The organism is Actinomadura sp. 7K534, assembly GCF_004348575.1.
Classification (GTDB): domain Bacteria; phylum Actinomycetota; class Actinomycetes; order Streptosporangiales; family Streptosporangiaceae; genus Spirillospora; species Spirillospora livida.
In genome coordinates this window covers 1-50,313 of record NZ_SMKB01000027.1, presented here as the reverse complement: position 1 = coordinate 50,313, position 50,313 = coordinate 1, and the positions used below count along the sequence as shown (strand labels likewise).

Annotated in this window: 48 protein-coding genes, 1 pseudogene and 1 riboswitch; of the genes and pseudogenes, 18 read left to right on the top strand and 31 right to left on the bottom strand. The window is 73.6% G+C overall.

Translation table 11 applies throughout. The features are described from left to right. Positions 1 to 252 (top strand): annotated as a pseudogene (locus tag E1266_RS08680) (hypothetical protein); the annotation flags it as partial. Between the two features lie 61 nt (positions 253 to 313). Beyond that, the gene (gene whiA, locus E1266_RS08675) at positions 314 to 1,294 is read left to right on the top strand and encodes a DNA-binding protein WhiA (protein WP_132045586.1); all 981 of its coding nucleotides are present in this window, start codon (positions 314 to 316) and stop codon (positions 1,292 to 1,294) included. Positions 1,295 to 1,520: 226 nt separating this feature from the next. Here whiA and E1266_RS08670 read toward each other — a convergent pair whose 3' ends face one another. The 3 genes from E1266_RS08670 to E1266_RS08660 are packed head-to-tail and all read right to left on the bottom strand — an operon-like array spanning position 1,521 to position 4,709. Continuing rightward, positions 1,521 to 2,735 carry a hypothetical protein gene (locus tag E1266_RS08670; RefSeq protein ID WP_132045584.1) on the bottom strand — a complete coding sequence of 405 codons (1,215 nt, stop codon included), beginning with the start codon at positions 2,733 to 2,735 and terminating at the stop codon, positions 1,521 to 1,523. Beyond that, positions 2,725 to 4,005 (bottom strand): hypothetical protein, encoded by a 1,281-nt coding sequence (locus E1266_RS08665; RefSeq protein WP_132045582.1) that lies wholly within the window; start codon positions 4,003 to 4,005, stop codon positions 2,725 to 2,727. Before E1266_RS08665 ends, E1266_RS08670 begins: the two co-directional genes overlap by 11 nt. Continuing rightward, a complete protein-coding gene (locus tag E1266_RS08660) occupies positions 4,002 to 4,709 on the bottom strand; it encodes a hypothetical protein (protein ID WP_132045580.1) in 708 nt (235 codons plus the stop codon). Before E1266_RS08660 ends, E1266_RS08665 begins: the two co-directional genes overlap by 4 nt. Before the next feature lie 224 nt (positions 4,710 to 4,933). Here E1266_RS08660 and gap point away from each other — a divergent pair, with 224 nt between their 5' ends. The 6 genes from gap (at position 4,934) to E1266_RS08630 (ending at position 9,794) form a co-directional block, all read left to right on the top strand. Further along, on the top strand, positions 4,934 to 5,938 hold the full coding sequence (gap, locus tag E1266_RS08655; RefSeq protein WP_132045578.1) for a type I glyceraldehyde-3-phosphate dehydrogenase: 1,005 nt from the start codon (positions 4,934 to 4,936) through the stop codon (positions 5,936 to 5,938). A 158-nt stretch (positions 5,939 to 6,096) separates the two neighbouring features. Continuing rightward, positions 6,097 to 7,284, top strand: a complete 1,188-nt coding sequence (locus E1266_RS39335; protein ID WP_132045576.1) for a phosphoglycerate kinase — start codon at positions 6,097 to 6,099, stop codon at positions 7,282 to 7,284. Positions 7,285 to 7,335: 51 nt separating this feature from the next. Continuing rightward, on the top strand, positions 7,336 to 8,097 hold the full coding sequence (tpiA, locus tag E1266_RS39330; protein ID WP_132045597.1) for a triose-phosphate isomerase: 762 nt from the start codon (positions 7,336 to 7,338) through the stop codon (positions 8,095 to 8,097). Between the two features lie 139 nt (positions 8,098 to 8,236). Next, positions 8,237 to 8,479 carry a preprotein translocase subunit SecG gene (gene secG, locus E1266_RS08640; RefSeq protein ID WP_132045574.1) on the top strand — a complete coding sequence of 81 codons (243 nt, stop codon included), beginning with the start codon at positions 8,237 to 8,239 and terminating at the stop codon, positions 8,477 to 8,479. Between the two features lie 84 nt (positions 8,480 to 8,563). Then, on the top strand, positions 8,564 to 8,935 hold the full coding sequence (locus E1266_RS08635; protein WP_131950398.1) for an RNA polymerase-binding protein RbpA: 372 nt from the start codon (positions 8,564 to 8,566) through the stop codon (positions 8,933 to 8,935). A 388-nt stretch (positions 8,936 to 9,323) separates the two neighbouring features. Beyond that, complete coding sequence (locus E1266_RS08630) at positions 9,324 to 9,794, top strand: Lrp/AsnC family transcriptional regulator (protein WP_132045572.1); 471 nt, start codon at positions 9,324 to 9,326, stop codon at positions 9,792 to 9,794. A gap of 69 nt (positions 9,795 to 9,863) precedes the next feature. Here E1266_RS08630 and E1266_RS39325 read toward each other — a convergent pair whose 3' ends face one another. Both E1266_RS39325 and E1266_RS39320 read right to left on the bottom strand, forming a co-directional pair. Continuing rightward, complete coding sequence (locus E1266_RS39325; RefSeq protein WP_243718300.1) at positions 9,864 to 10,409, bottom strand: hypothetical protein; 546 nt, start codon at positions 10,407 to 10,409, stop codon at positions 9,864 to 9,866. A 36-nt stretch (positions 10,410 to 10,445) separates the two neighbouring features. After that, the gene (locus tag E1266_RS39320; RefSeq protein WP_243718299.1) at positions 10,446 to 10,745 is read right to left on the bottom strand and encodes a hypothetical protein; all 300 of its coding nucleotides are present in this window, start codon (positions 10,743 to 10,745) and stop codon (positions 10,446 to 10,448) included. 102 nt (positions 10,746 to 10,847) lie between these two features. Continuing rightward, a riboswitch (ZMP/ZTP riboswitch) is annotated at positions 10,848 to 10,934 on the top strand. 52 nt (positions 10,935 to 10,986) lie between these two features. On the opposite strand from E1266_RS39320, the gene glyA reads away from it, so the two are divergent. Then, positions 10,987 to 12,258 (top strand): serine hydroxymethyltransferase, encoded by a 1,272-nt coding sequence (gene glyA / locus E1266_RS08620; protein WP_132045570.1) that lies wholly within the window; start codon positions 10,987 to 10,989, stop codon positions 12,256 to 12,258. Here glyA and E1266_RS08615 read toward each other — a convergent pair. Together E1266_RS08615 and E1266_RS08610 are read right to left on the bottom strand one after the other, a co-directional pair. Further along, positions 12,255 to 13,043, bottom strand: coding sequence for a class I SAM-dependent methyltransferase (locus E1266_RS08615; protein ID WP_132045568.1), 789 nt, complete (start codon positions 13,041 to 13,043; stop codon positions 12,255 to 12,257). The genes glyA and E1266_RS08615 overlap by 4 nt on opposite strands. Next, the gene (locus E1266_RS08610) at positions 13,027 to 14,094 is read right to left on the bottom strand and encodes a GNAT family N-acetyltransferase (RefSeq protein ID WP_132045566.1); all 1,068 of its coding nucleotides are present in this window, start codon (positions 14,092 to 14,094) and stop codon (positions 13,027 to 13,029) included. The genes E1266_RS08615 and E1266_RS08610 overlap by 17 nt, the downstream gene beginning before the upstream one ends. A gap of 164 nt (positions 14,095 to 14,258) precedes the next feature. Between E1266_RS08610 and E1266_RS08605 the strand changes: the two genes are divergently transcribed. Both E1266_RS08605 and E1266_RS08600 read left to right on the top strand, forming a co-directional pair. Next, complete coding sequence (locus E1266_RS08605; protein ID WP_243718298.1) at positions 14,259 to 14,930, top strand: carboxymuconolactone decarboxylase family protein; 672 nt, start codon at positions 14,259 to 14,261, stop codon at positions 14,928 to 14,930. Next, on the top strand, positions 14,923 to 15,528 hold the full coding sequence (locus E1266_RS08600) for a GNAT family N-acetyltransferase (protein ID WP_132045563.1): 606 nt from the start codon (positions 14,923 to 14,925) through the stop codon (positions 15,526 to 15,528). The genes E1266_RS08605 and E1266_RS08600 overlap by 8 nt, the downstream gene beginning before the upstream one ends. On the opposite strand, the gene E1266_RS08595 is transcribed toward E1266_RS08600, so the two are convergent. From E1266_RS08595 to E1266_RS08570, 6 genes are all read right to left on the bottom strand, one after another. Further along, positions 15,525 to 16,289, bottom strand: a complete 765-nt coding sequence (locus E1266_RS08595; protein WP_132045561.1) for an isocitrate lyase/phosphoenolpyruvate mutase family protein — start codon at positions 16,287 to 16,289, stop codon at positions 15,525 to 15,527. The two genes, E1266_RS08600 and E1266_RS08595, sit on opposite strands and share 4 nt — an antisense overlap. A gap of 156 nt (positions 16,290 to 16,445) precedes the next feature. Next, on the bottom strand, positions 16,446 to 17,177 hold the full coding sequence (locus tag E1266_RS08590) for an amino acid racemase (RefSeq protein ID WP_132045559.1): 732 nt from the start codon (positions 17,175 to 17,177) through the stop codon (positions 16,446 to 16,448). Between the two features lie 73 nt (positions 17,178 to 17,250). Continuing rightward, positions 17,251 to 19,380 (bottom strand): MMPL family transporter, encoded by a 2,130-nt coding sequence (locus E1266_RS08585; protein WP_132045557.1) that lies wholly within the window; start codon positions 19,378 to 19,380, stop codon positions 17,251 to 17,253. Positions 19,381 to 19,385: 5 nt separating this feature from the next. Beyond that, complete coding sequence (locus tag E1266_RS08580) at positions 19,386 to 19,619, bottom strand: hypothetical protein (protein ID WP_207945503.1); 234 nt, start codon at positions 19,617 to 19,619, stop codon at positions 19,386 to 19,388. 89 nt (positions 19,620 to 19,708) lie between these two features. Beyond that, entirely contained in the window at positions 19,709 to 20,395 is a 687-nt protein-coding gene (locus E1266_RS08575; protein ID WP_132045555.1) for a response regulator transcription factor, read from the bottom strand. After that, positions 20,392 to 21,507 carry a histidine kinase gene (locus E1266_RS08570; protein WP_243718297.1) on the bottom strand — a complete coding sequence of 372 codons (1,116 nt, stop codon included), beginning with the start codon at positions 21,505 to 21,507 and terminating at the stop codon, positions 20,392 to 20,394. The genes E1266_RS08575 and E1266_RS08570 overlap by 4 nt, the downstream gene beginning before the upstream one ends. A gap of 171 nt (positions 21,508 to 21,678) precedes the next feature. Between E1266_RS08570 and E1266_RS08565 the strand changes: the two genes are divergently transcribed. Beyond that, on the top strand, positions 21,679 to 22,050 hold the full coding sequence (locus E1266_RS08565) for a VOC family protein (protein ID WP_132045553.1): 372 nt from the start codon (positions 21,679 to 21,681) through the stop codon (positions 22,048 to 22,050). A 135-nt stretch (positions 22,051 to 22,185) separates the two neighbouring features. On the opposite strand, the gene E1266_RS08560 is transcribed toward E1266_RS08565, so the two are convergent. Then, positions 22,186 to 22,671, bottom strand: coding sequence for a MarR family transcriptional regulator (locus E1266_RS08560; protein ID WP_132045551.1), 486 nt, complete (start codon positions 22,669 to 22,671; stop codon positions 22,186 to 22,188). An 83-nt stretch (positions 22,672 to 22,754) separates the two neighbouring features. Here E1266_RS08560 and E1266_RS08555 point away from each other — a divergent pair, with 83 nt between their 5' ends. Then, positions 22,755 to 24,278, top strand: coding sequence for an MDR family MFS transporter (locus tag E1266_RS08555; RefSeq protein ID WP_243718302.1), 1,524 nt, complete (start codon positions 22,755 to 22,757; stop codon positions 24,276 to 24,278). On the opposite strand, the gene E1266_RS08550 is transcribed toward E1266_RS08555, so the two are convergent. From E1266_RS08550 to E1266_RS08540, 3 genes are read right to left on the bottom strand one after another with little or no spacing between them, the layout of a single operon-like run. Beyond that, the gene (locus E1266_RS08550) at positions 24,275 to 24,940 is read right to left on the bottom strand and encodes a response regulator transcription factor (protein WP_132045547.1); all 666 of its coding nucleotides are present in this window, start codon (positions 24,938 to 24,940) and stop codon (positions 24,275 to 24,277) included. The two genes, E1266_RS08555 and E1266_RS08550, sit on opposite strands and share 4 nt — an antisense overlap. A gap of 38 nt (positions 24,941 to 24,978) precedes the next feature. Further along, positions 24,979 to 25,407, bottom strand: a complete 429-nt coding sequence (locus E1266_RS08545) for a pyridoxamine 5'-phosphate oxidase family protein (RefSeq protein ID WP_132045545.1) — start codon at positions 25,405 to 25,407, stop codon at positions 24,979 to 24,981. A gap of 51 nt (positions 25,408 to 25,458) precedes the next feature. Then, positions 25,459 to 26,598, bottom strand: coding sequence for a histidine kinase (locus tag E1266_RS08540; RefSeq protein WP_132045543.1), 1,140 nt, complete (start codon positions 26,596 to 26,598; stop codon positions 25,459 to 25,461). Between the two features lie 179 nt (positions 26,599 to 26,777). Here E1266_RS08540 and E1266_RS08535 point away from each other — a divergent pair, with 179 nt between their 5' ends. After that, a complete protein-coding gene (locus E1266_RS08535) occupies positions 26,778 to 27,416 on the top strand; it encodes a helix-turn-helix domain-containing protein (protein ID WP_132045541.1) in 639 nt (212 codons plus the stop codon). A 33-nt stretch (positions 27,417 to 27,449) separates the two neighbouring features. Here the strand turns inward: E1266_RS08535 and E1266_RS08530 are convergent, their stop codons facing one another. From E1266_RS08530 to tkt, 9 genes are all read right to left on the bottom strand, one after another. Beyond that, on the bottom strand, positions 27,450 to 27,782 hold the full coding sequence (locus E1266_RS08530) for a cupin domain-containing protein (RefSeq protein ID WP_132045539.1): 333 nt from the start codon (positions 27,780 to 27,782) through the stop codon (positions 27,450 to 27,452). A gap of 59 nt (positions 27,783 to 27,841) precedes the next feature. Continuing rightward, positions 27,842 to 29,050 carry an Ig-like domain-containing protein gene (locus tag E1266_RS08525; RefSeq protein ID WP_243718296.1) on the bottom strand — a complete coding sequence of 403 codons (1,209 nt, stop codon included), beginning with the start codon at positions 29,048 to 29,050 and terminating at the stop codon, positions 27,842 to 27,844. A gap of 148 nt (positions 29,051 to 29,198) precedes the next feature. Then, entirely contained in the window at positions 29,199 to 29,987 is a 789-nt protein-coding gene (gene pgl, locus E1266_RS08520) for a 6-phosphogluconolactonase (RefSeq protein WP_132045535.1), read from the bottom strand. Beyond that, positions 29,984 to 31,018: a glucose-6-phosphate dehydrogenase assembly protein OpcA gene (locus E1266_RS08515; RefSeq protein WP_132045533.1), complete on the bottom strand. Its 1,035-nt coding sequence runs from the start codon at positions 31,016 to 31,018 to the stop codon at positions 29,984 to 29,986. Before E1266_RS08515 ends, pgl begins: the two co-directional genes overlap by 4 nt. A gap of 18 nt (positions 31,019 to 31,036) precedes the next feature. Next, positions 31,037 to 32,563 (bottom strand): glucose-6-phosphate dehydrogenase, encoded by a 1,527-nt coding sequence (gene zwf / locus E1266_RS08510; protein WP_132045531.1) that lies wholly within the window; start codon positions 32,561 to 32,563, stop codon positions 31,037 to 31,039. A 197-nt stretch (positions 32,564 to 32,760) separates the two neighbouring features. Continuing rightward, the gene (locus E1266_RS08505) at positions 32,761 to 34,452 is read right to left on the bottom strand and encodes a phosphoheptose isomerase (RefSeq protein WP_132045529.1); all 1,692 of its coding nucleotides are present in this window, start codon (positions 34,450 to 34,452) and stop codon (positions 32,761 to 32,763) included. 85 nt (positions 34,453 to 34,537) lie between these two features. Further along, a complete protein-coding gene (locus E1266_RS08500) occupies positions 34,538 to 36,226 on the bottom strand; it encodes a glucose-6-phosphate isomerase (RefSeq protein WP_132045527.1) in 1,689 nt (562 codons plus the stop codon). Beyond that, positions 36,223 to 37,338 carry a transaldolase gene (gene tal, locus E1266_RS08495; RefSeq protein ID WP_132045525.1) on the bottom strand — a complete coding sequence of 372 codons (1,116 nt, stop codon included), beginning with the start codon at positions 37,336 to 37,338 and terminating at the stop codon, positions 36,223 to 36,225. Before tal ends, E1266_RS08500 begins: the two co-directional genes overlap by 4 nt. 21 nt (positions 37,339 to 37,359) lie before the next feature. Continuing rightward, positions 37,360 to 39,411 (bottom strand): transketolase, encoded by a 2,052-nt coding sequence (gene tkt, locus E1266_RS08490; protein ID WP_243718301.1) that lies wholly within the window; start codon positions 39,409 to 39,411, stop codon positions 37,360 to 37,362. Positions 39,412 to 40,102: 691 nt separating this feature from the next. On the opposite strand from tkt, the gene E1266_RS08480 reads away from it, so the two are divergent. From E1266_RS08480 to E1266_RS08470, 3 genes are all read left to right on the top strand, one after another. Continuing rightward, on the top strand, positions 40,103 to 41,026 hold the full coding sequence (locus tag E1266_RS08480) for a heme o synthase (RefSeq protein ID WP_132045591.1): 924 nt from the start codon (positions 40,103 to 40,105) through the stop codon (positions 41,024 to 41,026). Positions 41,027 to 41,121: 95 nt separating this feature from the next. After that, positions 41,122 to 42,357 carry a PrsW family intramembrane metalloprotease gene (locus E1266_RS08475; protein WP_132045519.1) on the top strand — a complete coding sequence of 412 codons (1,236 nt, stop codon included), beginning with the start codon at positions 41,122 to 41,124 and terminating at the stop codon, positions 42,355 to 42,357. A 48-nt stretch (positions 42,358 to 42,405) separates the two neighbouring features. Then, a complete protein-coding gene (locus tag E1266_RS08470; protein WP_243718295.1) occupies positions 42,406 to 43,413 on the top strand; it encodes a COX15/CtaA family protein in 1,008 nt (335 codons plus the stop codon). A gap of 39 nt (positions 43,414 to 43,452) precedes the next feature. Here E1266_RS08470 and polX read toward each other — a convergent pair whose 3' ends face one another. The 5 genes from polX to E1266_RS08445 all read right to left on the bottom strand — a co-directional run bounded on the left by polX (position 43,453) and on the right by E1266_RS08445 (position 48,822). Next, positions 43,453 to 45,171 carry a DNA polymerase/3'-5' exonuclease PolX gene (polX, locus tag E1266_RS08465; protein WP_132045517.1) on the bottom strand — a complete coding sequence of 573 codons (1,719 nt, stop codon included), beginning with the start codon at positions 45,169 to 45,171 and terminating at the stop codon, positions 43,453 to 43,455. A 60-nt stretch (positions 45,172 to 45,231) separates the two neighbouring features. Further along, a complete protein-coding gene (gene prcB, locus E1266_RS08460) occupies positions 45,232 to 46,068 on the bottom strand; it encodes a proteasome subunit beta (protein WP_132045515.1) in 837 nt (278 codons plus the stop codon). An 88-nt stretch (positions 46,069 to 46,156) separates the two neighbouring features. Further along, complete coding sequence (locus E1266_RS08455) at positions 46,157 to 47,095, bottom strand: EamA family transporter (RefSeq protein ID WP_132045513.1); 939 nt, start codon at positions 47,093 to 47,095, stop codon at positions 46,157 to 46,159. Between the two features lie 3 nt (positions 47,096 to 47,098). Continuing rightward, a complete protein-coding gene (locus tag E1266_RS08450; RefSeq protein ID WP_132045587.1) occupies positions 47,099 to 47,815 on the bottom strand; it encodes an ABC transporter permease in 717 nt (238 codons plus the stop codon). Positions 47,816 to 47,895: 80 nt separating this feature from the next. After that, positions 47,896 to 48,822, bottom strand: coding sequence for an ABC transporter ATP-binding protein (locus tag E1266_RS08445; RefSeq protein WP_132045511.1), 927 nt, complete (start codon positions 48,820 to 48,822; stop codon positions 47,896 to 47,898). 231 nt (positions 48,823 to 49,053) lie between these two features. Here E1266_RS08445 and E1266_RS08440 point away from each other — a divergent pair, with 231 nt between their 5' ends. Continuing rightward, positions 49,054 to 50,295, top strand: coding sequence for an arginine deiminase (locus tag E1266_RS08440; protein WP_132045509.1), 1,242 nt, complete (start codon positions 49,054 to 49,056; stop codon positions 50,293 to 50,295). Positions 50,296 to 50,313 lie beyond the last annotated feature (18 nt).

Below are 50,313 nucleotides of genomic sequence, written 5' to 3'. Positions count from 1 at the left end.
CCCCAGCCCGGCGAGACCGACGACTTCTCCCCCCAGACCCACCTGGAGGTCCTGCGGGCGCACGCCCCCGACCTCAGCGTGGACGTCGTCCTCGCCGACGACGGGGTGGTCGACGACCCGGCGGCCCTCGACAAGGCCGTCCAGGAGATCGGCGGGCGGCTCGTCCTCGCCGACGTCGCCGCCGACGACGGCTCGCCGCGTCATGAACCCGCCCGGCTGGCCCAAGCCTTCTACAAGATATTCACCGACTGACGACCCGCGCGGCCGGGATCGGCCACACTGCTGGGAGTCCGATAGGGGGAGGGTTCATCAGATGGCGATGACCGGTGTGGTCAAGGACGAGCTGAGCAGGCTCACGGTCATGAAGCCGTGCTGCCGCAAGGCCGAGGTCTCGACGCTGCTGCGCTTCGCGGGAGGGCTGCACCTGGTCAGCGGCCGCATCGTGATCGAGGCCGAGATCGACACCGGCGTCGCGGCGCGGCGCCTCATCAGGGACATCGCGGAGGTGTTCGGGCACACCTCCGAGGTCGTCGTCCTCGCGCCCAGCGGCCTGCGCAAGGGCAACCGCTACGTCGTCCGCGTCTTCCGCGACGGCGAGTCCCTCGCCCGGCAGACCGGCCTCATCGACAACAACGGCCGCCCGGTCCGCGGCCTGCCCCGCCAGGTCGTCTCCGGCGCCGCCTGCGACGCCGAATCCGCCTGGCGCGGCGCGTTCCTCGCGCACGGCTCGCTCACCGAGCCCGGCCGGTCCATGTCGCTGGAGGTGACCTGCCCCGGCCCCGAGGCCGCGCTCGCCCTCGTCGGCGCCGCCCGCCGCCTCAAGATCCACGCCAAGGCGCGCGAGGTCCGCGGCGTCGACCGCGTCGTCGTCCGCGACGGCGACGCCATCAGCGCCCTGCTCACCCGCCTCGGCGCCCACGACAGCGTCCTCGCCTGGGAAGAGCGCCGGATGCGCCGCGAAGTGCGCGCCACCGCCAACCGCCTCGCCAACTTCGACGACGCCAACCTCCGCCGCTCCGCCCGCGCCGCCGTCGCCGCCGGCGCCCGCGTCGCCCGCGCCCTGGAGATCCTCGGCGACGACGCCCCCGAGCACCTCGTCAACGCCGGCCGCCTCCGCCTCGAGCACAAGCAGGCGTCCCTGGAGGAACTCGGCCAGCTCGCCGACCCGCCCCTCACCAAGGACGCCATCGCCGGCCGCATCCGCCGCCTCCTCGCCATGGCCGACAAGCGCGCCGGCGACCAGGGCATCCCCGGCACCGACGCCAACCTGACGGCGGACATGCTGGCGCCTTAGTCGTTTGGGGGGCGACCCCCCAAACCCCCCGGTGCGAGCCGGTCGATCCTCACGCTTCTGCGGGTTCGTTCGACCGTGCGGGTTTGTGGCGCTGCGGTCGCCCGGCTCGCTCGGGTCGTGCGACCTGCGCTCGCTGCGCTCGCTCCGGCCGCACGACCCGTGAGCCCGGGGCCAAGGTTCTGTCCAAGTTCCTTCGGGGACTCGGTCGTGTTGTTCGTTTGTGGGTTTACCTGGGGTTGTTCAGGTCGCCTCTTAGGACTCTGTGGATCAGGTCTTCGCGTAGTTGGCCGTAGCCGGTTTCGGCCCAGACGCTCTTCTTCGGGTCGGCCTCGTAGTAGGGGACGGGGCGGCCGTCGCGGGTGTCCATGAGGACCTCCGGGGTCCGCTTGGCGCGGGTCGCGCGGGCGCAGGTGGGGCATGCCTGGACGCGGAGGCGCTCGCGGGAGCCCAGGGGGCGCCAGTCGAGCTTCGTCGTGGCGTCTCCGTGGAGGGGGTTGAAGAAGCACAGCGGCATGGGCGGGATCTCCGGCTTGCCCTTCGCGACGGCCTGGGCCGAGGCCAGGGCGTCGCGGCCTTGGTCCACCAGGACCAGGACGCCGGCCAGGTCGGGGATGCCCCGGGCCGCGTCGAGGGTCTTGCCGGCGGCCTGGTAGGCGTCCAGGGCCCTGGTCATCAGGGTGCGGGTCCGCTCGTTCGCGGGAGTGTCGCTCTCGTCCAGGAGTTCACCGAAGGCGATGACCTCGTGGGACGCCTGCTCGCGGAGCTGGTCCTCGTTCGCGCGGTTCGCGGTCTCGAACACCGTGCGGGGCATGAGGAGGCCCTCGTCCTCGACCTCGCGCCGGGCGGCGGACGCCATGCGGCGGCGACGCCACAGCAGGAGGCCCGCGACGCCCGCGGCGGCCGCGCCCGCCGCGCCGAGGGGAAGGGCCAGACCGCCGTCCTCCCCGCCGGGTGCCGTGACTCCGGGGCTGGCGGGGCGTCTGCTGATGCGCGCCCTGAGCTCGGCGGAGACCCGCTTGTACTCCCGGGTGCCGGTGCCCGCGACGATCAGGTCGATGATGCGCGACAGCTTGGCCGCGAGCGGCGCGTCGTCCATCGCGCGGTCGAGGGCGACGGCCCACGCGGCGTCGCGGGCCTGGTGCTCGCCGCCCCATTCGCGGGCGGCCAGATCGTCGGTCCTATCGTCGAACGTGATGAAGATGCCGTCGCGGCCGAGGCGGTCGTGGACGACCGTCGCCAGATCCTCGGAGTCGGACCAGGTGCCGCCCGCGACGAGCGGGACCAGGACGACGAAGACGGGCGCGGGAGACTTGCCGATCTCGGCGATGAGCTCACGCCGCTCCGTTGGGGGGAGCGCGGACGCCAGCGACGGGTCGACGTAGATCGGGGAGCGGCGCAGCGCGGCCGCGAGCCGTTCGCCGGGGGACGGTTCACTCGACACCGAGATACCTCATCACGCGGGAGTGGAAGTTCTTGCCGGTGGCGCCCCAGGCGGTGTCCCGCCACACGCCGGGGATCGCGGTGTGGGGGCGGGCGCGGCCGGGGCCCGGCACCTTGAGGAGGTGCCGGTCGGTGAGGCCCTGCCGCTTCTCGATGTCGGCGCAGGTCTCGCACAGCGGGCACGGCTTCGGGAGGACCTTGTGGGTGAGCTTCGCCAGCCGCCTGCGCGTGACGGAGTCGCCGTGCAGCGGGTTCACCACGCAGGGGACGGGCGGGTCGGCGATGTCCCGGCTGAGCGCGACCTGCCCCTGGCGGGCGAGGACGATCGCGCCGACGAGGTCGACGGCGCGGTCCTCGTCCTCTTTGGCGTCGTCGTAGAGGATCTGGGCGGCATCGTAGGCGGCGACGGCGTGGGAGCGTCCGCGCTCGGCGTCGGCTGTGACGAGCGCCTGGCGGAGCGCGTCGACCTCCTTGGCCGCCAGGCGCCGTAGCCGCCGCATGCTGGGCTCGGTCCAGGCCGTGCTCTGCCGCATGGGTCTCCGCTTGTCCCGCGGCGTGCTCTCGCGGCGCATCAGGGCGAGCACGCCGACGCCCGTCCAGTACAGCAGGACGGCCGCGGCGGGGCCGACGAGGAGGAGACCGGTGAGGAGGGGGGCCGCGATCTCCGGCTCGGCCGGCGTCAGCTCGTTCTCCTTCCCGAACGGGTCGGGGGTGGAGTACAGCTCCGGCATCGTGGGGGACGCCGAAGGGGCCGTCGCGTGGCTGCGCAGGCGTTCGACGATCCGCTGCGCCAGGTCGTCGAACGGGCGGTCGTAGTCGGCGGGCCGCCAGGAACCCGGCTGGTCCTCGTCCAGCGCCGAGTACCGGAAGCGGCGCGGGACCCGGAACGCCTCGGACTCCAGGCCGCCGCGCGAGTCGGCCATGAGGTACAGGCCGTCGCGGCCGGAGCGTTCGTGCAGTGCGAACAGGAACGCCTCGGCGCGGCCCTGGGACTCCGAGTCGCTCGGGTTCGGGACGACGACGACATAGGCGGGCACGCCGACGCTGCGGGACGTCTCGCCGATCGCCCGGCGGATCCGGGCGCGCTCGGATGCTCCGAGGGCGTGGCTGACGTCCGGGTCGACGAAGAGGGGGTCCTTCGCGAGGGAAGCGGAGATCCGGTCCAGGCGGTGGTAGGCGTGCGGTGGGTCGTCGGCGGCGACGGCGGTGCCCACGGCCAGGGCGGTGAGGAGGAGGGCGGTGAGGATCGCCAGGGTGCCCGCCCGTCTCATCTGCGGCCCTTCGCCGGCTTCTTCGTGCTCCTGCCCCGGTGGGCCCGGCGGAAGACCAGGAAGGCGAGGAGGGGAACCCCGCTGAGCGCGGCGCCCCCGCCGAAGACCCCCCACTCGGTCAGGGCCGCCCGCCGGTCCGCGGCGTCGTCGGCGTCCAGTGCCTTGCGCACCTTCGACTTCGGTCTCGGAGGCGGGTTATCGGCACGCTCCCGTGCCCGGCCGGACAGGGCGATGTCGACGAAGAGCTCGATCCGCTCGGGGGTGCTCGCGTCGGTGGGGAGTTCGTCCCCGGCGGCCCGCCACGCGTCCTCCAGCGGAAGCCGCCGGGAACCGCCGTACTGGCGGACCTCGCCGTCGGGCGAGGACGGGGAGGCCACGATGTAGACGCCGTCCCGGCGGAGCCGGTCGCGCAGCAGCGGCAGGAGGGACTCGCCGTGCCGCCCGGTGTTGAGGCCGACGGTGGGCGTGACCGCCACGTAGGCCGGAACGCCGAGGCGCGCGACGGCCGCCTTGATCCGCGCGGCGGCGTCCGGCGGCAGCGCCCGCGGGGCGTGGTCGGTGACGTAGACGGGGTCGCGGCGGAGCTGTGCGGCGATGTGGTCGGCGCGGGACACCGGCTCCGCGCGCTCCCGCGCGACGGCGGGCGGCGGGCAGGCCAGCAGGACCACCCCGCTCAAGATCAGGACGAGCCACCCGCCGCGCATGGACGGCGAGTGTAGTGAAAGGCGTGCCATATGCCGTGAGCGGGGGCGGAACGGGAGCCATCCCCCGACCGGGGGAGACGCGCTCACCCCGGGATTCCCACGCCGCCGGTGTCAAGCTACTCGCGGGTCATTGGATAGGGTCGAGCGTGGGGGAGATCCCCTGGATCGACCGTAGTTGACAGTCCGGCAGCGCCGGACGCTATCGACGTGCGAGGAGCCTTTCCGTGACCATCCGAGTAGGCATCAACGGGTTCGGCCGGATCGGCCGCAACTTCTACCGCGCCGTGAAGGCGTCCGGGGCCGACATCGAGGTCGTGGCCGTGAACGACCTGACCGACAACGCCACCCTGGCCCAGTTGCTCAAGTACGACAGCATCCTCGGCCGCTTCCCCGAGGACGTGCGCGCCACCGAGGACGAGATCGTCGTGGGCGGCAAGGCCATCAAGGCGTTCGCGGAGCGCGACCCCGCCGCCCTGAAGTGGAGCGATGTCGGCGCCGACGTCGTCGTGGAGTCCACCGGTTTCTTCACCGACGCGACCAAGGCCAAGGTGCACGCCGACAACGGCGCCAAGAAGGTCATCATCTCCGCACCGGCCAAGAACGAGGACCTCACCGTCGTCCTGGGCGTCAACGAGGACAAGTACGACCCCGCGAACCACACGGTGATCTCCAACGCCTCCTGCACCACCAACTGCCTGGCCCCGCTGGCGAAGGTCCTGAACGACTCCTTCGGGATCGAGAAGGGCCTGATGACCACGGTCCACGCCTACACGCAGGACCAGAACCTCCAGGACGCGCCGCACAAGGACCTGCGCCGCGCCCGCGCCGCCGCGATCAACGTCGTGCCGACCTCCACCGGCGCCGCGAAGGCCATCGGGCTCGTGCTGCCCGAGCTCAAGGGCAAGCTCGACGGCTACGCGCTGCGCGTCCCGGTGCCGACCGGCTCGGCCACCGACCTCACCGTGACGGTCTCCCGCGACGTCACCGTCGAGGAGGTCAACGAGGCGTTCAAGGCCGCGGCCGAGGGCGCGCTGAAGGGCTACCTCACCTACACCGAGGACCCGATCGTCTCCGCCGACATCGTCACCGACCCGGCGTCCTGCATCTACGACTCCGGGCTGACCAAGGTCATCGGCGACCAGGTCAAGGTCGTCGGCTGGTACGACAACGAGTGGGGCTACTCCAACCGCCTCGTCGACCTCGTCAAGCTCGTCGGCGCGCAGCTGTAAAGCGCCTCAGGGCGCAGCCCCGGGGGCTCAGGGGGCCGCCCCCGGGAGAACACTGATCGCAGCCGTTGGCGCCGTGGCCGCGCACCGTGCACGGAGACCGTGCAGAGAAGGGCGCGAGGCCACGGCGCGGCCGTGTACGGAAGGACACCGACATCCCGATGCGGACCATTGACGATCTCGACGTCGCCGGGAGGCGCGTCCTCGTCCGCGCCGACCTGAACGTCCCGCTCGAGGACGGCTCCATCACCGACGACGGGCGGATCCGCGCGAGCCTGCCGACGATCGAGGCGCTGCGCACCCGCGGGGCCAAGGTCATCGTCTGCGCCCACCTCGGCCGCCCCAAGGGCGAGGTGAAGCCCGAGTTCTCGCTGGCCCCCGTCGCCGCGCGCCTCGGCGAGCTGCTCGGCACGGACGTGGCGGCCGCCGCAGACGTCGTCGGCGACTCCGCCCGCGCCGCCGCGGACGGGCTCCCCGACGGCGGCGTCGCGCTGCTGGAGAACCTGCGCTTCGAGCCCGGCGAGACCAGCAAGGACGACGCCGAGCGCGGCGCGTTCGCCGACCGGCTCGCCGCGCTCGCCGAGATCTACGTCGGGGACGGGTTCGGCGCCGTGCACCGCAGGCACGCGTCGGTGTACGACGTGCCGCGGCGGCTCCCGCACGCCGCCGGCGGGCTGATCGCCGCCGAGGTCGAGGTGCTGAAGAAGCTCACCGAGGACGTCGAGCGGCCCTACGCCGTCGCGCTCGGCGGCTCCAAGGTGTCCGACAAGCTCGGCGTGATCGACAACCTGCTCGGCAAGGCCGACCGCATCCTGATCGGCGGCGGCATGGTGTTCACGTTCCTGAAGGCCCAGGGGCACGAGGTCGGCAAGAGCCTCCTGGAGGAGGACCAGCTCGACACCGTCCGCGAGTACCTGCGGCGCGCCGAGGAGTCGGGGGTGGAGTTCGTCCTCCCGGTCGACATCGTCGCGGCCACCGCGTTCGCCGCCGACGCCGACCACGGCGTCGTCGCGGCCGACGCGATCCCGGCCGACCGGCTCGGCCTCGACATCGGCCCCGAGTCCGGCAAGCTCTTCGCGGCGCGCCTCGCCGACGCCCGCACGGTGTTCTGGAACGGCCCGATGGGCGTTTTCGAGATGGAGCCCTACTCGCACGGCACCCGCGCCGTGGCCCAGGGCCTCATCGACTCCGGCGCGTTCACCGTGGTCGGCGGCGGCGACTCCGCCGCGGCCGTCCGGCGGCTCGGCTTCGACGAGGCCGCCTTCTCGCACATCTCGACCGGCGGCGGCGCCAGCCTCGAATACCTCGAAGGCAAGACGCTGCCCGGCCTGCAGGCCCTGGAGGACTGACACGTGGCGCGAACGACCCCTTCCGGCGCGCAGAGCGGCCGCAAGCCGCTCATGGCGGGCAACTGGAAGATGAACAACAACCACTTCGACGCCATCAAGCTCGTGCAGAAGATGGCGTTCGCCCTCAAGGACGCCGACCACGACGCCGTCGACATCGCCGTGCTCCCGCCGTTCACGGCGATCCGCTCGGTGCAGACGCTGGTCGACGCCGACAAGCTCGGGATCCAGTACGGCGCGCAGGACGTCTCCCAGCACGCCTCCGGCGCCTACACCGGTGAGATCTCCGCCGCGATGCTGGCCAAGCTGGGCTGCACCTACGTCGCCGTGGGGCACTCCGAGCGCCGCCAGTACCACGCCGAGGACGACGCGCTCGTCAACGCCAAGGCCAAGGCCGCCCTCGCCGCCGACCTCACCCCGATCCTGTGCGTGGGCGAGGGGCTGGACGTCCGCAAGGCCGGCGAGCACGTGGCGCACGTCCTGGCGCAGGTGGACGGCGGGCTGGAGAAGATCCCCGCCGACCAGGCGCGGCGCACCGTGATCGCCTACGAGCCCGTCTGGGCCATCGGCACCGGCGAGGTCGCCACCCCGGAGGACGCGCAGGAGGTCTGCGGCGCCATCAGGACGCGGCTCGCCGAGCACTATGACGGCGGACTGGCAGACCAGGCGCGTATCCTGTACGGCGGTTCGGTGAAGAGCGGCAACATCGCCAAGCTCATGGCGCAGGAGGACGTGGACGGCGCCTTGGTCGGTGGTGCCAGCCTGGACCCGGGAGAATTCGTCAAGATCTGCCGGTACCGGGATCTCCCCGTCTGATCAAAACTGATCAATTCTGCGTGAACTGGGGGTTCTTGCCGAACCAGCGGGTAGTTCGTCGTACCCTTCGTACCTGACGGGTAAACCGCCCGGCCGGATCCACCGTCCTGAACTACGAACGACAAGGCGCTGAAGAATCGTGATCATCGCAACGTCCATCGTGCTCATCCTGTCGAGCCTGCTGATGGTGGTTCTCGTCCTGATGCACAAGGGCAAGGGCGGCGGGCTGTCGGACATGTTCGGCGGCGGCATCTCGACGTCCCTGGGCGGGTCGTCGGTGGTGGAGCGCAACCTCGACCGGCTGACCGTCGCCGTCGGCCTGGTCTGGTTCGCCTCCATCGTCGTCCTCGGGCTGCTGTTCAAGGGTGACGGCACCCCCTGAACCGCCCGTCAGACACCATGCGAGCGCCGCGCCGCCCTCCGGAGACCGCGGGCGGCGGCGGAAACACTGAGCGAGGAGTACTCCGTGGGTAGTGGCAACGCGATTCGGGGCAGCCGTGTCGGGGCCGGTCCGATGGGTGAGGCAGAGCGCGGCGACGCCGCGCCCCGCGTCTGGGTGACGTTCTACTGCGCCAACCGGCACGAGACCCGGCCCAGCTTCGCGACCGACGTCGCGGTCCCGGAGACCTGGGACTGTCCGCGCTGCGGGTTCCCCGCCGGCCAGGACTCGGAGAACCCCCCGGCCCCGCCGAAGACCGAGCCGTACAAGACGCACCTCGCGTACGTGAAGGAGCGCCGCAGCGACGAGGACGGCGAGGCCATCCTCGAAGAGGCCCTCGCCAAGCTCCGCGAGAAGCGCGCCGCGGTCAAGAAGGCCCTGGAGTCCGCGAGCCGCTGACTTGCATTGCCCTTGGCGTCGGGCCCTGGGGGCCCTCCTTCGGCGGGCAATGCGTGCGATCGCTGCATCGCTCCGGCTCGCCTGGCGGCTCGCTGCGCGATCAGGTTTCTCGCAGGCTCGAAACCTGCCTTCGGACGCGATCGCGGACGTTGGGGTCGTCGCGGGGTTGCGGTGCCGGCTGGGGCTTGCGGGTAACGGGGGCGCGCGTTAGCGCGGTGGCTCGCCGTTTCGCAGGTCGGAACCGCCTTGGTCGCGATCGCGGAGTTAGAGTCTGGGGCCGGGATCTTGTGGACGTCGCCGCTCCTCCGAATATCCTTCGGAGGAGCGGCGTTTTTTGTGCGATTCTGCACCTTGGGTTCGGCTTGTGGCGGGGATCTCGGGAGGTGGCATGGACGCGGTCGATCAGGCGATTCTGCGGCGGCTGCAGCGGGACGGGCGGCAGACCAACCGGGAGCTGGCGGAGGCGGTGGGGATCGCGCCGTCCACGGCGCTGGAGCGGACGCGTGCGCTGCGCTCGCGCGGCGTCATCACGGGATTCCACGCCGCCGTCGACTTCGAGCGGCTCGGCCGGGGCGTGCAGGCGCTCATCTCGATCCGGATCCGGCCGCAGTCCCGGGAGGCTATCGAGTCCGCGCGCGACGGCATGGCGGCGATGCCCGAGGCCGTCGGGGTGTTCGTGGTGACGGGCAACGAGGATCTGCTCGTCCACGTGGCGGTGCCGAGCACCGCGTACCTGCGCGACTTCGTCCTCGACCGGCTGGCGCGCCGCAAGGAGTTCGTGGACGTCCGCACCACGGTCGTCTACGACCACGTCCAGCCGGTCGAGCAGGGCGAACTTCCGTCGGCGGGACGGTCGTAGGACCGAACGTCTTACGGGTAACCCGCCGATGGTTCTTCTGTCGGCGAATGAATGATGGCTATGGAGTCGTCAGGCGAAGGAAGTGCGGGGATTGCGCGGCAGTGGCGCAGATCCTTCTAAGTTCGGTCGTGTGGATCGACGGAATGAATCGTCCGGGGCGTTGCTGGTGCTCGTCGCGGGGGTGCTCTGGGGGACGGTCGGGCCGGCGCAGGTGCTGGCGGAGTCGGCGGCGAGTCCGGTCGCGGTCGGGGGAGCCCGGATCTTCTCGGGCGGCCTGATCCTCGCCGCGCTGGTCCTCGTGGCGCGGCGGCGGGCGTTCCTCGCGCTGACCCGGCGGACCTGGGGGCCGCTGCTGGCCGCGGCGGCCGCCACCGGCACGTTCCAGGCGGCCTTCTTCACATCGGTGAACCGCACGGGTGCGGCCATCGCGACCGCCGTCGTGTTCGGGCTGGCGCCGGTCTCGACGGGGCTCTGCGAGCGGATCGTCCTGGGGACCGGGCTGAGCCGCCGCTGGTGGGCGGGAACCGCCTGCGCGATCGGCGGCGTCGCGCTGCTGATGGCCCCGGCCTCGAACGGCGGCGCCGGCGGCGCCGGCGGCGCCGACCCCGTCGGCATCGCGCTGAGCCTCGTCGCCGGGACGTGCTTCGGCGTCTACACCGTGTCGGCCAAGGTCCTCACCGGGCGTGACGTGGGAATGGCCGCCGCGGTGTCGGTGACGCTGCTCGCCGGGGGAGCGGTGCTGCTGCCGTGGACGCTGACCGAACTGCCCGCGCTCGCCGCGCCCCGGTCGGCCTTGCTCGTGGCCTGGCTGGGGATCGCCGCCACCGCCGCCGCGTACATGTGCTTCGTCACGGGCCTGGCGCGCGTCACGGCGGCGGCCGCCGGGACGCTCAGCCTGGTCGAGCCGCTCGTGGCCGCGGGTCTCGCGCTGGTCCTGCTCGGCGAGCGCATGTCGGCGCCCGTCGCGGCCGGGGCGCTGCTCCTGCTGGGCGGCCTGTTCGTCGTGTCGGTCCCAGCACTGTCACCGCGCGGGCTGCGGGCGGCTCGGTATGATGGGGCGCACGCGACTGGCGCAGTCAAGGTGGAGGCGACCACCGGGGAGCGTACGTAGTCCGCACACCGCGCGCCTGGGTGTACGGGCCCCCTCGTCGGGGCGCCCGAAGTCCCGGCGCCGACAGCGCGGAGGCTCACCATGCACGAACCGGCCGTACCCCATCTGCTGGAGCAGGACCCCGAGATCGCCGGGCTGGTGGAGGACGAGGCCCGACGCCAGTACGAGAAGATCCGGCTGATCGCCTCGGAGAACTACGTGTCGCCGGCCGTCCTGGAGGCCACCGGCACCGTCCTGACCAACAAGTACTCCGAGGGCTACGCGGGCAAGCGGTACTACGAGGGGCAGCAGAACGTCGACCCCATCGAGCTGCTGGCGATCGACCGGGCCAAGGAGCTGTTCGGCGTCGAGCACGCCAACGTCCAGCCCTACTCCGGTTCCCCCGCGAACCTCGCCGTCTACATGGCGTTCCTGGAGCCCGGCGACCCGGTGATGGGCCTGTCGCTGCCGATGGGCGGGCACCTCACGCACGGCTGGTCCGTGTCGGCCACCGGCAAGTGGTTCCGGCCCGTCCGGTACGACGTGCGCGCCGACACCGGCCGGGTCGACATGGACCAGGTGCGCGACCTGGCCCTCAAGGAGCGGCCGAAGCTCATCTGGTGCGGTGGCACCGCGATCCCGCGGACGATCGACTTCCCCGCGTTCGCCGAGATCGCCCGGGAGACCGGCGCGGTCCTGGCCGCCGACATCGCGCACATCGCCGGCCTCATCGCGGGCGGCGCGCACCCGTCCCCGGTCGGCCACGCCGACGTGATCTCCACCACCACGCACAAGACGCTGCGCGGCCCGCGCGGCGCGATGATCATGTCGACGGCTGAGCACGCGAAGGCGATCGACAAGGCCGTCTTCCCCGGCCTGCAGGGAGGCCCGCACAACCACACCACCGCCGCGATCGCCGTCGCGCTGAAGGAGGCCGCGCAGCGGGACTTCTCCGGCTACGCGCACCAGGTCGTCGCGAACGCGAAGGCGCTGGCGGCCGCGCTGGTGGAGCGCGGCTACGACCTGATCTCCGGCGGCACCGACAACCACCTGATCCTGATCGACCTCACCGACAAGGGCGTCGCGGGCAAGCCCGCCGCGCAGGCCCTCGACCGGGCCGGGATCGAGCTGAACTACAACGCGGTCCCGTTCGACCCGCGCAAGCCGTTCGATCCGTCCGGGCTGCGGCTCGGCACCGCCGCGATCACCACCCGCGGGCTGGGGGAGGACCGGATGCCGCAGGTCGCAGCCTGGATCGACGAGGTCGTGCAGGCCACTGCCAAGCAGGACGAGACGGTCGTCGAGCGCGTCGCTGGGCAGATCCGGGAGCTGCTCGCGGGCTACCCGATGCCCGGCTGGACGTCCGCGCCCTAGGCGCCGCGCAGCACGGTGATCATGCGCCACGCCCCGGGGTCGGTGAGGGCCACCGCGTCCTCACCGGCCCCGAAGTCGCCGTACTGCGCCACCACGTCCAGGCCGCCGGCGAGGCGGACGGCCGCGTCGAGTTCCGTGGCCGACCAGAAGCGGTAGGGGACGACGTCGCGAATCACCAGCGTCTCGCCGCCGGACTCGACCGTCACCGTGACGTGGTCGTCGGCGATCTGCGTCACCGGGTCGAGGCGGTCGGTGGGCTCGCCCCAGCGGACGTCGGCGCGGACGCCCTCGCGCTCGACCGTCCAGCCGGTGCTGACAGTAGGCTCGTCGCCGAGCCGGTCCCGGGGGTGCGACATCTCGACGATGTAGAGGCCGCCGGGGGCCAGGTGCGCGGCGGCGCGGCGCAGGTGCGCGACGAACGCGTCCAGCGTCATCAGGTGGGACGTCGAGTCGAGCATGGTCACGATGAGGTCGAACCGGCGGCCAAGGCCGAACCGGGTCATGTCGTCCCGCACGACCTGCAGCTCGACGCCCTCCTTCTCTGCCGCGCGGGCCGCGTGGGCGCACATCTCCGGGTTCAGATCGAGCGCGGTCGCCGCCAGGCCGCGGCGGGCGAACTCGCGGGCGTGCTCGGCCGGGCCCGCGGCCAGCTCCAGCACCGCCGAGGCCGGGCCGCCCGGACGGTGCTCGGCGCACCAGGCGAGCAGCGCGTCGACCTCGGCGGGCACGTCGCGGAACGAGCACGCCAGCTCGTACGCCCAGGGATTGTCATAGATGCCGGTCACCCGGCCATCCTGCCAGCGCGCCGGTCCCCGCCGGGCGCCCGTCCAGCCGCAGCCGGATCTCCACCACGGTCGGGTCGGCGGTGCGGCGCGTCCGGCCGCCGAGCGAGGTCAGCAGCCGGCGCATCCGGGTGTTCTCGCTCAGCGCGAGCGCGCGCAGCTCCACCACGCCCCGGTCCCGGCCCAGCGCGACGAGCAGGTCCGCGAGGGCGCGGCCGAGGCCGCGGCCCTGCCAGTCGTCCTCCACCAGGAAGGCCATCTCGGCGACGCCGGGGTCGAGGACGTGGATGAGGTGGGCGAGCGCGAGCAGCGACCCGTCCGGTCCCTCGGCGACGAGCGTCCGGCCGTAGGCGGGGTCGCGGAACCGCTCGATCGCCCGGCGCGGCGGGGCCGGCATCGGGCTGAAGTACCGCATCCGGCGGCTGTCCTGCGAGCAGCGCTCGTGCAGCGCCCGGACGCCGTCGGCGTCGTCCTCGCCGAGGGGGCGCACGACGACCTGCGTCCCGTCGCGGAGCACGACGCGGCGCGGGAGGGCACTGCGCCGCGGGGCGGGCAGCGCGGCCCGGACCAGCGCGTCGGCCCGCGCCGCCTCGGTCGCGGTGAACGGCAGCCCGAACCGGCGGAGCCGGACCGCGCGCCCGCGCCCCACCGGGACGACGAGCACGTCCGGCTCCGCGCAGTCCCCGGCGGGGTCGCCCCAGGAGGCGTCGTCGGCGCGGAGCAGCTCGCCGAGGATCGCGGGGACGGCGTGCGGCTCGGCGCGCAGCCGGGACGCCAGGACCAGGGCGCGGGTCGGCTCGTCCACCAGCTCGTTCGGCCGGGCGGGGCGGACGGCGGTGCGGACCCCGCCGGCGGCGCCCAGCGTCTCGGCCAGCTCCCGGGCGCCTGGGCCGCCGCGCGGGACGTCCACGATGAACTCGTCCACCACGCCCTCGGCGTCGAGCTGGACGGACAGGCCGAGGATGTTGGCGCCGCGCCGGCCGAGCGCGGCGGTGAGCTGGGCCAGGCGGCCGGGCCTGTCCTCGATCTCGGTGCGGATGCGGAACAGTGGCATTGGAGCGTTCCCTTCGCGGGGCCGGCGCCCGTTCGATCCCGGCTCGTGTCGGCGACCAGGTTCGCCGACGCTTGTTACGCGGCCGCTACGTCATGGTGTGCCCGCGGTTTCACATACCGGACGGGTACTTGAGCCCTCCCCGCCGAGGGCCTAGCGTGCGGTGGGTGATCGACCCCGTGAGCGGTGAGCACGTCGACGACCGGCCTCCGCGCGGGCCCGCACCGGCCCGGCTCCCGCTGCTGTTCCCCGGCTCCCTCAGCGACGAGCAGCGGCTCCTGTACGAGGCGCTGACCGGCGGGCCGCGCGCCGGCGACCGCCTGCCGCCGTTCATGGCCGACGAGTCCGGACGGCTCCTCGGCCCGTTCAACGCGATGCTGTACAGCCCGTCGGTGGGCCTGCCGCTGCAGGACCTCGGCGCCGCGCTGCGGTTCCGCACCGCGTTCACCAAGCGCGAGCGGGAGATCGCGACGCTGGTCGTCGCCGCGCACGTCCGCTCCGACTACGAGTGGTACGCGCACGAGCGGATCGGGCGCCGCGCCGGGCTCCGCGACGACGAGATGGACGCCCTCCGGGAGGGCCGCGCGCCCATGTTCGCGGACGTACGCGAGCGGGTCGTCTACGAGGCGACGCGGCAGCTCGTCGCCGAGGACGACCTCGGCGACGCGGTGTTCACCGAGGCCGCCGCCACGCTCGGCCGCCCCGCCCTCGTCGAGCTCGTCACGCTCGTCGGCTACTACCGGGCGCTGGCGCTGCAGATGCGCGTCTTCCGGGTCGGCGTCCCGGACGGCATGACCCCGCCCGAGTGGCCCGCCGAGGACGGCGCCGCGGATGACTGAGGTGCTGCGCACGGTACGGCTCGTGCTGCACCCGGTGACGATGGGCGACCACGCCGCGCTGCTGACGCACTGGACCGAACCGCTCGTCCGCCGCCACCTGTTCGGCGACCGGACGGTCTCCGCCGCCCAGGTGCGCGAGATCATCGACGCCAGCGAGCGGGACTTCGCCACCGAGGGGTACGGGCTGTGGGCGCTGCGTCCCGCGCGCTGGAGCGGCGGGATCGACGGGCCGGCGCCGGGCGAGCCGCTGATCGGGGTGGCCGGGCTGGGCCACCGCGACGGGCCGCTCGGCCACGGCGTGGACGTCGAGATCCTCTACAGCCTGCAGCCGGACCGCTGGGGCCACGGCCTGGCCGCCGAGGCGTCCCGCGCGGTCCTCGACTACGCCTTCGGCGTGGTGGGCGTGCCCCGGGTCACGGCAGAGATCGACATGGCGAACCCGGCGTCGGCGGAGATCGCGCTGCAGCTCGGGATGCGCCGCGGGCCCGACGGACCCGCGGGTCCCGACGGCGCCGCCTACTACGCGGCCGACCGCTCCCGCTGGGTCGGGTCCAGCCGCGCCGTCGACGCGGTCCCCGGCTCCCTCAGGCCCGCCTAGGGCCGGACGAGCCGCTGGACGTCCCCGTACGACGGCGCCGGGTGGCCGCCGCCGTCGCCGGTGACGCCGAGGGCCGCGTTGACGGTGGCCTGGAGCGCGCTGCGGAACAGCAGCGAGCCGGTGCTGACGCGGTGCACGCCGAGGCGGTCCATCCGGGCGTACTCGGTCCGGCCCGGCAGGTACAGCACGTTCAGCGGGACGTCCGCGGTGTCGAGAACGGCGCGGATGTCGGCGTCGTCCACGATGCCGGGGACGAAGATCCCGTCCGCCCCCGCCTCCGCGAACGCGCGGGCCCGCAGCAGCGTCTCGTCGCGGTCGGGGTCGCCCAGCCAGAACGTGTCGGTGCGCGCGTTGAGGAACACCGCCGGAGCGGCCTCCTTCACCGCGGCAATCACGGCGGTCTGGTGGGCGACCGGCGCGAGGGTGCCGTCGGCCCGCCCGTCCTCCAGGTTGACCCCGGCGATCCCGAGCGAGGCCAGTTCGGCGACGAGGGCGGCGACGTCCTCGGCCCGCGCGGAGAAGCCGCCCTCGATGTCCACCGTGACCGGGACGGGCAGGCGGGCCAGAACCCGGGCCAGCGCCAGCGTCTCCTCCCGCGTGCCCCCGGTCGCGTCGGTCTTGCCCGCCGCCGCGGCGACGCCGAGGCTGGTCGTCCCGATGGCGGGGAACCCGGCCTTGACCAGTGCCGCGCCGCTCGCGAAGTCCCACGCGTTGGGCAGGACCAGCGGATGATCACCGTGGTGCAGTTCGTGGAATCCCACCGGCGGCCCTCCGTCCCGTGTAAACCGCCCTGGTACTCGGCCTGGCGTCCGGTGGCGGCATTCCCGCCGGGCCGCGGCGCATGCCGCCGACTCTAGGGGCGCCTCGTTTCGACGCCGGCCGAAGTGTCGCGCCGGGCCTCGGGGGAAGGGCGGGCCTCAGGCGGCGGAGACTGGGCCGCCGCGCCACTCCGGTAGCGGGTCGCGGCCGGCCGCCACGTCGAAGGCGGCGCGGGCGAGGAGCCGGGTGGAGTCGAGGGTGGGCAGCGGCGAGACGTCGGGCGTCACCAGGAGCGGGATCTCCGTGCACACCAGCGCGACGGCGTCGCAGCCGCGCTCGGCGAGGTCCTCGATGACCCGCACGTACTCCCGTCGGGACTTCTCGGTGAAGACGCCGTTGACCAGTTCCTCGAAGATGATCCGGTGGACGGTGTCCCGGCCGGCGGCGTCCGGGACCTCGGCGGCGATGCCGCGCGCCGCCAGCTCGCGCGGGTAGACCGGGCCGTCCATCGTGTAGCGGGTGCCGAGGACGCCGACGCGCCTGCGGCCGTCCCGCGCGGCCCGGCCGGCGACGACCTGCGCGATGTGCAGGCCGGGCAGCGGCAGGTCGCCGCCGGGCCGTTCGAGCGCGATGTGCGCGGTGTTGTCCGGGCACACGAAGAAGTCCGCGCCCGCCGCCGCCAGGCGCCGGACGCTCTCCGCGAGCGTCGCCCGGATCGGGTCGTGGTCCCCGGCCTCCCACGCGGGCATGCTCCGCGCGAGGGCGATGAGGTCGAGCGTCACGTCGGGATGGTCGTCGGGGCCCAGCTCGCGGAAGCCCTCCTGGCAGAAGGTCCGGAAGCACAGCGCGGCGCCTTCCGCGCTGTGGGCCAGGATGCCGAGGTGCCTCATGGGGCTCCCTTCCGTCGTTCCGGACGATCTTCAACGAGATCCTAGACGTGACGCCCGCTCATCTGCGCCGGATTCAGCTCGGGCGCTCCAGCGCGACCCGCGGGAGGCGCCTCGCCACCGGCCCCGGCAGCCACCAGGCCCACTTCCCGAGGAGCTGCATGACCGCCGGGACGATGAGGCAGCGGATCACCACCGCGTCCAGGAGGACAGCGACCGCGAGGCCCAGGCCGAACTGCTGCAGCATCCGGCCGGGACTCAGGATGAACGCCGCGAACACGACGATCATGATGGCGGCCGCCGCGGTGATGACCCTGCCGGTGGCGGCCAGCCCCTCGCGGACGGCGTGCGCGGGTTCCCCGGTGCGTTCCCACTCCTCGTGGATCCGGGACACCAGGAACACCTCGTAGTCCATGGAGAGCCCGAACACGATCGCGAAGATCATCACGGGGATGAACGCCTCGATCGGGCCGGGTTGCGCGCCGAACCGCCCGTCCTGGAAGACCAGCGTGATGGCGCCCAGGGCGGCCGCGATCGACAGCAGGTTGAGCACCGCCGCCTTGATCGGGATCAGCACCGAGCGGAACACCACCATGAGCAGGATCGCGGAGAGCCCGACGACCACGGCGACGAACAGCGGCATCCGCTCCGACACCGAGTCGGCGAAGTCCAGGGTGCCGGCCGTGGGGCCGCCGACGAGGTACTCCGCCCCGGTCTGCTGGGACAGGGCGGGGAGGACGTCGTCGCGCAGGCTGTGCACGAGATCCGCGGTCGCCGCGTCCTGCGGCGCGCTCTCGGGGAAGGCGATCACGGTGTGCACCGCGCCGTCCTTCGACGGCAGCGCCGGGGTCGTGGCCGCGATGCCCTCGGTCTGCTCCAGCGTCGCCTGGAGCTGCGCGGCCGAGCCCTCGGTGACCACGACCAAGGGGCCGCTGAACCCGGGCCCGAACCCCTCCGCCAGCAGGTCGTACGCCTGCCGGCTGGTGGAGGAGGGCGCGTCGTTGCCGGCGTCGGCGAAGCCGAGGCGCATGTCGAGGGCGGGGGCCGCCAGGGCGAGCAGGGCGGCGGTGGCGACGAGCAGCGCGGGGACGGGCCGCCGCTGCACGGCCGAGGCCAGCCGCCGCCAGCCGTCGTCGCCGGTCCGGCCCGGGCGCTTGAGGACGTTCCGCTGGATCCGCTTCCCGAACACTGCGAGCAGGGCCGGCAGCAGGGTCAGCGACGCCGCCATGGTGACCAGCACCATCAGCGCCACGGCGAGGGCCACGCCCTGCAGCGAGCCGAGGCCGAGGACGACCAGCCCCATCAGCGCGATGATCACGGTGCAGCCGGCGAAGAAGACCGTCCGGCCGGCGACGTCCAGCGCGACCTGCGTGGCGGCCGCGGGCTCCGCGCCGTCCCGCAGCTCCTGGCGGTACCGGTAGAAGATCAGCAGCGCGTAGTCCACGCCGACGCCCAGCCCGATCAGCATCATGATCGGCGGGGTGAAGTCGGCGACGGTGAACACGTGGGAGGCGAGCCCGATCAGCCCGACCGCCGCGCCGACCGCGAACACGGCGGTGACCAGGGGGACGGCCGCGGCGATGAGGGAGCCGAACAGCAGCACCAGGATGACCAGCGCGGCGAGCATCCCCGCGCCCTCGGCGCCGCCGCCGCCCTCCTCCTGCGCGCCGCGGACGGGATCGCCGCCGAGTTCGATCTGGAGGCCGTCCTGGCTCGCGCCCTGGGCGGTCTCGATGATCTTCGTGACGTGCTCGGACGGCACGTCCTCGGCCGAGCCGTCGAGGGTGACGGTCGCGTAGCCGATGGTGCCGTCCTCGGTGATGGACCCGGGGCCCGGGGGCTGGACGTCGGCGACGCTCGGCAGCGCGCGCACCTTCGCCAGCATCCCGTCGATCGCGGCGCGGTCGCCGCCCAGGCCCTGGCGGTCCTTGAGGACGATCTGGACCGTGGCGCCCGCCTGGAGCGAGCCGTGCTCCTCCATGAGGTCGGCCGCGGCCTGGGAGTCGGTCCCCGGCAGCGAGAAGTCGTTGTGGTAGGCGGAACCGGCGGCCTGCGACCCGGCCGTGATCGCCACGACCGTCACCGCCCAGAGCAGGAGCGCGGCCCAGCGGTGGCGCTGCGACCAGGCGGCCACCCGGCCGAAGACGCCGGTCCGGGCCTGCGCGCCCGTGGCGCCCCCGCCGGAGAATTCTGTCTTCGCGGACATTGCGGTCACCCCCCTTGGCGCCCGCCGAGGCGGACGCCGATGACGGCGCCGAGCACGGCGCAGAGGACGGGCACGCCGATGAAGACGGCCAGCAGGAAGCCGGTGCCGTCGACGTCGAGCGTGTGGTCAAGGACGAGATGGAAGAACACGGCCACCGCCTCGGTGAGGACGAACCCCGCCGCCCCGCCGGCGAGGAAGCCGACGACGCCGCCGGTGGCCTGTCTGGACATTGCGCTCATGCCGTCAGGTTCCGATCACGGCATGCCGCGCGGCATCGGCCCCCGGCGGGCACTTGCGCTACCCCGTGGGTTGCGGGGCCGCGGCCCGGCTACCCCGGCGGTTGCGGGTTCCGGGTCATCCAGCCCGGGTTGACCATGCCGGACTCGTAGGCCAGCACGACCAGCTGGGAGCGGTCGCGCACGTCCAGCTTGGACATGATGCGGCTGACGTGCGTCTTCGCGGTGGCGGGGCTCAGCACGAGGCGGGCGGCGATCTCGTCGTTGCTGAGCCCGGCCGCGACCAGCGCCATGACCTCGCGCTCGCGCTCGGTGAGGGACTTCAGGCGGGGGCCGGGCACGGGCGTCTCGACCCGCCCGGCGAACTCGGCGATCAGGCGGCGGGTGACGGACGGGGTGATCAGCGCGTCGCCCCGCGCCACCACCCGCACGGCGTGGATCAGCTCCTCCGGATCGGTGTCCTTCAGCAGGAACCCGGAGGCGCCGGCCCGGAGCGCGCCGTACACGTACTCGTCGAGGTCGAACGTGGTCAGGATGACGACCCGGACGCCGTCCAGCCGCCGGTCGGAGGTGATCCGCCGGGTGGCCTCCAGCCCGTCCGTGCCGGGCATCCGGATGTCCATCAGCGCGACGTCCGGCAGCAGCTCGCGGCACGCGGCGACGGCCTGGTCGCCGTCCGCGGCCTCGCCCACGACCGTGATGTCGTCCTCGTCGTCGAGGATGGACTTGAACCCCGCGCGCACCAGCCGCTGGTCGTCGGCCAGCAGAACCTTGATCATGCAGCTCCGTTCCCATGGGGCAGGCGGGCCCGGACGAGGAAGCCCCCGCCCGGCCCCGGACCCGCGGTCAGCTCGCCGCCCAGCGCGCGGGCCCGCTCGCGCATCCCGTGGACGCCGGACCCGGCCGCGCCGGCGGCGGGGCCGCGCCCGTCGTCGGCGACCTCGATCACGACGTCCCGCGGCCCCCGTTCGATGCGCACGGTGACCGTGCCGGCGGCGGCGTGCCGGACGACGTTGGTGAGCGACTCCTGGACGATGCGGTAGGTGGCCAGTTCCACACCGGTCGGGGGCGGCCCCCCGTCGCCGGTGATCTCGGCGCGGACCGTGAGCCCCGCCGCCCGCGCCGACTCGACGAGGTCGCCGATGCGGTCGATGCCCGGCACGGGCGCCGTCGGCGCGTCCTCGTCGTCCTTGCGCAGGATCCCGATCGTCGCGCGCAGGTCGCGCAGCGCGTCCCGGCTCGATTCCTTGATCGCCGCGAGGGCCGCCTCGGCCTGCGCCGGATCCCGCTTGAAGCGGTGCAGCGCCGTCCCGGCCTGGACGTTGATCAGCGAGATGTGGTGCCCGGCCACGTCGTGCAGCTCGCGGGCGATGCGCAGCCGCTCATCGCCCGCCGCGCGCTCCCGGGCCTCCCGCAGGTAGACCCGGCGGCTGTGCCGGACCCAGCCCAGCGCCGCCATCGCCACGACCCACCCGGTCAGCATGAACAGGGCGACGCCGTTGACGTCGTCGTTGCCGGAGAGCGTCCCGGCGCCCGTCCCGATGACGATCAGCGCTCCGACGGCGATGGCGGACTGCAGCCGCCCCTGTGCGGCGATCATGTACAGCGCCACGATCGGCGCGATCATCAGCGGGCCGTCGTGCGTGCTCGTGACGTAGTAGACGCCCGTGGCCGCCACCGACACGAGCGCGGCCGCGAGGGGGGCGCGTCGGCTGAAGAACAGCGCCCCGCAGCCGATGGCGATCAGCACCCAGCTGAGGGCGATGCGCGCCCAGGGCTCGTCCCCGGGGGCGAACACCGAATTGAGGCTGCCGACGGAGACCAGCAGCAGGACGCCTCCGGCCGCGGCCTTGTCCGTCAGCCGTCCGCGCATCTCCGGCCAGCCACCCATGCGATCAGCCTAGACGGCCTCCCGGCCAGGGGATTCCCCCGCACGTCGCGCCCGCTCCGGCGCCGCCCGCAACTTCTGGAGTACGTCGCGCCGCCCGGCGGCGACCACGGGTGTAGGCCGGAGCCCCTACGGTGGGAGAGGCCGGTGGTGACGAGAATCTGGAGGCGGCCCGTGGCGTGTCGGATCAGTGAGCTCGTGCTCGACTGCCGCGATCCGGAGGCGCTCGCGGAGTTCTGGTGCGAGGCGCTCGGGTTCGTGGTGCTCCTCCGGGACGGCGACGACGTCGAGATCGGCCCCCGCGAGGGCTTCGGCGGGCTGCAGCCGACGCTCGTCCTCAGCCGCACCGACGATCCCAGGCCGGGCAAGCTGCCGCTGCACATCGACGTCAGCCCCACCGACCGCGACCAGGACGCCGAACTCGAGCGGCTGCTGGCCGCCGGGGCGCGGCACGCCGACGTCGGGCAGACGGGCGAGGAGAGCTGGTACGTCCTCGCCGACCCCGAGGGCAACGAGTTCTGCCTCCTCCGCAAGCGCCTCACCTGACCACCGGCCGTCCGCGCCGCCCGACACCGGCGTTGCGGAGGCAACGGTTCAGCGTGGGGGGACGTGCGCACTCGCGGCAGGCGCGGGCCCTGCCGACCGTCCGTCCCGGTCCGACCGCGGGGGTGTGGCCGGCGGTCAGCCGTCGTAGGTGCGGACGAAGCGGGACAGGAGGCGCGCGAACTCGGCGCGCTCCTCGTCGGTCCAGCCGGCCATTGCCTTGGCGAAGTGCTCGTGGCGGGTGCGGCGGGTGGCGTCCACGACGGCCTGCCCGGCCGGGGTGAGCTCCAGGTGGATGCGGCGGCCGTCCTCCTGGGACGCCACGCGCCGGACGTAGCCGGCCTTGACCGCCTCGGCCACGATGCGGCTGCCGCGCGACGCGTCCACGCCGAGGCGGGCGGCGACCAGGCCGACGCTCATCTCCTGGCCGTCGTGGTCGGGGCCCTCGTCGATGACGTCCACGACGTGCAGGACCTGGACGTCCACCGGGAGGTTGTGCTCGCGGACCGCCGCCTTGCCGAGCCGCTGCCGCGACATGCCGCGCCGCAGCTTGACCATGCTCCGCTCGACGACGTCGACCGCCCGGTCGTCCCCGGCCCGCTCGTGGCCCGCCTCGTCGCGCATGGGGGCCAGTCTAGCTAGGTTGCATCTCACATATGCGTGCGTCTAGCATTCATTTGCTCAAAGCATATAACTGTGAGGTGCACATGAATATGGCGTCCGGGCGGACCGTGCCGATGTGCCGCCGGCACCGGCTGGCGGCGTTCGGCGGGCTGATGCTCGCCGGGCTGATGTCCTCGCTGGACGCGACGGTGCTCGGCACCGCGCTGCCCGCGATCGTCGGGGACCTCGGCGGCCTCGACCGCCTCGCGTGGGTGTCGACCGCGTACGTGCTCGCCACCAGCGTCACCGTCCCGCTGTCGGGGCGGCTGGGGGACCTGTTCGGGCGCCGGCCGGTCCTGCTCGTCGGGCTGCTGGGGTTCCTGGCGGGGTCGGCCGCGTGCGGGGCGGCGCCCTCGATGGGCTGGCTGATCGCGTTCCGCGTCGTGCAGGGCGCCGCCGCGGGATGCCTGATGAGCTCGATGTTCGCGGTGACCGGCGACCTGTTCGAACCGCGCGAGCGGGCGAAGTACCAGGGCTACTCCGCGCTGATCTTCGCGGTGTCCAGCGTCGCCGGGCCGCTGATCGGCGGCCTCCTCACCGACCACGCCTCCTGGCGGTGGGTGTTCTACGTCAACCTGCCGCTCGGCCTGGCCGCCACGGCCACGACCGTACTGTTCCTGCGGCTGCCCGCGCCGGAGGGCAGGCCGCGGATCGACTATCCGGGAATCGTCCTGCTCGGCGCGGCCGTCACCTGCTTCACGCTGTTCACCAGCTGGGCCGGGACCCGGTACGCGTGGGACTCACCCGCCACCGCGGGGCTCGCGGCGGCATCGGCGGCGCTGTTCGCGGCGTGGCTCCTCGCCGAGCGCGGGGCCGCCGAGCCGATCATCCCGCTGCGGCTGTTCCGCGACCGGTCGTTCGCGGTGGCGTGCGCCGTCGCCGCCGTGGGCGGCGCGACCGGCTTCGGGCTCGCCACCTACCTGCCGATGTTCTTCCAGGTCGTCGGGGGAGTGGGGGCGGCGGACTCCGGGCTGCTCGTGCTGCCGATGATGACCGGCCTCGTCGCCGCCGCCGTGCTCGCCGGACGGCACATCTCCCGGACCGGCCGCTACCACCGGCTGCCCGCGGCGAGCATGGCGCTCAGCGCCGCCGGGGTCGGGCTGCTCGCGACGATGGACGCCGGCACCCACCTGTTCACCGCGGGCTGCTACATGGCGCTGCTCGGCTTCGGGGCGGGGCTGTCCCAGCAGGTCGTCGTCCTCATCGCGCAGAACGCCGCGCCGCACCGCGACCTGGGCGCGGCGAGCTCGGGCGTGTTCGCGACCCGGATGCTCGGCACCGCCGCGGGCATGGCGGTGTTCGGCGGCATCGTGTCGAGCCGGTTCGCCGAGGAGATCGGACGCCACACCCCCGGCGGCCAGGTGCCCGCGTTCGACGACGCCGTCCGCCCCGAGGTCCTCGCCACCCTCCCCGGACCCGTGCGGGAGGGCGTCTCGGAGGCGTTCGCAGCGGCCTTCTCCGACCTTTTCCTCACCGCGCTGCCCGTCCTCGCGGTGGGCCTCGCCGCGGCGCTGCTCCTGCGCGACGTCCCGCTGAGGCCGCACGGGCCGCAGACCGGGCGGGACTAGTCGTCGAGGGCGGCGTCGTGGACGAGGAGGGCCACTTGCACGCGGTTGTTCAGCTCGAGCTTCGCCAGCAGCCGCGACACGTACGCCTTGACCGTGGCGACGCTGAGCGACAGCTCCTTGCCGATCTCGCTGTTGGTCCGGCCCTGGCCCACGAGCGCCGCCACGGCCCGCTCGCCTTCGCTGAGCCGGTCCAGCAGCTCCCGCGCGCGGGCCTGGCGCGGGTCGGCGCCGGAGCCGGCGACGTAGGACATCATCTTGCGCAGCACCGCCGGGGACATCATCGGCTCCCCGGCCGCGACCTCCCGGATCGCCCGGATGATGTCCGGCGGCGGGGTGTGCTTCAGCAGGAAGCCGCTCGCGCCCGCCCGCATCGCGCGCACGATGTGGTCGTCGGAGTCGAACGTCGTCAGGATGATGATCTCGGGCGGTTCGCGGCGGGAGCGCAGCAGCTCGGTCGCCGCGAGCCCGTCCAGCCGCGGCATCCGGATGTCCATCAGGACGACGTCGGGCCGGTACTGGTTGACCGCGGCGACGACTTCCGCGCCGTCGGCGACGTCCCCCACGATCTCCAGGTCGTCGGCGTTCGACAGCATCATCGACAGGCCGGCGCGGACGAGCGCGTCGTCGTCCACGATCAGCACCCGGATGGTCGGGGAGTCCATTCCGCAACCCTATGGCCTTCGGGGGCCCTTCCCGGCGGCTAGGGGCGGTGCACCCGCCGTCCGCTGACCTCCCGCGCCGCCAGCCGGAACCACGCCTCGCGCTCGCCGCCGGGCCACGGCTCGACCTGCGCGGCGGCCGCCTTCTCCTCGTCGCTCAGCGGGTGGACGCCGCCGCGCAGCAGGACGCTCCACCCCTCGCGGCTCGCCTCGTCGTACCGGTCGACCTCGAACGCCGCCCTGACCTCGCCGCCGACCACGGACGTCAGCAGGCTGCGGTTCAGCCGGCCCGAGACCGACGTCCGGAAGACCACGGCGTCCCCGTCGACGGCGTAGTTCACCGGGACGACGGTGGGCCCCTCGCCGTCGTCGAAGGCGATCCGGCCGATGCCGCCCTCGCCGAGAAGCGCCATGCACTGGGCCCGCTCGAGTTCTTCGAGGTCGGGCGAGGACGAGGAGTTCGCTGCCATGCCGGTGACCCTTCCCTCCGTCCGGCGGGGACATGCGTGATCTTAGGCGGTCTAGAGCGGCAGGCGGGCGCGCAGCCGGAAGCGGCCGTCGCCGGTGCGGCCGTGCTCCAGCGTGCCGCCCAGCAGCGCCACCCGCTCGGCGAGGCCGACGAGGCCCGCGCCCGAGCCGGGCATCGCGAGCGCGGGCCGGTCCGGCGGCAGCGCGTTGACGATCTCGATGTCCAGGTCCGTCCCGGCGTCCAGCCGCACCTCGACGCGGGCGCCGGGCGCGTGCTTGCGTGCGTTGGTCAGCCCCTCCTGGACGATCCGGTAGGCGTGCCTGCCCACGCGGGACGGGACGCTGCCTGGGTCCGGTATGTGCTCGTCCAGCGTGACGCGGCTTCCGGCGCGCCGCGACTCCTGGACGAGCCCGGACACGTCGGCGAGCGTCGGCTGGGGGCGCTGCGGGTCCGCGCCGGGCGTGTCGTCGCGCAGCACGCCGATCACCTCGCGCAGGTCCTCCATCGCCTCGTAGGCGCTCTGCCGGATGACCCCGGCGGCCTCGCGCTGGTCGTCGGGCGTGTCCGGGCGGAACTCCAGCGCCCCGGCGTGCACGGCCAGCAGCGAGATCCGGTGCGCGAGGACGTCGTGCATCTCGCGGGCGATCCGCTCGCGCTCCAGGAGCCGGGCCTCCTCGACGCGCAGCCGCTGCTCGGTCTCGGCGGCGGCGGCCCGCTCCTTCAGCGACGCGATGAGCATCCGCCGGGACCGGACGAGCATCCCCGTCGTGACCGCCACCGCGTACAGCAGCGCGAAGACGACCGCGCCCTCCAGGAGGTCAGGGGCCGACACGAGCCAGAACATGGCGATGATCAGCGCCAGGCTCGTGGCGGCGGCCGGCAGGGCGACCCGCCAGGGCCGGAGCATCGCCAGGGAGTACACGGCGACCGCGGCCGTGCCGAAGACCGTCGTCGCCGCCCACTGCAGGACGATCATCGCCACCGCGACGGCGAGCGGGTGGCGGCGCCGGAACAGCAGCAGGATGACGAGGGACACCGCGCCCGCCGCCAGTTCGAGGCCGAGGGAGATCTCCTCGTCGGGGTAGGGCGGGTCCTCGATCGTCGCCTGGAGCAGGAACAGGCCGAGGAGGCCGGCCGCCGCGGTGATCCCCGCGTCCCCGAGCCAGTCGCGCCACGATCGCCTGAGGTTCACGAGGCCAACGGTAGCCACGCCGCCCGCCCCGGTATGCGTCCGCAGGTCGGCCACCGCATCGACTTTGGTCGGCGGGCGGGCCGGCCGCCGCCGCTCCTCATTCCACCATTAATACAGTAGTATTCGTAAAAACACGGGACGAGGAGCGCGGCGCCACGGCTGCGGGGAGGGGTGACGGCATGGCGAGCGAGCGCGAACGCCCGCGCCGCCGCGAGGTCCTGGACGTCCTGCGCGACGCACGCGCCCCGCTGGGCGTCACCGAGGTCGCGGAGCGGCTCGGCGTGCACGCCAACACCGCGCGCTTCCACCTGGACGCCTTGGCCGCCGAGGGCGCGGTCGAGCGCACCGTCGAGCAGCCCTCCGGCCCCGGGCGCCCCCGCACCGTCTACGCCGCGCGCCCCGGGATGGACCGCGGCGGCGCCCGCGGCTACCGGCTGCTCGCCCAGATCCTGCTCAGCCGCCTCGCCGCCGACGGCGCGGAGGGGCGCGAGAACGCCGCGCAGGCGGGACGCGAATGGGGCCGGTTCCTCGTCGAACGCCCGCCGCCGTTCCAGCGGATGACCGAGGAGGAGGCCGCCGACCGGCTGACCGCCCTCCTGGACGACCTGGACTTCGCCCCGAAGCCCGCCGGGGACGTCATCCGGCTGCGGCACTGCCCGTTCCTCGAACTGGCCGAGGAGTACGGGCCGCTGGTCTGCGACGTCCACCTGGGGCTCATGCAGGGGGCGCTCACCGAGCTGGGCGCGCCGGTCGAGGCGCACCGGCTGGAGCCCTTCGCCGAGCCCGGCGCCTGCCTCGCGCACCTGCGCCGCGGCTGAGGCCCGGCGCGCCGATCACCGGCAGGCCCCGTCTCAGCGGGTCTTGGCGACCGTGAGCAGGACGGCGGAGTCCTCCAGGGCCTCCAGGCTGTGCCGCGCGTCCGGGATGATGAGGAGGTCCCCGGAGATCCCGTCCCAGGAGTGCTCCCCGCTCAGCAGCCGGACCCGCCCCTGCAGGACCACGATCGTGGCCTCACCGGGGTTCTCGTGCTCCGCCAGCGTCGTTCCCGCGGTCAGCGCGATCACGGTCTGGCGCAGGACGCGCTCGTGACCGCCGTAGACGGTGTCGGCACTGCGCCCGGTGGAGCCGGCCGCGGCGCGCTTCAGCTGGTCACGTGCGTGTGCGTCCAACGAGAGCTTCTGCATGCCCCCAGTCTGCCAGTGATCTCACCGGCCGCACGCGAGGCGGGGGCCACCCGAGGGCGTCACGTCAGCGGGGTGCCGGTGACCGGCTCGCCGGTCGCGCTGCCCGCCAGCCAGTCCTCCCAGGACTTCGCCCACGGCGTCGGCCCGTTGCCGAACCGGAGCTTGCGGGACGTCCCGGTCACCTTGACGATGTCGCCCCGGTTGGAGAAGTCGTAGAACCACTTGGCGTTCCCCGGCGACATGTTGACGCACCCGTGGCTGACGTTGTCGCTGCCCTGCGAGGCGGTCGACCACGGCGCCGAGTGCACGAAGACGCCGCTGTAGGTGAGGCGGACGTTCCACTTCGTCGGGATCCGGTACTCGCCCGGGTTGCCGGTGGTCGCGGAGTCCATGATGATGTCCTTCGCCTTCTCCTGGACGATCATCGTGCCGGTGTAGCTCTCGTGGCCGGGCTTGCCCAGGCTGACGTTGACGCTCTTCACGGTCTCGCCGTTCTTCGTCACCGTCGCGCGGTGCTTGCGGGCGTCCACGGTGGTGATGTGCCGCTCGCCGACGGTGAAGCTCGCGGTGCGGTCCGCGACGCCGTACACGCCGTCGGCGATCCTCACGCCCGCGAGGTGCGCGGTGACCTTCACCTTCTGGCCGGTCGGCCAGTACTCGCGCGGCCGGAACTGGACCTCCTTGTCGCTCATCCAGTACCAGGCGCCCTGGACCGGCTCCGACATCTGGATCTCCAGGGACTTCTCCACCGCGACCTTGCCGGCCTTCGTGGTCACCGGCCTGGACAGCAGCAGCTGGACCGGCATGCCGACGCCCACGGTCTCGCCGTCCAGCGGCGACATCCCGCTCTCCAGCTTCCCCCGGGGTTTCAGCGTCGTGAAGGTGGAGGTCTCGGTGACCTCCTCGCCGTCGTCGCCGGCGCCCTTGGCGGTGACCGTGTACGTCGTCGACGGCCTCAGCGACCACGACGACTTCCATGACGTGCCGTCCTCGGCGAGCGTTCCCTCGGCCTTCGCGTTCTTCTTGCCGTAGGTGAGGGTCACGCCGGTCAGCTTGCCGTTGTCCGCCGTGACGGTGACGGGCTTCTCCGGCGCGACCTGCTTGGTGCCGGTCGCGGGCGTGATGGACAGCGTCACCGCGTCCGAACCCTTGCCGCCGCCCTCGCCGGCTCCGCCCCCGCCGTCGCCGCCGGAGGAGCAGCCGGCGACCGCGATGACCGCCGCCCCGATGACCGCCGCGATCCTCGTCCCGGTCCGACCCTTGAGCACCTGCGAACTCCTCACGCTCGACGCGGGCAACCTCATGGTCAGGGTATGCGCGGTTCAGCGGAAGGCATGCGGGAGTGCCGACACTCTTTCTGTTCCTCATGGTGGAGCAGCGGTTCCGCCAACCCGGGTCAAGGGCGCGGAAGGCCGCTCACCGCGCGGTGGAGGGGCCCGCCGGGAGGTGCGACGCCGCGGCCTCGTCCAGCAGGAACAGGGTCCGCTCCCGCCCCCGGGCCGCCGCGACCGGCGCCTTCACCGGGTCCGCTCCCGACAGCCCGAGCCGGACGGCCCCGGCCTTCGAGTCGCCCGCCGCCAGCACCCACACTTCCCGCGCGGCCCGCAGCACCGGGAACGTCAGCGAGATCCGCGTCGGCGGCGGCTTCGGGGCGTCGTGGACGGCCACCGCCGGGCGCCGCGTCTCCTCCACCGCCGGCATCCCCGGGAACAGCGACGCGACGTGCGCGTCCGGGCCCACGCCCAGCATCAGCACGTCGAACGACGGGACGGCGAACGCCGACCTGGGCGCCGCTCCGGGATGCGCGGCGAACATCAGCTCGTCGGCGTACCGGGACGCCGCGGCCTCCGCGTCGTCGCCGTCCGGCCCGTCCGCGGCCGGCATCGGGTGCACCCGCGCCGGATCCAGCGGGACGTGGTCGAGCAGCGCCACCCGGGCACCGGTCTCGTTGCGCTCCGGGTCCCCGGCAGGCAGGAACCGCTCGTCGCCCCACCACACGTCCACGCGTCCCCAGTCGACCGCGTCGCGTGCCGCGCCGCCGCACAGCGCGCCCAGGACCGCCGTACCGACGCCGCCGCCGGTCAGCACGACCGACGCCGTGCCCCGCGCCGCCTGGGCGTCCGCGATCCGGGTGATGAGCCGGGCCGCGGCGGCCTCGGCGAGCACGCTCTGGTCGCGGTGGAGGAAGACCTCGGGAACGCTCATGCCCCGTCCTCCTCGCCGGCCTGTTCCGCGGCCTCGCCGTCCTGCTGTTCGGCGGGACGCGTCCGCGCCGCCTCCGCCGTCGCCGACAGCGGTTCGCTCGCCACGCCGTCCTCCGTCCCGCCCGCGAGGTCCTTCGCGAACCGGACGGCGGACTCGTGGTACACCTCGTCGGGGTCGAGGCGCCGCAGCTCCTCGGCCAGCAGCTCGGCCATCGGGCGCCGCAGCAGCGACACCTGCCGGTCCGGCTGGCCGGGCCGGCACAGCGTCGCGACCCGCCCGTCCGGCCGGTGGATCTGGATGTCGCCGCCCGTCGTGGCCAGCCGGGCGCCGGTGAGGCCGGGGCCCTCGGAGACCGTCCGGCCGATCGGGACGCCCAGCCGGATCGACAGCCACGCCGCCAGCAGCTCCGCGCTCGGGCTGTCCGGCTCGGCCTCGACCTCGCCGCCGACGATCTCGTCGTGCGGCTGGTCCAGCGCGGCGGCCAGCAGCGACCGCCACGACGTCAGCCGCGTCCACGCGAAGTCGGTGTCGCCCGGCCGGTACCCCTGGGCGAGCTGCGCGAGGGTGCCGAGCCGGTCGCGGGCCGCGTAGGAGTCGGTCACCCGCCGCTGCGCCAGCGTCCCGAGCGGGTCCTTGCCCGGGACCTTCGGGACCTTGCCGCCCGGCCACCACGTCACCACGGGCGTGTCGGGCATCAGCAGCGGCACGACGACCGAGTCGGCGTGCTCGGCGAGCGGGCCGTACATGCGCAGCAGCACGGTCTCGCCCGGCCCGGTCTCGCCCATCCGGATCTCGGCGTCCAGCCGGGACGAGCCGCCGCGCGGGTCGCGGGAGATGACGGTCAGCACCCGGCAGGGGTGCTCGCGGGCCGCCTCCGTCGCCGCGCGCACCGCGTCGTACTGCGCCGACTCGTCCGTCACGATGATCAGGGTGAGTACCATGCCGACGGCCGGGCCGCCCATCAGGTGCCGCGACTGCGTCAGCGCGTCCTGGATCTTGCGGGTGGTGGTGCCGGTGAGGTCGATGTTCATCTACAGCCCCCGTTTCCTCTAGAGCCGCCGCCAGGAGCGCCCGTCGCGCGCCATCAGCTCGTCGGCGCAGGCGGGGCCGTAGCCGCCGGACTTGTACTGGTCGAGTCCGCCGCGGCTCGCCCAGTACTCCTCGATCGGGTCGAGGATCTTCCAGGACAGCTCGACCTCCTCCTGGCGGGGGAACAGCGGCGGGTCGCCGATCAGGACGTCCAGCAGCAGCCGCTCGTACGCCTCCGGGGAGGTCTCGGTGAACGACTCGCCGTAGGCGAAGTCCATGTTGACGTCGCGGATCTCCATCGAGGTGCCCGGCACCTTCGAGCCGAACCGGACCGTGATGCCCTCGTCCGGCTGGACCCGCATGACCAGGGCGTTCTGCCCGAGCTCCTCGGTGTCGGTCTCGTGGAACGGCAGGTGCGGCGCCTTCTGGAACACCATCGCCACCTCCGTCACCCGGCGGCTCAGCCGCTTGCCGGTGCGCAGGTAGAACGGCACGCCCGCCCAGCGGCGGTTGTCGATCTGCAGCTTGACCGCGGCGTAGGTCTCGGTGCGGGAGTCGGCGGGGATGCCGTCCTCCTCCAGGTACCCCTGGACGTTCACGCCGCCCTGCCAGCCCGCCGCGTACTGCCCCCGCGCGGTGGCGGTGGCCATGTCGCCGGACACCCGGACCGAGGAGAGGATCTTGGCCTTCTCGGCGCGGACGGCCTCGGCGCTGAACGACGTGGGCTCCTCCATCGCCGTCAGCGCCAGCAGCTGCAGCAGGTGGTTCTGGATGACGTCGCGGGCCGCGCCTATCCCGTCGTAGTACCCGGCCCGGCCGCCGATGCCGATGTCCTCGGCCATCGTGATCTGCACGTGGTCGACGAACGACCGGTTCCAGATCGGCTCGAACATGCTGTTGGCGAACCGCAGCGCCAGGATGTTCTGCACCGTCTCCTTGCCGAGGTAGTGGTCGATCCGGAAGATCGACTCCTCGGGGAAGACGCGGTGCACGGTGTCGTTCAGCTCCACCGCCGACTTCAGGTCGTGGCCGAACGGCTTCTCGATGACGACCCGGCGCCAGGAGTCGGGGGTGCGGTCGGCGAGGCCGCAGCGCTGCAGCTGCTCCACCACCTGCGGGAAGAACTTCGGCGGGATCGACAGGTAGAACGCGTAGTTGCCGCCCGTGCCGCGGGTGGCGTCCAGCTCCTTCACCGCCATCGTGAGGGCGTCGAACGCGCCCGGATCGTCGAACGTGCCGGGGACGAAGTGCATGCCCTCCGACAGGTGCGTCCAGACGTCCTCGCGGAACGGGGTCCGCGCGTGCTCCTTCACCGCCTCGTGGGCGATCTCCCGGAAGTCCTGGTGGTCCCACTCGCGGCGGGCGAAGCCGACCAGCGAGAAGCCGGGCGGCAGCAGCCCCCGGTTCGCCAGGTCGTAGATCGCCGGCAGCAGCTTCTTGCGGGACAGGTCGCCGGTCACGCCGAAGAGCACGAGCACGCACGGCCCGGCAACCCTGGGGAGGCGCTTGTCCCGCGGGTCGCGGAGCGGGTTGGCTGGGTCGGTCACGAGGCCCCCTTCGATCGTGCGTGCTCCGGCGCCGCCCGTGGCCGCACCGTCTCCGGTGCCGCGGCGCCCAGTGGTACTACCCCTTCAAGCATCCTGCCCTCTCGTGCCGGTGTGCCGGCGTGCCTCCCCGGTCCGCGCCGCCGGCAGCGGCCCGCGGGCGGTGGTGGCCGTCTCCCCCGAGACGACGGCGGTGAACGTCACGGCCGGCGCGCCCCCGCCACCGCCCGCATCGCCTCCGTGAGCCTGCCCGCGCCCTCCACCGGGTCGCGCAGGTGCAGCCGGATCACCGGCAGCCTGCGGTCGCGCAGCGCCCGCAGCTCGGCCAGGGCCCGCGCGAGCTGCAGCTGCGCCAGGCTGTACGGCCGGCCGGGGACGGGGTGGGTGGCGAGCGTGTCGCCCGGCGCCGGGTCGCCGGTGATGATGAGGAACGCGCCGTTGCCCGGCCCGTCCTTGTGCACCGGCCCCGTGGCGTGGGGGTATCCGGGGCCCGGCCCGTAGGCGACGGGGCGCCCGGACGCACGGGCCATGGACGGCGCGAGGTACCGGCCGGAGAAGTCGCCCGACAGGTACGTCATGACCGCCAGGTACCCGTCGTTGGGCACCGAGGCGACCAGCCCGCCGAGGACGGTCTGCAGCTCCGCGCCCGGCGGCCACGGGAAGTCGGCGTGCACCTCGATGCCGTCCTCCACGTACACCGGCCGCTCCGCGGTGAGCGGCCCGCCGCCCGCCGTGCGCAGCATCGTCGCGGCGTCGTCCTCGGACTCCTGGACGACGGTGCTGCCCGCCTCGAACGGGTTCACGCCGAGCAGCCACCCGGCGACCGCCGTCGCGTACTCCCACAGCAGGAACTGCGCGCCGAGCGGCGCCCACACCGAGGTGTCGGACTCGTCCTGCGCCGCCGACCGCGGGTTGATCGACACGCCGTGCACGTCGGGGAAGTCGCCGCGCCCGCCGGGCGGTTCGAACGCCAGCACGCCGCGGCCCCGCTTGCCGGTGCCGACCGCGAGGAGCTGGGAGATCCAGCCGCTCAGCGCGCCCGGCCCGCCGGCCTCGCGCAGCAGCACCTTGTCGCGGGCCAGGCCGCCCGGCCCCTGCTGCGCGCAGCCGCCGAGGACCGCGCCGAGCAGCAGGCCCGGGTTGTCCTCGTCCTTGCCGAGCGACGGCACCAGCGACGCCGCCTCCTCCAGCAGCCGCTCCGCGTCGGCCCCCGCCAGCACCGCCGGGACGAGCCCGTACGCCGACAGCGCGCCGTAGTGCCCCGGAAGATAGGGGTCGGTGAGGCCGATCCGGTAGCCGCACTGCCGGGCGAAGTCGTGCAGCGGGCTCCCGTGGTCGGTGATCACCAGGAACCGGCCCGCGATCTCCCGCTCCGACAGGCCCCGCTCCCGGAACGCGGCCGCGAAGATCCGCCGGTAGGCGTCGCCCTCCAGGGACACGCCCGCTTTGCTGGCCAGCACGACCAGCGTCCGGTCGAGCCGCTCCATCGCGAACGCGAGCGCCGCGGTGTCGCCGCCGTCGAGGACGGTCAGCTCACCCGTGGGCCGCCCGCCGGCGCCCCGCTCCGGCGCCCCGGCGGTGACCGAGGCCGCGTGCGCCTCCATGATCGCCTGGGCGGCGAGGCTCTCCGCCCCGACGCCGATCAGCACGATGTGGTCGAGGCCCGACTGGCGCGCCTCGGCGACCATGCCGTCCACCTGGTTCAGCAGCCCGCGGGAGGCGAACGGCAGGTCGAGCCAGCCCAGCCTGCTGTGGTCGACCGCGCGCCGCCCCCACAGCCGCGGGTCTTTGGCGGCGAGCGCGCCGGGGACGCCGCAGCTGACGAGGTAGTCCCTCGCCTGCAGCGCCGAGTCCAGCACGTCGCCGCGCGTCAATACGTCGAATCCGGACACCGATCCCTCCTGGCCCCCATCGTTTCAGGAGAGAATGGACATTGGCGACCTCTCCCTCGATCTTCTTCGCGCCGCGAACACCGCGTCAGGCGAGCGCCTCGGTGAGCTGGGCGAGCCCTTCCGCCCGGTCGCGCAGATGGAGGCGGAAGGCGGGAGCGCCCAGCGACCGGACCACCCGCAGGTCGCCGAACGCCTGCGCGAGCTGGAGCTCCCCGAGGGAGTACGGCCGCCCCGGGACCGGGACGTCGCCGGTGACGGCGCCGGTGACCTGCAGGAACGCGCCGTTGCGCGGCCCGCCCTTGTGGTACTGGCCGGCCGTGTGCAGGTAGCGCGGACCCCACCCGAACGTGACGGGGGCCGGATGCCTGCGGGCCTTGGCCGCCCGCGCCGCCAGCAGCGGCCGCAGCCCGGCCGCCGCCGCGTCGCCGCGGCGGTCCAGATAGGCCAGGACGGCGAGATAGCCGCCCTCCGGGACGCTCTCCAGCACGACTTCGAGCGCCTCGGTCAGGGTCTGCGCGCCCCGCAGCGCGTCCTCCGCGCCGGCGTGCACCTCCACCGCCCCGGAGACCAGCTCCGGCGGCCTCCGCACGACCGTGGGCGCGGTGCCCTCCTCCGAGCGCAGCAGCGCGGCGGTGCTCTCCGCCGACTGGCCGGTGTCCGGCTCGTCGAACGGGTCGACGCCCAGCACCCGGGCCGCCACCGCCACCGCGTACTCCCACAGCAGGAACTGCGCGCCGAGCGGGCCCGCGACGGTCACCCCGGCCTCGCGCCCGGCACCGGGCTCGTCCGGCCGGCTGCCCAGGATGACGCGGCGCAGATCGGCGGTCAGCTCGAAGCCCGGCGCGTCGACGCTCTCCACCACCACCGGCAGCAGGCCCCTGCCGTCCTTGCCCAGCGCGCCGCCGACCAGCTGCTCCGCCCATCCGGCGAAGCCGTGCAGGCCCGAGCCGTGGTCGGCGATCACGAGCTTGTCGCGGGTGCCGAGCGCGGACGAGGCCAGCACCGCCCCCAGCGCCAGCGCCGGGTTGTCGTAGGGCTGCCGGAGCACCGCCAGCAGCCGGGACGCGTCGTCCAGCAGCGCGGCGACGTCGATGCCGGCGAGCGCGGCCGGCACCAGCGCCCGCGCGCCGAGCGCGCCGTAGCGCCCGTCGACGTCGGGTTCGGCGGGCACGAGGCGGTGCCCCGCCTCGCCGGCGGCCGCCGCGAGCGCGGACCCCTCCTCCGCCACGACGACGAACCGGCGCGCCTGCTCGGCGCCGTCCAGCCCGGCCTCGGCGAACGCGCGGCCGAAGACGCGGCGCAGCGAATCCGCCTCGGCGCTCTCGCCCACCACGGCCACGATCGTCCGGCGCAGGTCGCCCGCGAGGACGCCCGACACCTCGTGCGGGTCGGTGGTGTCGAGGACGACCAGCTCCGCCGGCGCGGCCCCGTCCCGGAAGCGGGTGCGGTACTGGGTGCGGTACATCGCCTCGGCGGCGACCGCGGCACCGCCCGCCCCGGCGAGGACGACCCGGTCCAGGCCGCGGCCGCGGGCCTCGCCCGCCGGCCCGGCGAGCAGGTCCGCCAGCGACCGCGAGGTCTCCGGCAGCTCCAGCCAGCCGAGGCGGCGGGCGGCGAGCGGGGCCGCGTCCGGGCCCCACAGCTTGGCGTTGCGCGACGCCAGCGAGCCCGGCACCCCGTCGGAGACGAGCCGGTCGAGGACCGTCTCGCTCTCGTCGAGCACCGGGCCGCGGATGGTGACCGAGATCCCCCCGGCGGTCACCACCGAGGTCACGCGCCGGCCCTCTTGGACTCAAGCTCGCCGCGGATCGAGTCGAGCATCTCCTTCCACGACACCGCGAACTTCTCGACGCCCTCCTCCTCCAGGACCCTCACGACGTCGTCGTAGTCGACGCCGGCGTCCTTCAGGGCGGCCATGTGGGCGCGGGCGTCGTCGTAGGTGCCCCGGACGGTGTCGCCGCGGATCTGGCCGTGGTCGGCGACGGCCACCAGCGTCGCCTCCGGCATCGTGTTGACCGTGCCCGGCGCGACCAGCTCGTCCACGTACAGGGTGTCGCTGAGGTCGGGGTCCTTCACGCCGGTGGAGGCCCACAGCGGACGCTGCGGGCGGGCCCCCGCGTCCTTCAGCGCCTTCCACCGGTCGGTGCCGGACTTCTCCTCGTAGAGGGCGTAGGCGAGCCGCGCGTTGGCCAGGGCGGCCTTGGAGCGCAGCGCCTTGGCCTCGGCGGATCCGATCTTGTCGAGCCGCTTGTCGATCTCGGTGTCGACGCGGCTGACGAAGAACGACGCCACCGAGGCGATCTTGGAGAGGTCGTGGCCGTTCTCCCGGGCCTTCTCCAGCCCCTCGAAGAACGCGTCGATGACCTTGCCGTAGCGCTCCAGCGAGAAGATCAGCGTGACGTTCACGCTGATGCCCTCGGCCAGCGCCCCGGTGATCGCCGGCAGGCCCGCCTCCGTCGCGGGGATCTTGATGAACAGGTTCGGCCGGTCCACCAGCCACCACAGCGCGCGTGCCTCGGCGACGGTGCGGCGGGTGTCGAGGGCGAGCCGCGGGTCCACCTCGATCGAGACGCGGCCGTCCAGCCCGTCCGTCCGGTCGTACACCGGGCGCAGCACGTCGCAGCCCCAGCGGATGTCGTAGGTGGTGATCGCGCGGGACGCCTCCTCGACGTCCACCCCGCGGACCGCGAGGTCGCGGACCTGGTCGTCGTAGGCGGACCCCTTGCTCAGCGCCTTGGCGAAGATCGTCGGGTTGGACGTGACGCCCACCACGTGCTTGTCCTTGACGAGCTCCGCGAGGTTGCCCGTCCGGAGCCGCTCGCGGCTGATGTCGTCCAGCCAGATCGAGACGCCCTCGTCCGACAGCCGCTTCAGGATCTCGCTCATCGTGTCCTCCTCGTCGCGTCTTCAGTTGCCGGTGGTCTCGCCGCGCCCGGCGTGCCGGACCCCGGCCTTGATCAGGCTGGCCTTCGCCGCCGCGACGACCCGCTCGGCGGTGATGCCGAACTGCAGGAACAGCGTCTTGTAGTCGGCGGACGCGCCGAAGTGCTCCAGGCTGACCGACTCCCCGCTGTCGCCGACGTAGGTGCGCCAGCCGAGGGCGATCCCGGCCTCCACCGACACGCGGGCGTGCACGCCGGGCGGCAGGACCTCCTGCCGGTAGGCGTCGGACTGCTCCTCGAACCACTCGACGCACGGCATCGACACCACGCGGGTCGGCGTGCCCTCGGCCTGCAGCGCCGTCCGCGCCTCCAGGGCGAGCGCGACCTCGCTGCCGGTCGCGATGAGGATCACGTCGGGCCGGCCGCCGTCGGCGTCCGCCAGCACGTAGCCGCCCTTGGCGACGCCCTCCGCGGACGCCAGTTCGCCGCCGCGCTCCAGCGTCGGCAGCTTCTGCCGGGTCAGCGCCAGGCCGGCCGGGCGGTCGGTGTGCCGCAGGATGGTCCGCCAGGCGACCGCGGTCTCGTTGGCGTCCGCCGGCCGGACGACGTCCAGCCCGGGGATCGCGCGCAGCGACCACAGGTGCTCGACCGGCTGGTGCGTCGGGCCGTCCTCGCCGAGGCCGATCGAGTCGTGCGTCCACACGAACGTGACCGGCAGCTTCATCAGCGCCGCCAGCCGGACGGCCGGGCGCATGTAGTCGCTGAAGACCAGGAACGTGCCGCCGTACGGGCGGGTGCCGCCGTGCAGGGCGATGCCGTTGCAGATCGCGCCCATCGCGTGCTCGCGGACGCCGAAGTGCAGCGTGCGGCCGTAGCGGTGGCCGGGGAACTCCTTGGTCTGGAATTCCTCGGGGACGAACGACGGCTCGCCCTTCATCGTCGTGTTGTTGCTGTCGGCCAGGTCCGCCGAGCCGCCCCACAGCTCGGGCAGCACCGGCGCCAGCGCCGCGAGGACGTCACCGGACGCCTTGCGGGTCGCGACGTCGGAGCCCGCCTCGAACTCGGGCAGCGCGTCCTCCCAGCCGGACGGCAGCTCGCGGGCCGCGATCCGGTCGTACTCGGCCGCCCGCTCGGGGTTCGCCTCGCGCCACGTGTCGAACGAGCCGTTCCACGAGGCGTGGTCGGCGCGGCCGCGCTCGGTCACCGCGCGGGCGTGGTCCAGGACGTCCTCCGGCACGTGGAACGACTCGGCCGGGTCCATGCCGAGGATTCGCTTGGTCGCGGCCACCTCGTCCGCGCCGAGCGCGGAGCCGTGGATCTTGCCGGTGTTCTTCTTGTTCGGCGCCGGCCAGCCGATGATCGTCCGCAGCGCGATGAACGACGGGCGGGACGTCTCGGCCCGCGCCGCCGCGTACGCCTCGGCCAGCGCGGCGACGTTCTCCTCGTAGTCGCCGTTCTCCGTCCAGTCGACGCGGTGGACGTCCCAGCCGTAGGCGGCGTAGCGGGTCTGGACGTCCTCCGACAGCGCGATCGCGGTGTCGTCCTCGATGGAGATGTGGTTGTCGTCGTAGAGCACGACCAGGTTGCCGAGCTTCTGGTGGCCCGCCAGCGCGCTCGCCTCGTGGCTGATGCCCTCCTGGACGTCGCCGTCGGAGGCGAACACCCAGACGTTGTGGTCGAAGGGGGACTCGCCCTCCGGCGCGTCGGGGTCGAACAGGCCGCGCTCGCGGCGGGCCGCCATCGCCATGCCGACCGCGTTCGCGAGGCCCTGCCCGAGCGGGCCCGTGGTCGTCTCCACGCCTGCCGTGTGCCCGTGCTCGGGGTGGCCGGGGGTGAGGCTGCCCCACTTGCGCAGCGCCTTCAGGTCGTCCAGCGTCATCGGGTAGCCCGACAGGTAGAGCTGGATGTAGAGGGTCAGGCTGGAGTGCCCGCAGGAGAGCACGAACCTGTCCCGGCCCGGCCAGTGCGGGTCCGTCGGGTCGTGCCGCAGGAACCGCTGGAACAGAAGGTAGGCGGCGGGCGCGAGGCTCATCGCCGTTCCTGGGTGCCCGGAGCCGGCTTCCTCGACCGCGTCCATGGCGAGCGCGCGGACGACGTCCACCGCCCGCCGATCCTGGTCGGACCACTCAAACGTGCTGTTGTCCCTGCTCACGGAACGCCAGGCTCCTCTCGAACCGGTAGTACTGAACAATCTGTGGTGCCGCGCGCCCGGCGCGCGGCACATCGTCCGCCGCGCCCGCCCGCGGCGCGGCCCTGTCTCCCGCCGCCGCTCGGCGGCGCTTTCCGCGGCCGGCGAGGCCGCGCCGCGCCCGCAGCGAGCCTATCGCGGGGGAGGGCCGCCGCAGGCTGGCGCGAAACGCGACCGCCGGGGCCGCGCGTCCGGCCGCCGCGGCCCGGCCAGGGGGGTCCCGGCCGGCGGGGGCCGTGCCGCTCATGCACCCTTGCCCGTAGGCATTCGGGACTAACCCCCCGGACGGGTGATCCAGCGGGTGATCCGGTGACCCGGTGCACGGCTCCGGGAGGGGTCGGACTACAGTGATTGCGCGGTTGACGACACGGCCGCGGCAGCATGACGCAAGCCGAAGTTGCACCACGCCGAGGCCGGCCCGGAACGCGGGGGCGCCGCCGAGGTGGTACGCGATTTCTCATTCCTAGCCAACGTGGACCCGATTGTGACGGTGCTCAGTAACAAGCGCGGGGTCGAGGCCGAGCTCGACGACCTCGGAGACCTCGGCGGCGAGGGTCCGGGGGCGCCGCCGGCGGCCCTCGTGCCGGTGCCCGCGGCGCAGGCGGACGCTCCTCCCAGGACGATCGGCGCGAGCGTGCGGGCCTATGTCGCGCTGACCAAGCCGCGCGTCATCGAGCTGCTCCTGATCACCACCATCCCGGTGATGTTCCTGGCGGCCGGGGGAGTGCCCCCGCTGTCCACGGTGCTGCTGACGCTGGCGTTCGGGACCATGTCCGCCGGCGCCGCCAACGCGATCAACTGCTACATCGACCGCGACATCGACGCCAAGATGCGCCGCACCCGGCGGCGCCCGCTGGCCCGCCACCAGGTCACCCCCGCCCGCGCGCTGGTCTTCGGGATCACGCTGGCGGTGCTGTCCACGGCGGGGTTCCTGCTCGCCGTCAACCCGGTCGCCGCGGCCGGGTCGCTGTTCGCGATCCTGTTCTACGTCTTCGTCTACTCGCTGCTGCTCAAGCGGCGCACGTCGCAGAACGTGGTGTGGGGCGGCATCGCCGGGTGCATGCCCGTCCTCATCGGCTGGGCCGCGGTCACCGGCGGGCTCGCCTGGACCCCGCTCGTCCTGTTCGGCGTCGTGTTCCTGTGGACGCCGCCGCACACGTGGACGCTCGCGATGCGCTACCGCGAGGACTACGCGGTCGCCAAGGTCCCGATGCTGCCGGTCGTCGCCGGGGAGCGGCGCGTCGTCACCGAGAGCCTCGTCTACACGTACGCGACCGTGGCCTGCTCGCTGCTGCTGTGGCCGGTCGCGGGCATGGGCCCGGTCTACGGCGCCGTCGCGGTCGTCCTCGGCATGGTCTTCGTCGCCGAGGGGCACCGGCTGCTGAGGGCCGTGCGCGCCGGGGTGACCGGCGTCCATCTCCGGCCGATGCGGTTCTTCCACCTCTCCAACGTCTACCTGGCGCTGCTCTTCACCGCGGTGGCCGTCGACCCGCTGCTGTTCTGACGGCGGCGCGCCCGGACGGCGGCACCGCACGTAAGGTGATCATCCCGCCGGCGGCGGCTTAGCACTTCGCGCTACCGGCCGTTACGCTTCGCGGCATGGCGCGTGTGGACCCCAAGGCGGTGCTGGAGGGGCGGATCCCGGGCAGGCCCCCGGTCGCCCTCATCGTCGGCATGACCGTGTCGGGGCTGTGCGCCGCGATCGCGCTCGGCATCACCGCCCTCTACGGGGGGCCGGGATTCTGGGTCGGCGCGCTGCTCGCGATCGTCCCGATCCCGATGCTGATCGCGCTCGCCCTCACGCTGGACCGGCTGGAGCCCGAACCGCCCCGCGCCCTGGCGTTCTCGTTCATGTGGGGCGCGGGCGTCGCCGTGCTCGGCGCGCTCGTGCTCAACACCGCCGGGCTGCTGTACGTCACCGTCCCGATCTTCGGTGAGAGCGAGGGCCACTTCGTCAGCGCCACGTTCGGCGCGCCCGTCATCGAGGAGACGCTGAAGGGCGCCGCCCTGTTCGTCATGCTCTGGGTCCGCCGCAACGAGATCGACGGCTTCGCCGACGGGATCGTCTACGCCGCCATGGTCGGCCTCGGCTTCGCGATGATGGAGAACATCACCTACTACATGCGGGCGTACGAGGAGGGCGGCACGGAGCAGCTCGGGGCCGTGTTCATCCTGCGCGGCCTGATCATGCCGCTGAGCCATCCGCTGTTCACCGCGATGACCGGCCTCGGCGTCGCCTACGCCGCCACGCACCGGCGCGGCCAGCTCGTCGCGCCGCTCGCCGGGCTGCTGGGCGCGATCGTCCTGCACGGTCTGTGGAACGGCGCGGCCACGCTCGGCGGGCTCGGCGGCCTCGCCGTCGTCTACGCGCTGGACTTCTGCATCCTGGTCGCCCTGGTCGCCATCGTCTTCATCGAGCGCCGGAGCACCGTGCGCCGCATCGAGACCTACCTGCCGACGTACGCCGCGACGGGGCTGGTGACGCAGCAGGACATCCGGATGCTGCGCTCCCTCCCGGCGCGCCGCGCCGCCCGCCGCTGGGCCCGCCTCGTCGGCGGTCCGGCGGCCGGGCAGGCCATGGCGGACTACCAGCTCGCGGCGACGGAGCTGGTGCTGCTGCACAAGCGCGCCGACCGCGGCGTCGCCGACCCGAACTGGTTCGTCACCCGCCGCGACGCGCTGCTCAGCCTGATGGGCCTGTCGCGGCAGGCGTTCCTGCGCACCCAGGCGGGCGCCAGGGCGCGGCGGGCCGGGGTCCCGCCGTGGGCCGGGCAGGGCCGGTCCGGGTTCCTGCCGCCCCGGCCACCGGATCCTCCCGGCCCGCACGGGAGGTGACCGGGGGCCGGATCACGGCCACCCGGACCCGGCCATACGATTGGTGCCGTGGCAGAGCGATCGTCGTCGAACCTCCCGTCCCGGATGTGGAACGCCGTGTGGCGCCCGACCCCCGGGTCGCTGCGCCTGATCGCGCTGCTCGGCGTCATCGGCAACGTGCTGATCGTCGTCAGCGGCGGCGCCGTCCGCGTCACCAAGTCCGGGCTCGGCTGCCCCGACTGGCCGCGGTGCTCCGGCGACAGCCTCGTCCCCACGCACAACCCCGAGCACCACGTGCTGAACATGTCGATCGAGTTCGGCAACCGGCTGGTGACCTTCGTCGTGCTGGCCGCCGGGCTGCTGGTGTTCATCGCGGCGCTGCGGCTGCGGCCCCGCCGCCGGGAGCTCGTCTGGTGGGCGCTGGCGCAGCCGATGAGCGTCGTCGCGCAGGCGGTCATCGGCGGGATCGTGGTGCTGACGAAGCTGCACCCGACGGCCGTGTCCCTGCACTTCCTCGTGTCGCCCGCGCTGCTGGTCTTCTGCGTGGCCCTGTGGATCCGCGCCGGCGAGGGCGACGCCCCGCCCCGGCCGCTCGCGGGCCCGTGGACGCGCCGCCTCACCGCCGCGCTCCTGGTGTCGTGCGCCGCCGTCCTCGTCGCCGGGACCGTCGTCACCGGTACCGGCCCCCACGCGGGGGACGCCGACTCCCGCCGGTACGGCTTCGACATCACCGACGTCGCCCGCGTCCACAGCACGCTGGCCTGGGTGACCACCGCCCTGACCGTGCTCGTCATCATCGCCCTGTACCGGACGGGCGCCCCTGCGGCCGCCCGCCGCCGCGCGCACGAGCTGGCCGCGCTCATCGTCTTCCAGGGCGTCGTGGGCTACGTCCAGTACTTCCTCGGCGTCCCCGAGGGCCTGGTGCTGCTGCACATGCTCGGGTCGGTGCTGATGTGGATCGCGGCCATCCGCCTGTTCTTCGCCCTCCGCGACCGCGGTGAGGTCCCCACCGCCGCGCCGCCCGCCGCCGAGGCGCCCTCCGCCCAGAGCAAGAGCGAGAGCCCTCAGCCCGCGTAACGGGCCCGGGGAGCGAGTCGAACTCTCGCCGGTGCCGGGTCAGGTCTTCCGGAGGAAGGCGCGGAGGCGGTCCAGCGGCCAGGTGTTGACGACGTCGTCGGGCGTCAGCCAGCCGCGCTGCGCGGTGCCGACGCCGTAGCGGATGTTGCGGTGGTGCCCGACGGAGTGGGCGTCGGTGTCGACGGAGAACCTCACCCCGTACCGCTTGGCGCGGCGGATCAGGTCGGCGGGCAGGTCCAGCCGGTCGGGGAACGAGTCGACCTCCATGGCGGTGCCGGTGCGGGCCGCGCAGCGGAACACCTCGTCCCAGTCGGCGTCGACGGGCGAGCGGCGGCCGATGCTGCGGGCGGTCGGGTGGCCGATCACGTGGACGTGCGGGTTCTCGCAGGCGCGGACGAGGCGCCGGGTCATGGCGTCCCGGTCCTGGGTGAAGTGCGAGTGGACCGAGGCGACGCAGATGTCGAAGCCGGACAGGAAGTCGGCGTCCCAGTCGACACCGCCGTCCGGGTCGATGTTCAGCTCGGTGCCGTGGAGCAGCGTCATGCCGGGGTACTCGGCCTGCAGTTCGGCGACCCTCTGCCGCTGGGCGAGCATCTTCTCGTCCGTCATCCGCTGCATGAACAGGTTCGGCGCGTGGTCGGTGATCGCGTAGTACTCCAGGCCGCGGGCGTGCGCGGCGGCGACCATGTCCTCCAGGGAGGCGATGCCGTCGGTGAGGTCGGTGTGGCTGTGCAGGTCGCCGCGCAGGTCCTCGACGGTGACCAGCCGGGGCAGCTCGTCCGCCAGGGCCGCCTCGATCTCGCCGGTGTCCTCGCGGAGCGCCGGGTGGATCCAGGGGAGGCCGAGCCGCTCGTAGACCTCCTCCTCGGTCCCGGACGCGATCAGCTCGTTCGACTCGGCGTGGAACAGCCCGTACTCCGACAGCTTGAGGCCCGCCTTCACGGCGATCTCCCGGGTGCGGATGTTGTGCGCCTGCGACCCGGTGAAGTACTGCAGCGCGGCGCCCCACGACTCGGGCGGGACGACGCGCAGGTCGACCTGGAGGCCCTTGGCGGTGCGGATCGAGGTCTTCTTCTCGCCGCCGGCGATGATCTCGGCGACGAGCGGCAGCGCGGTGAACGCCGCCATGACCGGCCGCGGGTCGCGGGACGCCGCGAGGACGTCCACGTCGCCGATCGTCTCCCGCATCCGGCGCAGGGAGCCCGCGTGCTCGCAGCGCTCCACCTCCGGCAGCGCGGACAGCGCCGCGACCATCTCGTCGGCCACACTGGCGGCGGCGTCGACGAGCACCCGCTCGCCGGAGCTGCGCAGCAGCTCGATGCCGTGGAGGATGTTCTCCTCCGTCTTCGGGCCGAAGCCCTTGAGGCCGCGCAGGCGGCCCTCGCGGATCGCGATGGACAGCTCGTCCACCGAGGAGACTCCCAGCTCCTCGTAGAGGGCGAGGGCCTTCTTCGGGCCGAGGGTCGGGATGGCCGTCAGCGCCCTGACCCCGGCCGGGATCTGGGTGCGCAGCTCCTCCACCTGCCGGATGGTGCCGGTGGTGGTGTAGTCGAGCACCTTCTTGGCGATCGCCTCGCCCACCGTGGGGATCTTGCGCAGGCCGGCCAGGTCGAGGCCGGAGATGTCGTCGGGATGCCCGGCGATGGCCCGCGCGGCCTTCTCGTACGCCCTGATCTTGAAGGCGTCGCCCCCGGTGATCGAGAGGAGGTCGGCCAGTTCCTGGATGAGGTCAGCGGCCTCGTCGTTCGCGCGTGCCATGCCCCGAGTCTAGGAGCCGGCACCGACGTTTCCCGTGCCCGCCGGGCCCCGCCCCGGAGGTCAGCGCAGCGGCGCGAGCGGGCCGCCCGGATTGTCCATCCGGCCGCGCAGCACCTCGTCGGCGATCGCGGACACCTCGTCCTGGGCCAGCCGCCGGTAGCCGTCGGCGGTCACCACCGCGATCGTCGGGTAGATGCGCCTTGACTGATCGGGTCCGCCGGTGGCGGAGTCGTCGTCGGCCGCGTCGTAGAGGGCGTGCACGCAGACGGTCGCGGCGTCCTCCTCGGAGAGGTCGCGCCGGTAGAGCTTCTTCAGCGCGCCCGTCGCGTAGGGGGAGCCGGAGCCGTCCGCGTGGAAGTCGCGGGCCTCCTGCGGGGCGCCGGTGATGTCGTAGGTGTAGATCCGGCCTTCGCCGGCGTCGGGGTCGTACCCGGCGAACAGCGGGACGACCGCGAGCCCCTGCAGCGCCTGGGCGAGGTTGGCCTGGACGACGGCGCCGAGGCGGCGGGCCTTGCCCGGAAGCGACAGCGGGACCGTCTCCATCTTCTCGTAGTGCTCCAGCTCCACCTGGAACAGCCGGACCATCTCCAGCGCGAGCCCGACCGTCCCGGCGAACGCGACCGCGGAGTACTCGTCGCCGCGCTGCACCTTGTCCAGGTCGCGGTAAGCGATGCGGTTGCCCTGGGTGGCGCGCCGGTCGCCGGCCATCATGACGCCGCCCGGGAACGTCAGCGCCAGGACGGTGGTGCCGTGCGGCAGCTCGGGGACGTCCCCCTCCGGCACCCGGTTGACGGGCAGCAGCTCCGGGGAGTGGAGGCGCAGGAGGTCCACGAACGACGCGGGCCCCGCCTCGAAGAACTCGGGCGGTATCCCCTGGTCCTGGCTCCGACCGATCACGGCGGCTCCTCTCCGTTCCGTCGTGCTGACGATCTCGCGGTCCGATCCTTCCACGCTGCCACACAGACCTGCCACTCACACGCCACCGCTAGGCCTCCGGGGCCTCCGGCGGATTCCGCTGCCCGCGGGTCACGCCCACGCAGGCGGCGACGACGCAGCAGACGGCGACCCACTGGCGGAAGGTGAGGAACTCGCCGAGCAGGAGCATCCCCACCAGCGCGGCGGCCGCGGGCTCCAGGCTCATCAGGATCCCGAACACGCGGGCGGGCATGCGCCGCAGCGCCTCCAGCTCCAGCGAGTACGGGATGACCGACGACAGCAGGCCGACGCCCACGCCGATCAGCAGCAGCTCGGGGTCCAGCATGGCGGCCCCGGCGGACGCCGCCCCCGCGGGCAGCACGACCGCCGTCCCGACGATGCTGGCGAACGCGAGGCCGGTGGTCCCGGAGAACCGCTTGCCGGTGGCGGCGGTGAGCAGGATGTAGGCGGCCCAGCACACCCCGGCCAGCAGCGCGAACGCGACGCCGACGGGGTCCAGGCCCTCGGTGCCGCCTCTGGCCAGCAGCACGACGCCCGCCCCCGCCAGCACGACCCACAGCGCGTCCCGCGGGCGCCGCGACGCCACGATGGCCACCGTGAGCGGTCCGAGGAACTCGATCGTGACCGCCGCGCCGAGCGGGATCCGCGCGAACGACTGGTAGATGGACACGTTCATCAGCGCGAGCGCCAGCCCGAAGCACGCCGCGATGGCGAGGCTGGACCTGGAGTGGTCGCGCAGCACCGTCCGGAGCGCCTTGCGCGCCAGGAAGCCCAGCACGATCGCGGACGTCAGCAGCCGCATCGACACGACGGCGCTCGGCGGCAGCCGGTCGAACAGGTGCTTGGCGAGCCCGGCGCCGACTTGGACGGAGATGATGCCGAGCACGACCAGCGCGGGCGGCGGCACCGAGCCCAGCGACAGGATCCGGGCGCGCCACGACGGGGCGGACGCCCCGCCGAGCGGCTCGGGCGTATCAGCGAGCGCCATCGGCTACTCCCACCGGAAGAACCGGGCCGCGAGCGCGAGCCCCGCGACCGCCCAGACCGCGAGGACGAGCACGGGGCCGGCCGGGAGCGCCGCGCCGTCGCGCAGGACGTCGCGCAACCCCTCGGCCAGCGCGGAGATCGGCAGCAGCTCCAGAGCGTCCCGGACCGGGGCCGGGAACTCGTCCAGCGGGAAGACGACCCCGCCGACCGCCAGCAGCAGGACGTAGACGAGGTTCGCGCCGGCGAGGGTCGCCTCCGCGCGCAGCGTCCCGGCCATGAGCAGCCCGAACCCGCTGAACGCGGCCGTGCCGAGCAGCAGCAGGACGACCACCGAGAAGGGGTCGCCGTGCGGCTCCCAGCCGAGCGCCAGCGCCACCGCGCAGATCACTGCGGCCTGCAGCGCCTCGACCGCGACCACGGTGAGGGTCTTGGCGGCGATGAGCCCGGCACGCGGCAGCGGCGTCGCGCCGAGCCGCTTGAGCACGCCGTAGCGCCGCTCGAAGCCGGTGCCGATGGCCTGCCCGGTGAACGCGGTCGACATCACCGCGAGGGCGAGGATGCCGGGGGTGAGGAAGTCGACGCGTGGCCCGTCGCCGAGGTCGAGCAGGGACGTGGCGCCGAACAGGACGAGCAGCACCACGGGGATGATCAGCGTCAGCAGAAGCTGCTCGCCGTTGCGGAGCATCGTGCGCAGCTCGTAGCGCGTCTGCGCCAGGATCATCCGCGGCAGCGGCACGGCGGCGGGTGCCGGGGTGAGGTCCAGCGGCGCCGCCTTCGGGGGGGCGGCCTCGTGCGGGGTGGTCACGGGCGCAGCTCCCGTCCGGTCAGCTCCAGGAAGACGTCCTCCAGCGTGCGGCGCTCGATGCGCAGATCCTCCGTCATGACGCCGTGCGAGGCGCACCAGGCGGTGACGGTGGCCAGCAGCTCGGGGCGGACGTCCGCCTCGATCAGGTAGTGCCCCGCGGGCGACTCCTTCGCGGCGCACCCGGCGGGCAGCGCCGACAGCAGCTCCTCCAGGCCGAGGCCGGGCCGGGCGCGGAAGCGCAGCTGCCGCTCAGCGCCGGTCAGCTCCTCGGGCGCGCCCTCGGCGACGACCTTGCCGTGGTCGACGATGACGACGCGGTCGGAGAGGCGCTCGGCCTCCTCCATGTTGTGCGTGGTGAGGACGACCGACACCCCGGCGGCCCGGAGCTCCCCGATGAGCTCCCAGGTCGAGCGCCTGGCCTGCGGGTCGAGCCCGGTGGTGGGCTCGTCCAGGAAGACGAGCTCGGGCCGCCCGACCACGGCGACGGCCAGCGAGAGCCGCTGCTGCTGCCCGCCCGACATGCGGCGGAACGGGGTGCGGGCGTGCCCGGACAGGCCGAGCCGCTCCAGCAGGGCGCGCGGGTCGAGCGGCGCCGCGTGGAACGAGGCGACGAGGTCGAGGAACTCCCCGGCGCGGGCCGTCGCCGGCACGCCCCCCGACTGCGGCATCACGCCCACCTTCGGCTTCAACGCCCGCCCGTCCGCGGCCGGGTCGAGGCCGAGGACGCGGACGGTGCCCGAGTCGGCCCGCCGGAACCCCTCGCAGATCTCGATCGTGGTGGTCTTGCCGGCGCCGTTGGGGCCGAGCAGCGCGGTGACGGCGCCCCGGGCGGCGCTGAGCGACAGGCCGTCCACGGCCGTGACCGCGCCGTAGCGCTTGACGAGCGAGTCCAGCTCGACGGCGCCGCCTCCGGGGGGTGTCATGCCGACGAGTTTAGATCTGGGGCCTGACCGGTTCGTTCGGGGTCCCGCCGGTGCGCCGCGTGAAGATCGGGTAAAGCCGCCCGGTACCGGGCCCGGCCGCGCCGGTCCGCCGCACACGGCGCGGTACGCGGCAGTTTCGTTCGCGCGGGCCGGGGGAGGTCACCGCCTGTCGCCGGTGGTCCGCGCCGAGCCGGGGCTTCGCGGCACCGCGGCCGCGCCGAGGAGGTGGGGATGCCGTTTCACGTCGATTCGGAGGTCGGGCGGCTGCGGGGCGTCCTGCTGCACCGGCCGGAGCTGTCGCTGAAGCGCCTCACCCCGTCCAACGCCGCCGGCCTGCTGTTCGACGACGTGCTGTGGGTGCGGCGGGCCGTGGAGGAGCACGAGGAGTTCGAGGACGTCCTGCGCTCCGAGGGCGTGCGGACGTACCTGCTGATCGACCTGCTCAGGGAGACGGTCGAGATCCCCGAGGCGCGCAAGCACATCCTCGACGCGGTCGTCGACCCGCACTTCTACGGGCCCCTGGCGACCGACGCCATCCGCAACTGCTTCGACGCGATGGATCTGGACGAGCTGTCGTCGTACCTCGTCGGCGGGATCACCAAGCGCGAGATGCTGGAGCGGATGCAGGCGCCGGCGTCCATCGCGTTCCACTCGATCGGGCCGGACGGGTTCATCCTCCCGCCGCTGCCCAACCACCTGTTCACCCGCGACCCGTCCTGCTGGATCTACGACGGCGTCTCCATCAACGCCATGCGCAAGAAGGCGCGGATGCGCGAGACGGTGAACATGGAGGCCGTCTACCGCTGGCACCCGATGTTCGCGGGCGGCTACGACGCCCCCGAGGCGGGCGGCTACCACGTGTGGAACCGCGGTACCCGGATGGCCCCGGCGACGCTGGAAGGCGGCGACGTCCTGGTCATCGGCAACGGCGCGGTCCTGGTCGGGATGAGCGAGCGGACGCAGCCGCAGGCGGTCGAGATGCTCGCGCAGTCGCTGTTCGCCGCCGGCTCCTGCTCCCGGATCGTCGCGCTCCGGATGCCGCAGAAACGGGCGTTCATGCATCTGGACACCGTGATGACGATGGTCGACCACGGCGTGTTCACCACCTACGCGGGCCTGGGGCTCCTGCCGTCCCACACCGTCGAGCCCGGCGACACCGAGAAGGAACTGAAGATCACCGACCACCCCCCGGAGGACATGTACAAGGCGATCGCCGCCGCCCTCGGCGTCGACGACGTGAAGGTCCTCACCCCCACGCAGGACGTGTTCGCCGCCGAGCGCGAGCAGTGGGACGACGGCAACAACGTGCTGGCCCTGGCGCCGGGCGTGGTCGTCGCCTACGAGCGCAACGCGACGAGCAACAACCACCTGACCGCGAACGGGATCGACGTCATCACGATCCGCGGCAGCGAGCTGGGGCGGGGACGCGGCGGACCGCGCTGCATGACCTGCCCGATCGAACGGGACGCCTGAGGGCACCGCCCCGGGAGG

Bases quoted from the DNA above. Each gene is read 5' to 3' on its own strand.
- E1266_RS39335 (WP_132045576.1), top strand. From the start codon at position 6,097: ATGCGGACCATTGACGATCTCGACGTCGCCGGGAGGCGCGTCCTCGTC.
- E1266_RS08445 (WP_132045511.1), bottom strand. From the start codon at position 48,822: ATGACACCCCCCGGAGGCGGCGCCGTCGAGCTGGACTCGCTCGTCAAG.
- E1266_RS08575 (WP_132045555.1), bottom strand. From the start codon at position 20,395: ATGATCAAGGTTCTGCTGGCCGACGACCAGCGGCTGGTGCGCGCGGGG.
- tkt (WP_243718301.1), bottom strand. From the start codon at position 39,411: ATGGACGCGGTCGAGGAAGCCGGCTCCGGGCACCCAGGAACGGCGATG.
- E1266_RS08590 (WP_132045559.1), bottom strand. From the start codon at position 17,177: ATGAGGCACCTCGGCATCCTGGCCCACAGCGCGGAAGGCGCCGCGCTG.
- E1266_RS08450 (WP_132045587.1), bottom strand. From the start codon at position 47,815: ATGATCCTGGCGCAGACGCGCTACGAGCTGCGCACGATGCTCCGCAAC.
- tal (WP_132045525.1), bottom strand. From the start codon at position 37,338: ATGAGCGAGATCCTGAAGCGGCTGTCGGACGAGGGCGTCTCGATCTGG.
- E1266_RS08440 (WP_132045509.1), top strand. From the start codon at position 49,054: ATGCCGTTTCACGTCGATTCGGAGGTCGGGCGGCTGCGGGGCGTCCTG.
- E1266_RS08530 (WP_132045539.1), bottom strand. From the start codon at position 27,782: ATGCAGAAGCTCTCGTTGGACGCACACGCACGTGACCAGCTGAAGCGC.
- E1266_RS08600 (WP_132045563.1), top strand. From the start codon at position 14,923: ATGACTGAGGTGCTGCGCACGGTACGGCTCGTGCTGCACCCGGTGACG.
- E1266_RS39325 (WP_243718300.1), bottom strand. From the start codon at position 10,409: ATGCCGACGGGGTCGGCGCCGCCGGCGCCGCCGGCGCCGCCGTTCGAG.
- E1266_RS08665 (WP_132045582.1), bottom strand. From the start codon at position 4,005: ATGAGACGGGCGGGCACCCTGGCGATCCTCACCGCCCTCCTCCTCACC.
- E1266_RS08610 (WP_132045566.1), bottom strand. From the start codon at position 14,094: ATGCCACTGTTCCGCATCCGCACCGAGATCGAGGACAGGCCCGGCCGC.
- glyA (WP_132045570.1), top strand. From the start codon at position 10,987: ATGCACGAACCGGCCGTACCCCATCTGCTGGAGCAGGACCCCGAGATC.
- E1266_RS08545 (WP_132045545.1), bottom strand. From the start codon at position 25,407: ATGGCAGCGAACTCCTCGTCCTCGCCCGACCTCGAAGAACTCGAGCGG.
- E1266_RS08560 (WP_132045551.1), bottom strand. From the start codon at position 22,671: ATGCGCGACGAGGCGGGCCACGAGCGGGCCGGGGACGACCGGGCGGTC.
- polX (WP_132045517.1), bottom strand. From the start codon at position 45,171: ATGGCACGCGCGAACGACGAGGCCGCTGACCTCATCCAGGAACTGGCC.
- E1266_RS08475 (WP_132045519.1), top strand. From the start codon at position 41,122: ATGGCGCGTGTGGACCCCAAGGCGGTGCTGGAGGGGCGGATCCCGGGC.
- E1266_RS08660 (WP_132045580.1), bottom strand. From the start codon at position 4,709: ATGCGCGGCGGGTGGCTCGTCCTGATCTTGAGCGGGGTGGTCCTGCTG.
- E1266_RS39320 (WP_243718299.1), bottom strand. From the start codon at position 10,745: ATGCGCTCGCCGAGCAGGACCAGCGCGAGACCCGCGGCCACGAGCGGC.
- pgl (WP_132045535.1), bottom strand. From the start codon at position 29,987: ATGAGCGTTCCCGAGGTCTTCCTCCACCGCGACCAGAGCGTGCTCGCC.
- E1266_RS08570 (WP_243718297.1), bottom strand. From the start codon at position 21,507: ATGGGTGGCTGGCCGGAGATGCGCGGACGGCTGACGGACAAGGCCGCG.
- E1266_RS08585 (WP_132045557.1), bottom strand. From the start codon at position 19,380: ATGTCCGCGAAGACAGAATTCTCCGGCGGGGGCGCCACGGGCGCGCAG.
- E1266_RS08555 (WP_243718302.1), top strand. From the start codon at position 22,755: ATGAATATGGCGTCCGGGCGGACCGTGCCGATGTGCCGCCGGCACCGG.
- E1266_RS08550 (WP_132045547.1), bottom strand. From the start codon at position 24,940: ATGGACTCCCCGACCATCCGGGTGCTGATCGTGGACGACGACGCGCTC.
- E1266_RS08630 (WP_132045572.1), top strand. From the start codon at position 9,324: ATGGACGCGGTCGATCAGGCGATTCTGCGGCGGCTGCAGCGGGACGGG.
- E1266_RS08515 (WP_132045533.1), bottom strand. From the start codon at position 31,018: ATGAACATCGACCTCACCGGCACCACCACCCGCAAGATCCAGGACGCG.
- E1266_RS08455 (WP_132045513.1), bottom strand. From the start codon at position 47,095: ATGGCGCTCGCTGATACGCCCGAGCCGCTCGGCGGGGCGTCCGCCCCG.
- tpiA (WP_132045597.1), top strand. From the start codon at position 7,336: ATGGCGGGCAACTGGAAGATGAACAACAACCACTTCGACGCCATCAAG.
- E1266_RS08535 (WP_132045541.1), top strand. From the start codon at position 26,778: ATGGCGAGCGAGCGCGAACGCCCGCGCCGCCGCGAGGTCCTGGACGTC.
- E1266_RS08580 (WP_207945503.1), bottom strand. From the start codon at position 19,619: ATGAGCGCAATGTCCAGACAGGCCACCGGCGGCGTCGTCGGCTTCCTC.
- whiA (WP_132045586.1), top strand. From the start codon at position 314: ATGGCGATGACCGGTGTGGTCAAGGACGAGCTGAGCAGGCTCACGGTC.